Consider the following 49,646-nt stretch of genomic DNA (forward strand, 5'->3'; position numbering starts at 1 on the left):
TCCGGCGGGCAGCGCTCCCGCCTCGCGCTCGCCGGGACCCTCGCGTCCTCCCCCGAGCTGCTGCTCCTCGACGAGCCCACGAACGACCTCGACGACGAGGCCGTGCGCTGGCTGGAGGACCGGCTGCGCGCCCACCGCGGCACGGTCGTCGCCGTCACGCACGACCGCGCCTTCCTCGACCGGGTCACCACCACCATCCTGGAGGTGGACGGCGACGAGCGGACCGTGCGGCGCTACGGCAACGGATACGCCGGGTACCTGACCGCCAAGGCCGCCGAACGCGCCCGTCACGCGCGGGAGTACGAGACGTGGCGCGCCGAGGTCGCCCGGCAGTCGGCGCTCGCCGAGTCGAACATCGGGCTGCTCTCCGCCATCCCGCGCAAGGCGCCGAGCGCCTTCAGCGGCGCGGGCGCGTTCCGCGCGAGGTCGCGCGCGCACGGCGCGATGGGCCGCATCCGCAACGCCCGCGAGCGGTTGCAGCGCCTCACCGAGAATCCGGTCCCCGCTCCCCCGCGGCCCCTGCGTCTCACGGCGCGCGTCGCCGGGGAGGCCGTGGGCGCCGCCGAGCTGACCGACGTACGCGTGGCGGGGCGGCTGACCGTCGAGGGGACGCTGCGGATCGGCGCCGGTGAGCGGCTGCTCGTCACCGGGCCCAACGGCGCGGGCAAGTCGACGCTGCTGCGGCTGCTCGCCGGGGAGCTGGCGCCCGACAGCGGGGAGGTCCGCCGGCCCGCGCGGGTCGGCTTTCTGCGGCAGGGCAACTCCCTATGGGCGGAGGGTCGTTCCGTGCTCTCCGTCTTCGGTGAGGAGCGGCGCGATGAGTTGCTGAGCCTCGGGCTGTTCCGTGAGGCGGATCTCGTACGGGCCGTACGGGACCTCTCCGTGGGCCAGCGCCGCCGCCTCGAACTGGCCGAGCTGGTCTCCCGGCCCCTGGACCTGCTCCTCCTCGACGAGCCGACGAACCACATGTCCCCCGCCCTGATCGAGGACCTGGAGGCGGCACTCGCCCACTACCGGGGCACCCTCGTGATCGTCAGCCACGACCGGCGGCTGCGGTCGCGCTTCCGGGGCGGGCACCTCTCCCTGAGCGGCGGCCACCTCGGCGACCGTCGAGGCGACCGTTGACACGGTCGCGGAATTGACCGGTTTCATTGACCTCCAACTGCACCCTGGTCGGGGCCAATCCCGCGCCTAGAGTCTTACTCACAAGGCCACGGCGAAAGCCCGGGGCCACCGCCCGGAGCAGGGAGAACGACCATGAACGCCAGCATCCTCAAGCCGGTTCTGACCCGCGCCGCCACCGCCGAGACCACCAGTGACCCGAGCAGCGTCATGACCCTGCTCGCCGACTCCGGCACCGACGGCAGCTCGGTCACCAGCTACCGCTCGACCTTCGCCAAGGGGGCCGTGGGCGCGCCCGCCCACTTCCACACCAAGGCCTCGGAGCTCTTCTTCGTCATCGGAGGCTCCCTCCAGGTGCTCGTCGACGACGAGGTCAAGGTCCTGGAGCAGGGCGACTTCCTGCTCGTGCCGCCGCACACCCCGCACGCCTTCGCCGCGGCCCCGGGCTCCGAGGCCGACGTCCTGTTCGTCTTCACGCCGGGCATGCCCCGCTTCGACTACCTGCGGCTGCTCGGCCGCGTGATGCGGGGCGAGGCGAGCCCGCAGGAGATCAAGGACTCCTCGGAGCAGTACGACAACCACTACGTGGACAGCCCGGCGTGGCGTGCCGCCCTCGAAGCGGGTCAGTGACCGAAGCCCAGCCCCGTCCCCGTGAGACGTACGCGGATGCCCTCCTTCTCCACCGTCACGTCCCGCAGCGCCACCGTCCCCGCGCCCGGCAGCTTCGGCAGCTGGAAGGCGAGGGTGAGGCGGTCGGCCAGGACGGGGCGGGTGAGCTGGGAGAGGCCCTTGATTAGGGCGGGGTCGAGGCCGAGCTTCTTGAGCAGCCACGGGTGGCCCATCGCCACGTCGATGAGGTTGAGGCCCATCACGTCGCTCACGAAGTGCGGCGAGCCGGTGAGTTCGCCCAGCTTGGCGTCGCTCTTGAGGGCCTCGCGCACCACCGAATCGGGTACGCCGAGCCGCTCGACGATCGCGGGCACGGAAAGCAGCGCCTTCGCCTTGGCCGTCTCCTTGGCCACGCGGTCGGCGGAGCCGCGCGACAGGTGCAGGCCCTCCTTCTCGCGCGTGCCCGGACGGTACGTCGCCAGGTCACCGAGTTGCAGGCTCATGCCGCCGATGTCGGTGGAGATGCCGCGCTCGCCGTTGCGCTGGATGCGGGCGTCGGCGCGCACCTTCAGGTCGTGCCCCGCGACGGGCAGCGTGCCGCGCGCGAGGACCTGGTCGCGGCCGCGGCCGGTGAACGTGACCTGGGAGGCGCCGAGTTCGCGGTTGAGGTCCTCGAAGGAGAGCAGCACCTCGCCCTCCATCGCGCCGATGCGGGCGCCGTCGACCGAGGTGGGCCCGTCGCCGTCGATCGTGACGTCCGTGGCGGTCGCGGAGACCTTGGCGAGCGAGACGCGGTCGGCCGCGACGTCCGGGACGGTCACCTTCACCTTGTCCAGGCGCCTGTCGAAGACCTGCGTGAGGAACGGGAACCCTTCGATGTCCACCTCGGGCGCCGCGCTCAGACGCATCTGCTCCTTGAGCTTGTCCGCGGCCTCGTGCTCGGCGTAGAGCAGGGCCCAGCGGTCGCCGAGGGCGAGGAAGGCGGCGGCGACGAGGACGGCGACCAGGGCTTTCGCGGCGAGCGGGAGGCCCGCGAAGCGGCTACGACCACGGCTGCGGCTGCGGCCCCGGCGGCTGCCGCGGCGGTGGTTGGGCGGTTCCCAGGGAGCTTCGGCGGCGTCCTCCTCGGGCTTCTCCTCGTGGAGGAACTCCTCCAGCGGGTTCGGCGCGAGGGCGGCCAGCTCGTCGTACGGATTGCTGTAGGGCTTGTTGGACGGGGGTGGTTGCGTGGTTATGCGGTGGGGGGAACGCATCAGATGATCTCACCATACGTTCACACCCCACCCCAAGCCTTACCTCCAGTAGGCGCCGAAGTGAGCGCTACTTCACGATCGTGATCCGGTCCGCCTTCGGCGGCGCGATCGGCTTGTCCGCCGAGGAGTTGGCGGTCAGGTAGTCGTTGAACGCCTTCAGGTCGTCGGCGCCGACCAGCGGCTTCGTGCCCTTGCCCAGCTCGGGGAGGCCGTCGCCGCCGCCCGCGAGGAAGGAGTTCAGCGCGACGCGGTAGGTGGCCGCCGGGTCGATCGCCTTGCCGTTCAGCTTGATGGAGCCGGCCACGACACGCTCCGCGCCGGTCCTGGTCATGTCCAGCGTGTACGTCAGTCCCTCCGACACCTGAAGAATCTTCGGGGATGCCTGGTTCCCCCCGCTGACCTGCTGCTTCAGCGCGGTGACGAGCTGCGCGCCGGTCAGGTCGACGAGATTGACGGTGTTGCTGAAGGGCTGCACGGTGAACGCCTCGCCATACGTGACGACACCGTCGCCCTCGCTGCCGCTCGCCTTGTGGACGAGGTCGGAGCGGATGCCGCCCGGGTTCATCAGCGCGAGGTCCGTCTCCGGGTCGAGCGACTTGCCGTGCGCGAGCTGCGCGTCCGCGATGAGGTCGCCGAGCGGCGACTCGGGGACGCCGGCGCCGCGGCCGGGGATGTCCGCGGAGATGTAGCCGACGGGCTTGCCGGCGACGGGCGCGGCCAGCTTGTCCCAGCGGTTGATCAGCGAGGTCATGTCCGGGGCCTTGGGCTGCTCACGGCTGACGACGTGGTTCGCGGACCGGGAGGAGGAGACGCTCGTACGGACGATGTCCTTGGTCCTGCGGTCGTACGTGAGCGTGGTGTCCGTGTAGAGCTTGCCGTAGGACGACGCCGAGGTCACCATGCGGGGCTTGCCCGACGGGTCGGGGATCGTACAGACGTACGCGGCGTGCGTATGGCCGGTGACGAGCGCGTCCACCTTGGGCGTGATGCCCTTGGCGATGCCGGTGATGGGCCCGGAGATGCCGTCGCCCGCGCCCGGGGAGTCGCAGTCGTAGTTGTACGTCTGGCTCGCGGGGGCGCCGCCCTCGTGGATGAGCGTGACGATGGACTTCACGCCCTGCTTGTCGAGGATCTCGGCGTACTTGTTGACGGTCTCGATCTCGTCGTGGAACTTGAGGCCCTTGATGCCGTCGGCGGAGACGATGTCCGGGGTGCCTTCGAGCGTGACGCCGATGAAGCCGACCTTCACGCCCTTGTGCTTCCACACCCAGTAGGGCTTGAGGATGGGCTCGCCGGTCTTCTCGTCCGTGACGTTCGCGGCGAGGTAGGGATAGTCGGCGCCCTCGAACTCCTTGGGCTTGCCCTTCCCGTCCTTCTCGAAGCAGCCGTCCTTGGGGTGGCAGCCGCCGTTCTGCATGCGGGCCAGTTCCTTGGTGCCCTCGTCGAACTCGTGGTTGCCGACGCTGGTGACGTCCAGGTCCAGCTTGTTCATCGCCTGGATCGTCGGCTCGTCGTGGAAGAGGCCGGAGAGCAGCGGACTGGCGCCGATCAGGTCACCGGCGGCCGCGGTGACGCTGTAGGGGTTGCCCTTGCGGGCGGTGCGCAGGGACGTGGCGAGGTACTCGACACCACCGGCGTCGATCTTCTTCTCGGTCCCGTCGTGCTGCTTCTCCGTCACCTGGCCGGAGGAGCCGGCGGGCGGCTGGAGGTTCCCGTGGAAGTCGTTGAACGACAGCAGCTGCACGTCGACGGTGCGCTTCTTGCCGCCCTCGCCCCCGCCCGCGTGGTCCTGCCCCGCGCTCGCGGGAAGAGCGGCGGCCAGCGCGCCGAGGGTGGCGAGCGAGGCGGCCGCGGCGAGTACGCGCGTGGCGCGGCGTCCGGGCCGGCGACGTGGCCGGGGTGTGGCTGACACGTGTCCCCCTGGGGATGGTGTGAGAAGACTGGGACGGCGGGACGGCGGTACCGCCGTGCGCAGCCTAGAGTCAACGCGCGTAGCGCAACAGGGGGTTACGGGTTACGAGCTGGTTGCCATCGGGGGCGTTCCGGTCACTTCGGCCCATGTCGGGAGCTGTCGCCGCCTGTCGGGTGCTGTCGCCCGGTTGAGCAGAGGGTCCCCGTCCGTCGCCGTACCCTCGACCCATGACTGACGACCGGCCCGCCGAGGCTCCCGCGCCCCTCCGGAAGATCGATACTCTCGCCGCCCTCACCCCCGCGCAGGCCGACGCCGTGCTCGGGCTCCTCGCGGAGGCCGCCCGCGCCGACGGGCAGCAGGCCGTGTCCGAGCAGGGGCGGCTGCAGCTCCGCGGCGGGGCGCGGGAGGGGGTGCGGCATCTGCTGCTCGGCGTCGGCGACCAGCGCGACCAGCTCGTCGGGTATGCGCAGCTGGAGGACACCGACCCCGTGGAGGCCCCCGCCGCCGAGCTCGTCGTGCACCCCGCGCACCGCGGGCGGGGCCACGGCCGGGCGCTCGGCGCCGCGCTGCTCGGCGACTCCGGGCGGCGCCTGCGCGTGTGGGCGCACGGCGGGCACTCCGCCGCCCGGCACCTGGCGCAGGTGCTCGGCCTCACCCTCTTCCGCGAACTGCGCCAGATGCGGCGCACCTTGGCCGACCTCGACCTGCCCGAGCCGGTCCTCCCGGCGGGTGTCTCCGTACGTACCTTCGTCCCCGGACAGGACGACGCGGCCTGGCTCGCGGTGAACGCCGAGGCCTTCGCGCACCACCCGGAGCAGGGCTCCCTCACCCAGCGCGACCTGGACGACCGCAAGGCGGAGCCGTGGTTCGACCCGGCGGGCTTCTTCCTCGCCGAGAAGGACGGGGAGCTGGTCGGCTTCCACTGGACGAAGGTTCACGCGCAGGAGAACCTCGGCGAGGTGTACGTCGTCGGCGTCCGCCCCGGCGCCCAGGGCGGCGGCCTCGGCAAGGCCCTCACCACGACGGGCCTGCGCCACCTCGCGCGGGCCGGTCTGCCGACCGCGATGCTGTACGTGGACGCGGACAACAAGGCGGCCGTGAGCGTCTACGAACGGCTCGGCTTCGTGACGTATGAGACGGATCTGATGTACCGCACGGAGACGTGAGCGCGCGGAGGCCCATGTAAGCGTGGAGGGCGTGGTGTTCCCAGGGGAACACCACGCCCTCCGTACATCCTGCGTACGTCCGGCTACTTCGCCGAGACCTCCGTCAGGCACATCGAGAACTGCACCCGGCCCCGCCGGGTCTGCTCGTAACGGGACTGCCCCGGCTCGCACTCGGTCCCGTCCAAGCTCGCGACCTTGTACTCGGCCTTGGCGTCGCCGCAGTCGATGACCTCCATGTCGGGGCTGCCCTCGGACCCCTTGTTCTGTACGCAGTCGCCGACCTCGGCCGCCGCGGGCCGCTTCGCGCTCTCGCTGTCGGGACCGGTGCTGTTGCCCCGGCTCGTGTACATCCACACGCCCGCGACGACCGCCGCGATGAGCAGCACCGCCACCTTCATCAGAGGCGGAAGCCCGCCGAACGCGCCGCTGCCGCCGCCCTGCGGGAGGTGTGAACGCCGACGCGACCGGCCCTGCTGAGGCATGGACAAGGTAAGACCCCCGTATTTCGTACGTGTTCACGTCAATGCTGAGCGGCAGACCTTACAAGATCGACGCCCCCGCGCCGAAACCGGTCGAACCCAACCCGCGCGGCTGGGACATGGACTACCGAGGCCCCGCACCCGAGGCCCCACACCCCCGGGGGTCTTCGGTCGATGTCCCGCACGTCATGTCGCCGTAACCGCTGATTCAGACAAGCTTGCGACGCTCGCTCAATGCAGCCCGCCGTGCCCGACCCGCCCCCGGAGAACGGGAGGCTCCGCCTCACTCCCGCGCTCTCCGACGCGCCCATCGGCGTGCCCACGCGGAAGAATGGCTCTATGAGCCAGCCGAACCCGCAGGGACAGGTCCAGCACGCCCAGCCTTCCGTCGGTTCCATCGCCGCGCACAGGCCGCACACCATCGCCGCCACCATCTCCGACCTCGCCCCCGACATCGACGCCGACCTCGACGCGTACGACGAGGACGCCCAGGTCGGGCACGACGGCGTCGAGCTGCCGCAGGGCCGCTTCCTGGACCGGGAGCGCAGTTGGCTCGCGTTCAACGAACGAGTGCTCGAACTCGCCGAGGACCCCCAGACCCCCCTCCTCGAACGGGCGAATTTCCTCGCGATCTTCGCCTCGAACCTGGACGAGTTCTTCATGGTCCGCGTGGCCGGCCTCAAGCGCCGCATCGCGACCGGCGTCGCCACCCGTTCGGCCTCCGGCCTCCAGCCCCGCGAGGTCCTCGAACTCATCTGGAACCGCTCCCGCGAGCTCATGGCCCGGCACGCCGCCTGCTACCACGACGACGTCGCGCCCGGCCTCGCCGACGAGGGCATCCAGCTGGTGCGCTGGCACGAGCTGACCGAGAAGGAGCAGTCCCGGCTCTTCACGCTCTTCCGGCAGCAGATCTTCCCCGTCCTGACCCCGCTGGCCGTGGACCCCGCGCACCCCTTCCCGTACATCTCGGGACTCTCGCTCAACCTCGCCGTGGTCGTACGCAATCCGATCTCCGGCCATCAGCACTTCGCACGTGTGAAGGTCCCGCCGCTGCTCTCCCGCTTCCTGGAGGCCTCCCCCCAGCGGTACGTCCCCATAGAGGACGTCATCGCCGCTCCCGCGCACCTCCAGGAGCTGTTCCCCGGCATGGAGATCCAGGAGCACCACATGTTCCGGCTCACCAGGAACGAGGACCTGGAGGTCGAGGAGGACGACGCCGAGAACCTGCTCCAGGCCCTGGAGAAGGAGCTGATGCGGCGCCGCTTCGGGCCCCCGGTGCGCCTGGAGGTCGAGGAGTCCATCGCCCCGAACGTGCTCAGCCTCCTGGTGCGCGAGCTGAAGATCAGCGAGGCCGAGGTCTACCCGCTGCCGGGCCCACTCGACCTCACCGGCCTCTTCAGCATCGCCAAGCTGGACCGGCCCGATCTGAAGTTCCCCAAGTTCGTGGCGGGCACCCACCGCGATCTCGCCGAGGTGGAGTCGGCGTCCGCGCCCGACATCTTCGCCGCCCTTCGCGAACGCGACGTACTTCTGCACCACCCGTACGACTCCTTCTCCACGTCCGTACAGGCGTTCCTGGAGCAGGCGGCGGCCGACCCCGAAGTCCTCGCCATCAAGCAGACGCTGTACCGCACCTCGGGCGACTCCCCCATAGTCGACGCCCTGATCGACGCCGCCGAGTCCGGCAAGCAGGTCCTCGTCCTCGTCGAGATCAAGGCCCGCTTCGACGAGCAGGCCAACATCAAGTGGGCGCGCAAGCTGGAGGAGGCGGGCTGCCACGTCGTCTACGGCCTGGTCGGCCTGAAGACCCACTGCAAGCTCTCCCTCGTCGTACGCCAAGAGGGTGATTCCCTGGTCCGCTACTCGCACGTGGGCACCGGCAACTACCACCCCAAGACCGCCCGCCTCTACGAGGACCTCGGTCTGCTCACCTCCAACGCGGAGGTCGGCGCGGACCTCTCCGACCTCTTCAACCGCCTCTCCGGCTACTCGCGGCGCGAGACCTACCGCCGCCTCCTCGTGGCCCCCAAGTCCCTGCGCGACGGCCTCGTCTCGCGCATCGACAAGGAGACCCAGCACCACCGCGTGGGCCGCCCCGCCTACGTACGCGTCAAGGTCAACTCGATGGTCGACGAGGCGATCATCGACGCGCTGTACCGCGCCTCGCAGGCGGGCGTCGAGGTGGACGTGTGGGTGCGCGGCATCTGCGCGGTGCGGCCGGGCGTGGTGGGACTCTCGGAGAACATCCGCGTACGCTCCGTCCTCGGCCGCTTCCTGGAGCACTCCCGCGTCTTCGCCTTCGGCAACGGCGGTGAACCGGAGGTGTGGATCGGCAGCGCCGACATGATGCACCGCAATCTCGACCGCCGCATCGAGGCGCTGGTCAGGGTCCAGGACCCGGCGCACCGAGCGGCACTCAGCCGGCTCCTGGAGACCGGCATGTCGGACACCACCGCCTCCTGGCACCTGGGTGCGGACGGGAACTGGACCCGCCACTCGGCGGATCCGGACGGCCAGCCCCTGCGGAACGTCCAGGAGATGCTCATAGACGCCCGGAGGCGCCGGCGTGGCACAGCGACACCATGAGATGACGGGTACGACCGGTACGGCGGGAACGACCGGTACGGCGGCGACGACCGGTACGGCGGGCGATGTCCTCGCGGCCCATCTGCGGGGCCAGGCCACGGAGTTCCTCCGCTCGCTGCGGCTGCACCGCGAGTCCACTACGGACGCGCAGGGCGCCGAGGAGTCCCTGGAGGCGGCCCGCGCCCTGCGCCGGGCGGCCCGCCGCATCGGCGCCACGCTGCACACGTTCCGCCCCCTCCTGGACACGGAGTGGGCGTCGTCCCTGCGCCCCGAACTGGCCTGGCTCACGTCCACCCTGGCCCAGGAACACGCGTACGCGACTCGCCTGACCCGCCTCCTGACCGCCCTGCACCGCCTCTCGGGCCCACTACCGCTCCCGGGTCCCACGACACCGGCTACGGGGCACTGCCACACCGCGGACAGCCAGGCCGCTACCGCTGTGGGCAGGCTCCCCCGAGCTCTCAAGGAGCAGGGAGGCGCCCCCATCGCACGGCGGAACGGGTGGGCACAGCCGCTGACGCCGAGTGCAGACCAGAGGGGCGGCACGCCAAAAGGCCTGACGGTGGGCGCGGCCAAGGCCGCCGCCCTCCTGGAGCGGCAGCTCACCCTGGCCCGGACCCGGGCCCACTCCACCGCCCTCCAGGCCTTCGGCTCCTCCCGCTTCCACGCCGTCGCCGACAACATCGCCGTACTGGCCAGCGAAGTGCCCCTCAGCGGGACAGCCGACGACCTGAAACCGCTGGCCGCCCAGGCCGAGTCGGACCTCGCCGAAGCCGTCGCCGCGCTCCCCCTCGGCCAGGCCGGCCACCCGTACAACGCCGGGGCCCTGGTCCACGGTCTCGCGGCCGACTCCGCGCCGGACGCCCAGGACGCCCCCTGGCTGAAGGTCCGCTCCCTGCTGCGCCTGCACAGGTACGCCCAGGAGGTCCTGCTGGGCCACGCGACGCCGCAGCCCCGCGTGGCCGACGCGAGCCACGCCCTGAACGTCCACCGTGAGGCCGCCGCCGCCGCGGCCGCGGCCGCGCAGGCCGCCCGTACACCCCGCATCGCCCCGGCGACGGCGTACGCGCTCGGCGTGCTCCACGCCGACCAGCGCCACGAGGTCGAGGCGGCGAGGTTCGGCTTCCAGCAGGCCTGGCAGCACGAGACGGCGCCCGGCGTTTATAACGCGTCGTAGCGGATCAGGTACTTTCCGTAGCAGGATGCCTCACCAGGCCGACCGCCGAGGTTCACCCGCCGTTCACTCCTGCCCTTCAGCCGCTTCACCTGTCCTGCCTATTTTCGGCCTTACAGACAGACATCGCACGCCGCCAGCAAAGGGCCGGCGGCTCCCGGAAGGAACACCCGAAAGTGAAGCTTCAGCGCAAGAACCGGCTCCGCGCCCTCTCCCTCGGCGCCCTCGCCGTCTCCGGCGCCCTGGCCCTCACGGCGTGCGGCTCCGACGACACCAGCGGCTCGGGCGACGGCGGCAAGGAGACCAACGCCAACGCCAACATCAAGTGCGACGACGCCAAGGGCCAGCTCGCGGCCTCCGGCTCCTCCGCGCAGAAGAACGCCGTCGACGCCTGGCGGAAGGTCTACACGACCAACTGCAAGGACGTGCAGCTGAACTACAACCCGACGGGTTCGGGCGCCGGCATCACCGCGTTCCTCCAGGGCCAGACCGCGTTCGCCGGCTCCGACTCGGCGCTGAAGCCCGACGAGATCGCGAAGTCGAAGAAGGTCTGCACCAACAGCCAGGCCATCGACCTGCCGATGGTCGGCGGCCCGATCGCCATCGGCTACAACGTCCCCGGCGTCGACAAGCTGAACCTGGACGCCAAGACCCTGGCCGACATCTTCAACGACAAGATCAAGAACTGGGACGACAAGGCGATCGCCAAGCTCAACCCCGACGCCAAGCTGCCCAAGACGAAGATCCAGGCCTTCCACCGCTCCGACGAGTCCGGCACCACGGACAACTTCACCAAGTACCTGAAGGGCGCCGCCCCCGACGCCTGGCCCTACGAGCCGGGCAAGTCGTGGGAGCCCAAGGGCGGCCAGTCCGCGAACGGCTCCGCCGGTGTCGCGGGCCAGGTCAAGCAGACCGCGGGCGCCATCTCGTACTTCGAGCTCTCCTACGCGGGCGACGGCATCAAGACCGTCGACCTGAAGACGGAGGCCAAGGAGCCGGTGAAGGCCACCGTCGACAACGCCTCCAAGGCGATCTCCGAGGCGAAGATCGTGGGCAAGGGCAAGGACCTGGCCCTGGAGCTGAACTACAAGCCCACCGCCGAAGGCGCCTACCCGATCACCCTGGTGACGTACGAGGTCGTCTGCGAGAAGGGCAACAAGGCCGACACGCTCGCCGCCACCAAGTCCTTCCTGACCTACATCGCCAGCGAGGACGGCCAGAACGTCCTCAAGGAGAACGACTACGCGCCGATCCCGGCCGAGATCATCACCAAGGTCCGCTCCACCGTCGCGGGCCTGAGCTAGCTCAACCGAGTGCGGCCGGCCCCGCAGGTCCGGGCCGGCCGCACCGTCCGGTGCACCGCCGCCACGGAGCTGCCGCGCCACCCGCGCGGCACCTCCGCAGACCGGAGAACCCCATGGAAATATCCAGCAACACCACCGCTCCTCCACCCGTCGACGACGTGCCGCGCCTCGCCCCCGTGAGCAAGGCCGCCGCCCGCGGCGCCACCCGCCCGGGCGACCGGATCTTCCTCGGGTTCTCCCGGGGCTCCGGCATCGCGCTCCTCGCGGTCATGGCCGCCATCGCGGCGTTCCTCACGTACCGCACGGCCCTCGCGCTCTCCGACAACACGGGCAACTTCCTCACCACCTTCGAGTGGGACCCGGCCGGCGCGTCCACCGGCGGCAAGCCGTTCTTCGGCATCGCCGTCCTGGTCTTCGGCACCGTGGTCAGCTCGCTGATCGCCCTGGTGATCGCGGTCCCCGTCGCCATCGGCATCGCGCTCTTCATCTCGCACTACGCGCCGCGCAAGCTGGCCACCCCCATCGCGTACGTGATCGACCTGCTGGCCGCCGTGCCCTCGATCGTGTACGGCCTGTGGGGCGCCCTCGTGGTCGCGCCCAACCTCACCGGCTTCTACAGCTGGCTCGACGACTACCTCGGCTGGACCGGGATCTTCGAGTACCAGGGCGGCGCCCCGCGCTCCCTGATGACCGTCGGCATCCTGCTCGCGATCATGATCCTGCCGATCATCACCAACGTGAGCCGCGAGGTCTTCCTCCAGGTCCCGAAGATGCACGAGGAGGCCGCGCTGGCCCTCGGCGCGACGCGCTGGGAGGTCATCCGCATCTCGGTGCTGCCCTTCGGCCGCTCCGGCATCATCTCCGCCTCCATGCTCGGCCTCGGCCGCGCGCTCGGCGAGACGATCGCCGTCGCCACCGTGCTCTCCCCGACCTTCCTCATCAGCGCGTCCGTGCTCGACCCCGGCGGCGGCACCTTCGCACAGAACATCGCCAGCAAGTTCAACGAGGCCAGTGAGTACGGCCAGGACGCGCTCATCGCCTCCGGCCTGGTCCTCTTCGTCATCACCCTGCTGGTCAACGGCGCGGCCCGCCTGATCATCGCGCGCCGCAAGGAGTACTCGGGGGCCAACGCATGAGCACCACGACACCCACCCCGACCACCCCGACCGGCCCGCTCGACAAGCGCCCCTCGACGCTGAAGGCCGCGAGCCTGCCCCGCTGGTCGCCCCTGGCCGTCGCCGCCGGCTCGCTCGCCGTCGCCGTGGGCATCGGCGCCGGGGCAGGGCTGCACAGCCGCATCCAGTGGGGCCTGATCGCCGCCTTCCTGTTCATCGTCGGGTCGTACGTCCTCGCGGTCGCCGTCGAGGGCACCCGCCAGGCCAGGGACCGCCTCGCCACGTCGCTGGTGTGGGTGATGTTCCTGCTGGCCGTCGTCCCGCTGGCCTCGCTGATCTACGAGACGCTGCAGCGCGGCCTCAAGGTCTTCGACGGCTACTTCCTGACCCACTCCATGGGCGTCATCGCCGACGACGAGACCGGCGGCGGCATCTACCACGCCCTCGTCGGCACGCTCCAGCAGGTGCTCTTGGCCTCGGTGATCGCCGTGCCGATCGGCCTGCTCACCGCGGTGTACCTCGTCGAGTACGGGCGGGGGAAGCTCTCCAAGGTCATCACGTTCTTCGTGGACGTCATGACCGGCATCCCCTCGATCGTCGCGGGCCTGTTCGTCCTCAGCTTCTGGATCCTGATCCTCGGCTTCGGCTACTCCGGCTGGGCCGGCGCCATGGCGCTCGCCATCCTGATGATGCCGGTGATCGTCCGCTCCACCGAGGAGATGCTCAAGCTCGTCCCGAACGAGCTGCGCGAGGCCTCGCTCGCCCTCGGCGTGCCGAAGTGGCGGACCATCCTGAAGGTCGTCCTGCCCACCGCGATCGGCGGCATCACCACGGGCGTCATGCTCTCGGTCGCCCGCATCGCCGGTGAGACCGCGCCGGTCCTGCTCCTGGTCTGGGTGAACCCCCTGATCAACACGAACCCCTTCGAGGGCTCACAGGCCTCGCTGCCGCTGTACGTCTACCAGCAGTACGCGGCGGGCACCGACGCGTCGTACGACCGCGCCTGGGCGGCGGCGCTCGCCCTCATCGGCTTCATCATGATCCTCAACCTGGCGGCCCGCGGCATCGCCCGCTGGAAGGCCCCCAAGACGGGCCGCTAAGTGTCATCGGTCGGCTCCGCCGACGGAAGGCCCATCAGCGACCCTGGTATTAAGACCCGAAAGAAGCAGTGATCCCCATGGCCAAGCGAATCGACGTATCGGGCCTGACCGCCTACTACGGCTCCCACAAGGCGATCGACGACATCTCGATGACCGTGGAGCCCCGCTCGGTGACCGCTTTCATCGGCCCGTCCGGCTGCGGCAAGTCCACGTTCCTGCGCACCCTCAACCGCATGCACGAGGTCACCCCCGGCGGCCGCGTCGAGGGCAAGGTGCTCCTGGACGACGAGGACCTCTACGGCAGCGGCGTGGACCCGGTGGCCGTGCGCCGCACGATCGGCATGGTCTTCCAGCGCCCGAACCCCTTCCCCACGATGTCGATCTACGACAACGTCGCGGCGGGCCTGAAGCTCAACGGCTCGTACAAGAAGTCCGAGCTGAACGACGTCGTCGAGAAGTCCCTCAAGGGCGCGAACCTCTGGAACGAGGTCAAGGACCGCCTCAACAAGCCCGGCTCGGGCCTCTCCGGCGGCCAGCAGCAGCGCCTGTGCATCGCGCGGGCCATCGCGGTCGAGCCCGACGTCCTCCTCATGGACGAGCCGTGCTCGGCGCTCGACCCGATCTCGACCCTCGCCATCGAGGACCTGATCGGCGAGCTGAAGGAGCGCTTCACGATCGTCATCGTGACGCACAACATGCAGCAGGCGGCCCGCGTCTCGGACCGCACGGCGTTCTTCAACCTCTCCGCGGTCGGCCAGCCCGGCAAGCTCGTCGAGATCGACGACACGGAGCGGATCTTCTCCAACCCGTCCGTGCAGGCCACCGAGGACTACATCTCGGGCCGCTTCGGCTGAGCCGACCGCCCCCTGACTCCCCGCGGTGCTGCATGGCGGTGCCACCGCAGGGACAACAAGAAAGGCCCGCCCCTGGGCTCCCGGGGGCGGGCCTTTCCACGTGCTGCCATGAGGCGATACGGGCGCGCTACAGGAACGCGAGGTTCACGATCCAGAAGCTGACCGCGGCGACGAGGGCCGCCGCAGGCATCGTGATGAACCACCCCAGGATGATGTTCTTGGCGACACCCCACCGCACCGCGTTCACCCGCTTCGTCGCGCCCACGCCCATGATCGCGGACGTGATGACGTGCGTCGTCGAGATCGGCGCGTGGAACATGAACGCCGTGGTGAACATGATGCCCGCGCCGGTCGTCTCCGCCGCGAAACCCTGCGGCGGGTCCAGCTCGATGATCTTGCGCCCGAGGGTCCGCATGATGCGCCAGCCCCCCGCGTACGTACCGAGCGAGAGCATCAGCGCACAGGAGACCTTGACCCAGATCGGGATCGGCGCGTCCGCGCTCTGTACGTCGGAGATGACCAGGGCCATCACCACGATGCCCATGGTCTTCTGCGCGTCCTGGAGACCGTGGCCGAGGGCCATGCCGGCCGCGGACACCGTCTGCGCGATACGGAAGCCCCGCTTGGCCTTGTGCGGGTTGGACCTGCGGAACATCCACATGATCGCGCACATCACCAGATAACCGGCGACGAGACCGACGACCGGCGACAGGAACATCGGGATGACGATCTTGTCGAGGACCCCGGACCAGATGACTCCGATCCCCCCGGCGAGCGCGGCGCCGACCATGCCGCCGAACAGCGCGTGCGACGAGGACGAGGGCAGCCCGAAGTACCAGGTGATGAGGTTCCAGACGATCGCGCCGATGAGGGCCGCGAAGAGGATCCACATGCCCTTGTCACCGTGCGGGGTCTCGATGATCCCCTCACTCACGGTCTTGGCGACCCCGCTGCCCATGAAGGCACCGGCGAGGTTCATCACCGCGGCCATGGCGAGCGCCGCCCGTGGCGTCAGCGCGCGCGTGGAGACGGAGGTGGCGATGGCGTTCGCGGAGTCGTGGAAGCCATTCGTGTACGTGAATCCGAGCGCGACGCCGATGGTCACGATCAAGGCAAAGGTGTCCATGGAGGGGTCAGGACTCCTTGACCGCGATGGTCTCCACCGTGTTCGCCACGTGCTCGAAGGCGTCGGCGGCCTCCTCCAGCACATCCACGATCTGCTTGAGCTTCAGCACCTCCATGGCGTCGTACTTGCCGTTGAAGAGCTGGGCGAGGAGCTTGCGGTGAATCTGGTCGGCCTGGTTCTCCAACCGGTTCACCTCGATCCAGTACTCGGTGAGGTTCTCCATGGTGCGGAGGTTCGGCATGGCCTCGGCCGTCAGCTCGGCGGCCCGGGACAGGACCTCGATCTGCTGCTCGACGCCCTTGGGGAGTTCCTCGACCTGATAAAGGACGACCAGGTCGACGGCCTCCTCCATGAAGTCCATGATGTCGTCCAGGGACGACGCGAGGTTGTAGATGTCCTCGCGGTCGAACGGCGTGATGAACGAGGAGTTCAGCTGGTGGAAGATCGCATGCGTGGCGTCGTCTCCCGCGTGTTCCGCGGCCCGCATACGCTCTGCGATCTCGGCCCGCGCGGAAGAGTCCGCTCCGAGCAGTTCCATGAGGAGCTTCGAGCCCGTGACGATGTTGTCCGCGGATGCGGCGAACATGTCGTAGAAGCTCGTCTCCCTGGGGGTCAGACGAAAGCGCACGTGGGGTCCTCGGGGTGCTCTGGATGCGGTCAGGCTGATGCTAGGCGCATCATCCGGCCACGGCTAACCGGCCGCTCCCCAGTGTCGCCCATCAGGCACAGTGATCAGCACACCCCCCGAGAAATCGGCTAAGATATACCCGCCAGGGGTATATGGAACTGCATAAATACCCCACGCCTCGCAGGGGCCCGGCTGGAACCTCCCGTAGGGGCGACCAGCGGGAGGTTCCAGAGGCAATCCACCAGGATGTCCAGCAGGAAGTCCAGAGGAGGACGCGATGACGACCACCGACGCGGCCGTGCCGACCACGGGGGCGCCCGAAGCGCCCTCCGACGACGCCCACGGGGACCACGCCCACGGCGTGCACGGCTACCACAAGCAGAAGGACGAACACCTCAAGCGTCTGCGCCGCATCGAGGGCCAGATCCGCGGCCTGCAGCGCATGGTCGAGGAGGACGTCTACTGCATCGACATACTCACGCAGGTCTCGGCGAGCACCAAGGCCCTGCAGTCCTTCGCGCTCCAGCTCCTGGAGGAACACCTGCGGCACTGCGTGGCCGACGCGGCGGTCAAGGGCGGCACGGAGATCGACGCGAAGGTCGAAGAGGCGACGAAGGCGATCGCCCGGATGCTCCGCACGTGACGCTCCCGCGAGGGGAACCAGGAACGAGCCCGCATTCCCCGCCCGCCCGTTTGCCCCGCATCACGGGGTAAACGGGCGGGCGGGAGACATCGCCGCGAAGCGGCGGACAGGAGGGCAAGGCGACCGGGGCTAGGGGCGCTCGTCGCCCCGGGCCCCGGTCTCCCGTACGTCGGAGACCCTCAGCACCTCGTCGATCCGGTCAAAGCTCAAGCGCTCGGCCGCCGCGCTCGCCGCGATGATGAGTTCGCCGCACAGCTCGATCTCGGCGAGGGCGACGTGGTCCTGAACCGCCGTACCGCCACGCATAGGAGCCACGTTCATCACCTCTTCCTGACCCTTACCGGTATCGACTTCCTAGAGTAGGGAGCGCCCTACACACCGCGCATGGCACGGACGGACCATTTCCTCCGGCCGTACGCGACTAGGGACCACCAGGGATCACTAGGGACCGGCGATCTTCCCGGCGAAAATGTCCTTCTCGGCCGGAAGTCGCGCCCCGACGGTCACCCCGAAACCGTAGAGCAGCGTGGTCGACGCCACATCGGCGTTGGCCACGGTGAACTGATGGCGCAGCTTCCGTACCCGCCCCCGCTCGTCGAGGTAGACGTCGAAGGGCACGCTCCCCTCGCTGAACCCTTTCGCCGCCGCCACCCCCAGCGCACCCCGCTGACCTGCGGAGGCCGCCTTCGCCGCGGCCCGCAGATCGGCGACCCCGCGGTAGTGCCGCACCTCCGCGCCCCCGACCCGCTCCTCCCCCACGTACGTCACCTTCCGCGCCCCGCGCAGCAGTTCCGCCGCCGCGAGGGGGTCCGTCGCGCCGCCGGTGACGAGATTCCCGTCGGAGAGCGAGCGTGTCTCGATCCGCACCCACTTGTCGGCGGGCACCCCGGCCCCGCGGTTCTTCATGTAGAGCGCGCCGGCGGACATCAGCTCGGTGATCGGCCGGCGCGGGCGGCCCCCGGCGGGGTCCTGCGGGAGCACCACTCGGAACCGCCCGAGCTGGCGCCGGAAGTCGTACACGCCCTCGCCCCGGACGGTCACGCGCGTCCCGCCGCTGGCCATCTCCATGGACGTACGCGCCTCCGCGCTGCCCGCCCGGACGAGGGAGTCGGCGGACCGCCGCACCACGTCTTCGGGGTCGCCGGGGGCCCCGGCACCGCTGCCGTCGGCGGCGGCGCCGCCCGAACAGCCGGTGGCGACGGCCATCAGCCCCGCCGCCGCGACGGCGACGACCGTTCGCCCTGTGCGCCTGTGCTGCTGCACCATCGCTTGTCTACCCCCAAGCGTGTCCGCGCTCGTCGATCCCCCGTCGTTCCCCCCGTCGTTCCGGATAACGACCGGTGCGTTGACCCGTCACGCCGCGCCGCCCGCGGCAAGGTCGGTACGGTGACGGCGTGGCCTACCAGGACGTCTCAGAAGTCACCGCACCGCACCGCACGTCGACGGTCGAGAACGGCCGTTTCATCGCGGCCCACTGCTCCTGCGGCTGGCGCGGCCCGGCCCGCAGGGCCCGCAGCAAGGCCCGCACGGACGCGGCCGAACATGAGGAGTCCCCCTAGGGGAACCCGCCCGCCCCGCGCACCGTCTCGTTCCCCGGAAGCAACGGGAGGCGTTATGGAACGACGTACGTTCATCGGTACAACGGCCGCCACACTCGCCGGGGCCACGGTCGCGGGCTGCACGGGCGGGGGACCGGACGCGGGCGCGGCCTCCCGCACCAGCGGCAGCGGAAGCGGCGGGAGTACCCCCATCAGAACGTCCAGCGCCGCCGCCACCTCCCCCGCCACCCTCAAGGCCCTCGCCCGTGACCTGGATGGCACTCTCGTCCGGCCCGGCGAGGCCAAGTGGGCGGCGGCCCGCCAGCTGTACAACACGCGCTTCGACAACCTGAAGCCCACCGCCGTCGCCTACGTCGCGCACCCGGACGACATCCGCACCGCCCTGGCGTACGCCCGCGCCCACCGCACCCCGGTCGCGATCCGCAACGGCGGCCACTCGTACGCCGGCTGGTCCTCCGGCACCGGCCGGCTGATCATCGACGTATCGAAGTTGAGCAGGATACGGGCGAGCGGCACCACGGCCACGATCGGCGGTGGCGCCAAGCTGATCGACGTCTACCGCTCGCTCGCCGCGAAGGGCGTCACCCTCCCCGCGGGCTCCTGCCCGACCGTCGGCATCTCGGGGCTGACCCTCGGCGGCGGCCATGGCGTGGTCTCCCGTGCGTACGGCCTGACCTGCGACAGCCTCACCTCCGCGACGCTGATCACGGCGGACGGCAAGCAGCTCACCGCCTCCAAGTCGCAGAACAAGGACCTCTTCTGGGCGCTGCGCGGCGCGGGCAACGGCAACTTCGGTGTCGTCACCGAACTGTCCTACCGCACGCACACCGCGCCCCAGGCCGTCTCCGCGTACATGAGGTGGCCCTGGTCGAAGGCGGCGGCGGTCGTCAAGGCGTGGCAGGAGTGGGGCCCGGACCAGCCGGACGAGATCTGGTCGTCCCTCCACCTGGCGAACAGCACGGGCGGCACCCCGACCGTCTCCGTCTCCTGCTTCTCGCTGGGCACGTACGGCGAGCTGCAGAACGCCGTCGACCGCCTCGCCGACAGGATCGGCGCCTCCGCGCGCAGCGTCTCCCTGAAGCGGCGTACGTACGAGGAGGCGATGGAGGTGTACGCGGGCTGCTCGTCCTTCGCCGCCGACGCCCAGTGCCATCTGCCGGGCGCGACGCCGGGCCGCAGCCCGCAGGGCGCCCTCAAGCGTGAGACGTACGCGGCGAGTTCGGACTTCTTCGACCGTTCGCTGTCGGCGGCTGGCATCCGCGCGCTGCTGTCGCAGGTCGAGAACGTGACGGGCGCGAGCGCGGGCAGTATCGCGCTGACCGCGCTCGGCGGCGCCGTCAACCGCGTCGACCCGACGGCGACGGCCTTCGTGCACCGCCGCTCGCGGATGCTGGCGCAGTACATCGCGTCGTGGCGCGCGGGGACGTCGGGCTCACCGGCGCGGGCGTGGCTGAAAAAGGCTCATGGGGCGATGGGGCGGTACGCGTCGGGTGCGGCGTACCAGAACTACACGGACCCGACGCTGACGAACTGGCGCGAGGCGTACTACGGGGACGCGGCGCCGCGTCTGAAGAAACTGAAGAAGCAGTACGACCCGGGCCGCTTCTTCGACTTCCCGCAGGCTCTGTGATTCTCCCGGGTTCTGTGATTCTCCCGGGTTCTCTGATTCTCCCGGGTTCTCTGAAGTGCCGGCGCTAGGCCGCGAGGTCCCGCTCGTCCGGGTCCGCCGCGGTCTGCTGCGAGGGCGCCGCGGGCTCGCTCAGGGGCGCGGCCGCCGGCCTCGCCTTCCGGTCCCACACCAGCCGGCCCGCGTGCCGGGACCGCCCGACCGCCTTGGCGAGCGGCGTGAGCAGCGCCATGGCGAGCGGGGAGAGGAGCAGGGCGACGGCCGTGCCGAGCGCGAAGCCGCCGATGACGTCCGTGGGGTAGTGCACGCCCATGAAGACGCGGCAGAAGCCTTCCAGGGCGGCGAGTCCGAGGGCGACGAACCCGAACTTCCGGTGGGCGACGAAGAGGCCGGCGCCGATGGCCATGGCGAGCGTGGCGTGGTCGCTGACGAAGGAGAAGTCGTCCTTGCCCTCGACCAGGACATGGACCCCGCTGTGGTCGCGGAAGGGGCGTGGCCGCTCCACGAAGCCCCGGATGGGGACGTTGACGAGCACCGCGATTCCGGCGGCCAGCGGCGCCCAGACGACGGCGGCGACCGACGAGGCGGCGTCGTCGAGGGTGCCCCGCTTCCGCTGGCCCCACCAGCACCACACCACGAGCAGCACGAGGGCGATCAGCAGCCCGTACTCCCCGACGAACGCCAGGGCGCGGTCGAGCCAGTGCGGGGTGTCCTGCGTCAGGCCGTTGATGTCGTAGAGCAGGCCGACATCGGGGTTCGACCCGGATTCATCGAGTCCAGCCATGGCGCTGCGGCCCCTTGTCTCCTAGCCCATGGGCGCACGTTCTGTGCGCCCTTTCCATCAACCCCCGTGGTCGGTCCAGTCAAGGGAACGCGCGGTCCCCACCCCTACGTTCCACTCTCCACCGAAAGATCACCCAGACGTTACCGAAGAGAGATACATCGCCGCAGCTCAGGAGAGCCTTTTAACGGAGAGTTCAAGCCATGTCACACGCCGCGTGCGCCTCCGTTCGCCCCCGCGCACGCTCCACTCACGCCCCCAGCTCGGCCGGGAGCGTCTCCGCCCCCTCGTCGGTGACGCGAGTCGCGCCAAAATAGTCCGGGGTGTCGATCGGGTCGAAGCGGATCACGGCACCGGCGCGCGGGGCGTTGATCATGTAGCCGCCGCCGACATAGATGCCGACGTGCCGGATGGCGCGCGAATTGGTGAGGTCGTCCGAGAAGAAGACCAGGTCGCCGGGGAGCAGCTCCTCGCGCTTGGGGTGCGGCCCCACGTTGTACTGGTCGTTGGCGACGCGTGGCAGCGTGATGTCGACGGTGCGGTAGGCGGCGAGGGTCAGGCCGGAGCAGTCGAAGCGTCCGTTCTGCTCGGCTGTGCCGTTGCCGCCCCACAGGTAGGGGGTGCCGAGCTTCTTCTGCGCGAAGTAGATCGCTCCTGCCGCCTGCCGCGACGGCTGCACGCGCCCCACGGGCCGGGCGAAGCTCTTCTGGAGGGTGGTGATGGTCTTCACGTAGTTCTGCGTCTCGCGGTAGGGCGGCACGCCGCCGTACTTGATGACGGCGTACGCGCCCGCGTTGTACGCGGCGAGCATGTTCTTCGTGGGGTCTCCCGGGGCGTCCTTCACATAGCCCGCGAGATGGCAGTCGTACGAGGCCGCCGAGGGAATGGCGTCCTCGGGGTCCCAGATGTCGCGGTCGCCGTCACCGTCGCCGTCGACGCCGTGCGCGGCCCAGGTCCCGGGGATGAACTGCGCGATGCCCAGCGCCTTGGCCGGGCTCTTCGCGCGCGGGTTGAACCCGCTCTCCTGGTAGAGCTGGGCGGCGAGCAGCGCGGGGTTGATGGCCTTGCAGAGATTGCCCCACTTCTGCACGAGGGGCTGGTAGGTCGCGGGCACGGCTCCCTTGGCGAGCCCGACGGAACCGCCGCTCGCGCCTCCGGCGATGCTTCCCGCGGCCATGTACGTCCCGACGACGAGGAGCGCGATGAAGCTGAGGGCGCCACCGAACCCGACGGCCGCGACCAGCCACGCCTTACGCACCGTCAACCACCCCTCACCCGCCGGGAGTCCGCCGCCGCTCAGTGTAAAGGCCCCATGCGACAGCGACAGGGTCACCTGCCACTGGAATCGACCATCCCTCACCCTCATGGATAGCTTGGTTCACTCCAGCGAACGCCGGCTGGACGAGCACCCCCACACGCAACCGCACAGAGAGCTGAGCGACGACATGAGCGACCTTCGTCTCGACGGGACGGTCTTCGAGGACCTCAAGAGAACGTTCTCCTCGGTCAGCGACCGCATGGACGTCGCCCGTCGCACCCTCAAGAACACCGACGGCTCGGTGGTGGGTGCCGGGAAGCTCATCGAGGACGTCCATGAATTCGCGGATGAGTGGGGGTACGGCGTCAAGCAGCTCGGCAAGCACACGCAGGGCGCCGTCAAGATGATCGACAAGATCGACGAGGAGTTCGGCAAGCTGGACCAGGCCCTGGCCGAATCCCTGAAGTCGACCCGGAAGAAGGCGGAGTAACGTGGGTACGAAGCGTCCCGCGTTTCCGAACATAGGCTGGGACCCCACGCCCGGCGACGTCCAGGACACCCGGGAACTGGCCAAGAAGCTCGGCGGACTCGCGGGTGAGCTAGGAGCGGCCGTCAGGGACCTGGAGCGCATCGAATGCGGCGCCTGGAAGGGCAAGGCGGCGCTCGCGTTCACCGAGTACATCGGCGAGGACGTCACCCCGCTCATCCGCAAGAGCCACGAATCCTTCGACAAGGCCTCGCGTGCGCTGCACCGGTGGGCCAAGGAGCTTGCGGACTTCCAGGACGAGGCCGACCGGCTGGAGAAGAAGGCCGGCGACAAGCTGGACGCGCGGTCGGAGGCCAAGCCCGACAGCAAGGAGATGGGCAAGGCGTCGGGGGCCGTCACCGACCTCATCGGCGACGTTCACGACCTGGAGGACCGCTACGCCAAGGCGGCCGGGGCGATCAGCAAGGAGCTGGACAAGGCGGGTGACATCGCCCCGGACGAGCCCGGCTTCTGGGACAAGCTCACGAAGGGCGTCGCCGACGCGTGGGACGCGGCGGGCAAGTGGCTCCAGGACCACGCCGACCTGATCAAACTGATCGGCGACCTGCTGAGCGACCTGACGGCCGTCCTTGGCCTCCTCGCCATCGTCACACTTCCCTTCCCACCGCTGGCGGCGGTCTTCGGCACGGCGGCGCTCATCACGAGCGGGCTGGCGCTGGGGGCGCACGGGCTCGCCAAAATGGGCGGGGCCGATGTGAGTTGGGCTCAGATGGGGTTGGATGCGGTGGGGCTTATGCCGGGGATCGGGATGTTCAGCAAGGGCATCAAGGTCGTCGGTGAGGGCAAGGCGATAGCCGCTGTCGCCAACCTCGGCAAGGGATTTGGTTACAGCAAGATCGGCAGCTCAAAGATCCTCATGGCCTTCGGGAAGAACTCGCAAAGTCTTACGGGTGGCCTCGGCATGGGGGGTCTGGTGAAGATCGGCGGCAAATCCACTGATGTCTACGAGGTGGCGCATTCCACCAGTGGGCTGGCATCCCGTATGGGTGGCCTGGCCGCCGCGGGCTATCACGAAGGCCAGTGGTTGGGATCCAAGGGGCTGAACATGATCCCCAAGGTGAACATCAACCCCCTGGGTGCCGGTATCGCCATTGACGCGGGACTCAAGATTTTCCCCAAGGTCACAAGCATTCACCAGCACGTGGGCGAAGCCCTCTTCCCCGGCGACCGCTTCGCGCAGTCGGCCTCGGGTGGCTGAGAGCGGGCAGCGCAGTAACAGAGTCAAGGCGCCCGGCAACGGGCCCTGAGTCGCCACAGAGGAAGAGCCGTACGGACATGGACATCTGGCAGCCTGAACCGGGCGAGACACTCCTTGCCCGCGCACCCGTCACATTCGCGACCGGCGCGGCCACCCGCGTCAAGGGCATGCGCTGGTTCCGCGACACCGAGCGCAAGGACATCCAGGGGGAACTGCCCGGCTGGCCCGAGGGGCCCGTGTACACACCGCGATCAACCGGTGGTTCGCTCGCACGCAAGGTGGGCAAGGGCGGGGTGATGGCCCTCGGCGTCGCCATCATGGCCGCTCTCAGTGCTGCCGGAGGCAATGTGAGTGGCAGTTCCTTTGCCGACGGAGGCAAGGACACTCCGGACGACCCGGCTGACGAGGTCGAGGACTTTCCCGTCCTGTGGGCCGCGCCCGGCACGATCGCTCGTACTCTTCCTTGGCAGTTGGATCCAGGCCGGGTTGACGAAAAGCAGTACCGCACCCACGCGATCGTCACCGACCGCCGTCTGGTCATCGTCGGTCTCCCTTTCGACGAGAAGGACCTCACCCGCATCGAGGACGAATACCTCTGGGAAACTCCCCGATCCGCCATCAGCGAAGTCGAACCGCGCGACTTCAAGGATGGGCGGGACGTACGACTGGTCTTCTCCGACGGCTCATGGTGCAGGCTGAGATCGCAGTTCCGGGGGAAGTTCACTCGCTACCTGGTCGCCGCCGACTTGGTTCCTCTGGAAACCCTGACGCAGGCACAGCGGGATGCGGTCGACAACTTTCTGGCCACCGCTCGGGCGCCAGACCTCTCAGACCCCTTCGTCACGCGTCGGCCGTGCGGGCACTATCGCGCCGAGGCCTTGGTGCCGAGCGAGATCGACGCGTTCTTCGGGGCCGACAGTCGTCACCTGACCATGAACGCCGACGGCAGCGAGTTGAAGCACTCCGACTTCCACCCCGAAGACCTCTGACCCTGCCTACGAACCAGACCAGGACACCTCCGCCCCATGACATCCCCGACCAGCCTTCCAACCACTTCGCCCGACCAACTCGACCCCCCGCCCATCTGGTTCAACGTCCCGGACGGATTCTTCGCCCTGCCACTAGCAGCGACTCCGGAGGAGCGCGCCGAGCGGGCCCATGAATTCGTACGCCGCCTCTACTCCCGTGGAGACGCCCGAATTTGGGAACCCGCCGCCCCGTATTACGCGGGTCTCGCCCAGCTCATGGCGGAGACCGGTGTCTCTTACTCGGCGATGGGCCTCTTCTCCACGGCGGAAGAAGCGGAGGAAGTGGAGGAAGCGGAGGAGGCAGAAGGCTCCGAAGGCGTCGCCCAGTGCGCGTTCACCGTGGCGGCCGTCCCGACCGGCCAGGCCCCGACCGGCCAGGCCCCGACCGGCCAGGCCCCGGACGACGAGGCCCCGGACAGCACGGACATCGTCGCCCAGGGAATCCTGGCCATCCTCTCCAGCACCCCGCACAACGACGCCCGCTGGCTCGACCTGCCGTGCGGCCCCGCAGTCTCCTGCGTCACCCTGACCGAGTACAAGCTGAATCCGGAGATCACCGCGACCGGCGAGGCGACGGAACTGCTCACCGGACAGATACAGGTCCATGTGCCGTTCCCCACCGGCCCGTTCACCGCCGTCTTCACGCTCCACACCGCGTCCACGGAGTACTGGACGGAGTTCTGCAACATCATGGCGGCGATCCTCCAGACGGTCTCCTTCACGGAACCGTCCGCTACGGAGCGCCGGGAGTGACCTCGGCCCACAACAGTTTCCCCGCGTGGTCCGTCCCCACGGGGTAGGCGCCCCAAGCATCCGCGCAGGCCCGCACGAGGTGCAGCCCCCGGCCGCTCTCCGCCATGTCCGGCGGCCGGCGATCGGGCGCGGGGTCTTCTGCGAAGCCGGGCGGGATCTGCGGGTCGGAGTCCCACACGGACACGCGGATCCCCTCCGGGGAGGCGGAACGGAGGCGGAGGGCGTAGGGCCCGTCGGTTGACAGTGGGCGTTGCTGAGCAGCTCGCCCGCGAGGAGTTCCGCGGTGGGGGTGAGCCGGCCGAGCCCGTACGACTCCAGGACCGCGCGGAGGGTGGCGCGGGCGATTCCCGGGGCGCGGGGATCGCGCGGGAGTTGGAGGGTGTAGGTCCAGGGCGGCGATACGGTTGCGTTCACGGAAATCTCCGTCGGGAGTGGGTAGTTGCTGGGTGGGACCCAGTGACGTTGCCGCTCCGTCGAGCGGGGTTCTTCTGGGCGGTGTGCCACACCAAAAGTAGCGCCGCCGGATATATTCTTCATCCCGTTCTGGGTAAGACTAAAAGCAACCACTCGTGTGAGTGACGCGAGAGCACAGGAGCAGCAGGCATGGCCATTCGGAACAACCCGACGGGTCGTCAACTCCGCCTCGGCGCCGAGCTGCGCAAGTTGCGCGAACGTGCTGGCCTGACGTCGACTGCGGCGTCCCAACTGCTCGGTATGAAGCAGGCGCAGGTCAGCAACATGGAGACCGGACGGGTCGGCGTCAGCGCCGAGCGGGTCCGGACCCTGGCCTGCCACTACGCCTGCTCGGACAAGGCTCTCGTCGAAGCCATCGCCGACATGACGGGCGACCGTAAGCGTGGCTGGTGGGAGGAGTACCGCGAGCTACTGCCCGCCGGGCTGCTGGACCTAGCCGAGGTGGAGCACCACGCCACCCGCCTGCGCACAGCCATCACCGTGCACATCCCGGGCCTGCTCCAGACCGCCGACCACGCACGCGAACTGTTCCTCCAAGTCGTGCCAGAGTTCCCGCCTCCGGATGTGGAGCACCGGGTGTCGTTCCGCATCAAACGGCAGACAGTCCTCTTCCGCGATCCTCCGACTCCGTACCAGGCGATCATCCATGAGGCCGCCCTGCGCATGCAGTTCGGCGGGCCCGACGTAACCAAGAGGCAGTTGCAACACCTGCTAGACATGAGCGAGCGGGACCACATCACCGTCAAGGTCATCCCGTTCGCCGCAGGCTCCTTTCCCGGATCCGGGCAGTCCCTCTTCTACTCCAGCGGCCACGTCGCCCAGCTGGACACGGTCCACCTGGACCAGTCGCATGGCCCCACATTCCTGTACGCCGAGGCCCAATTGGAGATGTACCGCGTTCTCCTCGACCGACTGGAATCCGTTGCCCTCGACGACACGAGGTCACGCGACCTCATCCAGAACCTGATCCGCGACCTCTGAAAGGGAACACCATGCTTGCCCCGACGTATGAGTGGCAGAAGTCGTCCTACTGCGGGCAGGGAGACTCCTGCCTCCACGTCGCAGCCGCATCGTCCCGCACCGTCCATCTCATGGAAAGCAGCGACCCCACCGGAGCAATACTCACCGCCGCCCCCACGGCCTTCGCGGCCCTGATCCGCCACACCAAGCACACCGCAGGCACCGAACCGACCTTCCAGGACCTGTAGAGGAAGCCCAAATGCCCCAGGTGGATTGGCAGAAGTCCTCGTACTGCTCCGAGGGCAGCTCGTGCGTGTACGTCGCTGCAACGTCCATCGGCACCGTCCGTCTGACCGAAAGCAGCGACCCCACCGGAGCAATACTCACCGCCGCCCCCACGGCCCTCGCGGCGCTCATCCGCGACACCAAGCACACCGCAGGCGCCGAACCCGCCCTCCAGGACCTGTAGAGGGAGCCCAAATGTCCCAATCGAACTGGCAGAAGTCGTCCTACTGCGCCCAGGGCAATTCCTGCGTATACGTCGCTTCAGACGCATCCGGAACCGTCCATCTGACCGAAAGCAGCGACCCCACCGGAGCAATACTCACCGCCGCCCCCGCGGCCTTCGCGGCCCTCGCGGCGCTCATCCGCGACACCAAGCGCACCGCAGGCGCCGAACCCGCCTGAGGCCACTCACATATCCCCGTGCCCACATCGGCCCCCACCCAAAGAAGCGGAAAGTGACCGAGACCCCCCGCCCCGAAATTCCCGCCGGCCTCGACTGGGTCCGCGCCGCCCCGGAGGGCGAGCAGGGCCCCGGCCCCTGGATCGAGATCGCCTTCGGCGAGGACGACGCCGTCTATCTCCGGGAGACCAGCGACCCGGAGAACGTCGTCACGACGACCAGGAAGAAGTGGGACGCCTTCGTGCTCGGCGTACAAGCCGGTGAGTTCGACCACTTCGTGGAAGGCGTCGGCCAGGACTGACGCCACGCCCCTGCGCCCTCCGCCCTGTCCGGGACAGCGGAATCCCCGTCCCGGACAGGGTTTTCCCTTGCCCGGCGCCCCAGCGGACTGCCAGCCTCAGGCCGTGCCCGGCGAGGGGTGTTTCGGGGGGACCCTCGCCGGGACGACGACGAACCGCTGCGCGTCCGCGCCACCGCACCTCCCGATCACCGCCTCCACCCCCGCGACAGCACGCCCGTTCAGCCCTACGCACCGCCCGTCCGCGAGCCGCAGCACATAGGCCCCGCCCCGCCGCTCCACCGACAGCCGCGCCGCCGCACCGCAGTCGGTGAACGGCTCCAGGAACCCCTTCGCCCCGCCCTTCGACGGGGCGGCGAGGCAGCCCTCGCCGTGCTCGGGGTGGTCCCAGCGGACGCGGTACACGCCGCCGCCGAGCGGCTCCAGCTCGGTCGTCGGCGGCACCGCCTCCCCGCACGGCCGGAACACCGCGATATGGCTCCCGTACCGCCCTTTCCTGTCCCGCCCGTCGGTGAGGCAGAGGCCGGACGCCCGTAAGGGCTGCACCTGTACGACACCGGACGGCACGTTCGCCGCCTTCCCGGAGGCGGAGGGCGAGGGATCGCGCGGCTCGTCCGAGGCGTTCAGCGCCGACGCGCCGACCGCCGCGACGGCCACGACAGCGACCACGCCGGCAACCAGGGTGAACGCCCGCGGCCGCTTCCCTACGGAGGTGGGGGTGGAGCCAAGGGCAGAGGCGGGGGCTGAGGTCGGGGCCAGGTCAGCAGCGGAGGGAGGGGGAAGAGAGGGCTCGGGGTCGCCCGAGGCGATGCGGTCCCGCGCCGCGAGCCACGCCCCGACCCGCTCCTCCCCCTCGCACGCCCGGACCAACGCCGCCACCAGCTCCGCCTTCGGCAACGCCCCACGGGACAGCGCCCCCGCGACCGTGCTCCGGGGCAGCAGGTCCCCGCGCTCGGTGGCACGCAGCTCCAACTCCCGGTACGTGAGGCCGGACGCCTCCTTCATCTGCCGCAGCAGCGCGACGAACTCGGCCGCGGTGCGGACCCGCTCGGGTCCCGAACCGCCCTGGTTGTCCATGCTCGACTGTCCCCTTCCGGCCACCGCACGACTGTCCGGGACAAGCCCCCGCCCGGAAAAGATCGAGTGTCGCCGCAGCCCGGCACCGCCACAAGAGCGCTTCCCGTGAGTTGCTACCGTCCGGCCATGCCTGACACCGGAGAATCAGCAGCCCCCTTGTCCCCCACCGCCCCCGTGACGGCCGACGACGTCACCCGCGCAGTCCGACTGGCCGTCGCCACCCTGCGCACGGCGCCGGACGACGCCGACTGGGGCGCCAAGGCGGGCGGCCTGGAGTGGGACTGCTGGGAGACGGGCGAGCACCTCGCCGACGACCTCTTCGCGTACGCCGCCCAACTCGGCCCCGAACACCCCCCTCTGGACGGTGTCGTCCCCTTCCACTGGGTGAGCCGGACGCCCGGCGGCCCCGCCAACGTCACCCTCGCCGACCCCGCTGCCGGACCGGCGGGGCTGCTCATGGTCGTGGAGGCGTGCGGCGCCCTGCTGACCGCCATGGTCGCCACCACCCCGCCGACCGTCCGCTCCCACCACGGCTTCGGCGCCTCGGACCCCGAGGGCTTCGCCGCGATGGGGGTGGTGGAGACCCTCGTCCACACCTACGACATAGCGAACGGACTCGGCATCGGTGACGCGTGGTCCCCGCCCGCCGACCTCTGCGCCCGCGTCCTGTACCGCCTCTTCCCCGACGTCCCGACGGACACGGACCCCTGGGCCACGCTCCTGTGGGCCACGGGCCGCGGCGAACTCCCCGACCGGGAGCGGCGGACCCAGTGGCGGTGGTACGGGGCGCCCAGGGTCTGACAGGGCCGTCCCGGACCAGCGTCCCATACGTACGTCATCTCCGCAGGTCAGAGCCCTGGAAGCGTTCCAGCGTCCCTGATCCCCCGGCACTCCTTGCCCCCGTCGGCCAGGGACGGCTTCGCTGTTGATCGAGCCGGAAACCACGGCCTCGTACCGACATCAGTTCGCACCTCACGGGGGACCCCATGAAGCTCACGCACCTCTCGAAGACCCTGCTCGCCGGACTCACGCTGGCCGGTGCGCTGGCGCTCACCGCCTGCAACAACAACGACGACGGGTCGAACGCCGGGGGATCGCCGAGCGGCGCGAAGCCGACCGCGTCCGCCGAGTCCAGCGACTCCGCCGGGTCCGCCGGGTCCGGGACGGACGGTGACAGCGGAAGCGAAAGCGGGGGCGACAACAGCGACGGCGGCGGTGAAGGCACCGTCGCCGGTACCGGCTCCAACGAGAACGGCAAGATCGGCATCTGCCGCAGCGACGAGCTGGAGGTGACCGCCGCCGACAACACCACCGGCAAGACGGAAGGCGTCATCACCGTCAGCTTCCGGAACGGCGGTGGCCGCGACTGCGCCATCAACGGCTACGCGGGCGTCGACCTGAAGACGGCCACGGGCGACACCCTCTCCGTCGACCGCAACGGCGACCAGCCCCACCCCGGGGTTCTCAAGGACGGCGAGTCCGCCGCGTTCAACATCACGTTCCCGGTCAACAACACCGGCGGCTCCGGCGTCCGCGTCGCCAAGATCCTGGTGACCCCGCCGAACGAGACGAAGACCGTCACCATCGCCTGGCCCGCCGGTTCTCTCCCGGTGAGCGGTGAGGGCTCACCGGGCAGCGGCCCGAAGCTGGCCATCGGCCCCGTCGGCAAGGTCAGCGACTCCCCCGCGGGCTGAGGTCGGGGGGAAGTGGGGGAAGTCCCCTGGGCCCAGGGAAGGGAAGACCCTCTGGCCTCAGGGGACACAAGCCCTCCCCACTCGATTGACGTGCACCCAACCATCACCGATGGTTGGGAAATCGGGCGTTATGCGGTCGGCCGTCGGGTCCGGCATGACGCGGCGTCACGGCCGGGGGGAAGCCGAAGAATATGGAACCAAGAGATCAGCATGCCGCCGGGCCCGGTGACGAGAACGACAGCCCGGGCCGATTCGGACCACCACCCTCGTTCCCGCCCCAGCCGCCACCGCCACCGCCGTCGGCACCCCAGTTCCCGTTCCCGCCCCCACAGCCACCCACCCAGTCCACGCACCTGCCGCCCCTGCCACCGCCGCCCACCGGCGCCCCGTACGCCCACGGCCCCTCCGACACCTCCGGCTCCGCCCACCAAGGCCCCCTGCGCCCCCTGGCCGTCGCCCTCCTCAACCTCACCGGCCTCGGCCTCGGCTACCTCCTCATCCGGCGTTGGCTCTTCGCCCTGCTCTGCTGCGGCGCGACCGCCGCGCTGCTCCTCCTCGCGCTGCCCGCCGACGTCGACGGCGTACCCGGCGGCATCCTCATCGGCTATGTCGCCCTCCTGCTCCTGGCCGCCGCCCACGGCGCGTTCCGGGCCGCCCGCGACCGGGGCCACTGGCCGCTGCGCGCACCGCTGGCCGTCGCGCTCGGCGTCGTACTGCTCGCCGTACCCTCCGGCGGCGCCTTCGCGTACGAGAGCGCGCGGGACGAGGCCGTCGAGCAGATGCTCCTCGACCGCCTCGACAGGGCCGACCGCATCGTCGCGGGCCTCGACGGTCAGCCCTTCGAGGGCGCCGCCGAGACGAAGTACAAGAAGGCCATGGGCATCTACCGCGGCCTCGCCGACGACCACCCGGGTTCGAAGGCCGCCGACCGCCTGCCGAAGAGCCTCACGACCTACTACGAGACCGTCGCCGCCCCCTACACCGCGAAGCGGTACTGCGAGGCCGTCACCCCGCTCAAACACCTGCGCACCGTCCCCGGCACCCTCGGCAAGGACCACCTCGGCACCCTCGCCACCTGGCCCGACGACCGCCTCGCCACCTCGCTGTACGAGTGCGGCGTCGAAGGGCTCGGCCGCTCCTCGGCCGCCGACGCCCCGCTCACGGACCTCCTGCGCACCTTCCCCGCCTCCGACCAGGCCGACAAGGTCGAACCCGCCCTCCGCGACGCCATCGACACCCGCACGGCCGCGCTCAAGGGCCCCGCCCCCTGCCCCGCCGTCGACGAACTGCGCGCCATCGCCGCCACCACGGCCGCGCTGCCCGGTGACAAGGTCGACGCCGAGGCCGTACGCGGTGACAGCGACCGTGCCCTGGAGCGCGGCGTCTACGCCTGCGGCATGGACGAGTTCGAGGACGGCCATTTCGCGAAGGCGGCAGCGTCCCTGAACGGCTTCGCCAAGACGTACCCCTCCAGCAAGAAGCTCGACCGCGCCAAGGACGTCGCCATCGCCGCCGAGATCGCCGAAGAGCGCCCGAGCGCGGGCCGCCGCCTGCCCCCGTCCGGCTCGCCCGGCGGCGGGAACGTCGAGTTCATCCTCGCCAACCTCGGCCCCGGCGAGCTGGAACTCCTCTACACCGGCCCCACCACCGGCCGCGTCAAGCTCAAGGACTGCGCGTCCTGCCGGATCTTCGCCGGCAAGTCCGAGGGCGACAAGGCCTGCCGGGCGGGCGTCACCAAGTACCCGAAGACCACCCTCGGACTGCCCGCGGGCGAGTACCACTTCCTCTACAAGCGGGGCACCGTACGCGATCGAGCCGACGGCGCCAGGCTCAGCCCGTCCTACCGCTACACCGACTGCTCCTTCGTGACCCGCGCGACCGCCGGTCTCGGACTCGGCTGAGTCCCGGTCAGAAGTCCTGGTCAGAGGCACGCCGGGCCGTCATTGCCCGGCGTCCTACCGCGTGATACACAGAGTGACCAGACCTCACCCACGAGGAAACGCACGAAGTCGGCCAACGAATGACGCCAAGGAGTCATCCGCGGGCCCGATTGTCGGCGAGAATGAGCTGTCCTCTGCACCGAGGTAGGCAGAGGTGGCGGAACAACCCACTAGGGGCGGTGAGTTACACATGCTTATGGCAGCCGAAAAGGGCGACATCACCACCATCATCGGCGGGATCGCCCCCGACTGGGGTCCCTTCGGGAGCCTGGGCAACGAGGCACGCGTGATGATCGAGGTCGTGATGGCGATCGCCATCCTCCTCTGTCTCGGCATTGCCATCTGGGGCGCGGCGAAGCAACGCATCGGCGCGACGGCGCTGCGGGACACCTTCAGCGCGGAACAGGGCAAGGGCCTGATCATCGCGGGGCTGACCGGCGTCTTCATCATCGGTTCGCTCGGCACGCTGTTCACCATCGTGTACGGCATGGCGGTCTGACGGCCCTCCCACACGTCCCCAGCCCCCCAGCCTCCCCCAGCCCCCCTCAACCCCCACGCCCCTTGTCCCCCTCCCCCATGTCCCCTCTCCCCACCCGTCCGTCGTGCCCACCGGCTGAGGTTGCAACTCCCTGATGTCGAGTCACCACACCGCGCCCGCGCGGGAACCAGCACGGCTACCGTCATACGTGTCCTACGTGACGGTTCAGCGAGAGGTTGAGGGGGCGGTCGCGGCATGAGTCCCGACGACGAGCGGAACGACGGCCTCTTCGGCGGCTCGGGAGAGACCAGGACGCGGCTTCCCGAGGGGGAGGGTGGCGACGACGTCTACGGCGGCGCGCGCAGATCCGCCCGGACCGGGCGGACGTCCTCCCGCAGCCTGGTGACGGTGGTCGGCGTCGTGGTCCTGCTGATCGCGGCGATCGCCTTCGCCAATCGGGGCGGTGAGAGTGGTTCGGCGGGGGGCGACGACGCCGCGAAGCCGGACGCGACGTCGACGGCCCCTTCGGGGAAGAGGCCGGTCGACGGCAAGACCGCGGGCATCCCTTCGGGGTTCGCTCATGATGAGCAGGGGGCGCAGAGCGCGGCGGCGAACTACGCGGTCGCGCTCGGCTCCGCCGAGATGTTCGACAAGGACCAGCGCCACGGCATCGTGGACGCCGTCTACACCCCCGACGAGGCGGCAAAGCGTCAGGCAGCCCTGGACAAGGTCTACTCGGGGGAGAAGTTCCTGACCAGCATCGGTCTGAACCCTGACGGGTCGGCGCCCAAGGACACGAAGTTCGTCTCCCGCATCATTCCGGTGGGCACCCAGGTCAAGAAGTTCAGCGGTGACAGCGCGAGCGTCGAGATCTGGTACTCGTCCCTCTTCGGCCTGGCCGGCGAGAGCGCCAAGAACCCCGTGGCCGAGAGCTGGTTCACCAACACGTACGAGCTGCGGTGGGTCGGCGGTGACTGGAAGGTCGCCGACTTCAGGCAAAAGGACGGCCCTGTCCCGGTCGGGCGCGACCAGAGGGCGTCCACTGCCGACGATATGGCAAAGGCAGTGGAGCAGTTCGGAGGGTTCACTTATGCCCGGTAGCACCCGTCGCCGCACCCTCACGCTCGCCGCTGCCTTCACCACAGTGCAGACGGCAGCCGTGCTGCTGGCCACCCACGCCGTAGCGGCACCGGACCCGCAGCCTTCCGACAACTCCTGCGACCTCATCCGCGGCCCCGCCAAAAAGTACTGCGAAAAAGGCGAAGAAGGCGGAGGCAGCAGCAGCGAGGGAAAGTACCCCAGCGACCCACCCCTGGGTGACTCCCTCGACCCCCTCAGCTCCCTGGCAAAGGGCTGCGCCGAAGCCGCCTCCTGGACCGTCGACAAGCTGTCCGACGCCGTGAAGGAGACGGCCAACGTCGACTTCACGAACCCCAAGTTCCTCCAGCAGTACGCCGTCGTCTTCGCGGCGTCCACCATCCTCACCCTCCTCCTGTGGCTGCTCGCCGTGGCGAAGAGGGCCGTGCGCGGCGTGCCGCTGACGACCGCGATCTCCGAGGCCATCGGGTTCCTGTGGCTCACCGTGCTCGCCTCCGCCTTCACACCGCTGATCCTCTACACCGTCGTCTCGGCGACCGACGGCGTCTCGGACGTCATCGCGAAGGCGACGGGCGGTCAGACGGACCAGTTCTTCGGGACGTTCTCGGGCGCCCTGAAGAAGGGCGAGGACATCGGCGGCGGCCCGATCATGCTGATCGTCGTCTCGCTCGTGTCGATCCTCGCCGCCGGCGTGCTCTGGCTGGAGCTGGTGATCAGGGCGGCGCTCCTGTACGTAGGAGCGCTCCTCGGCACCGTCGTGTACGCGGGCCTCGTCGACAAGAACCTGTGGTCGCACGTCCGCCGCTGGGCGGGCATCATGATCGCCGTCATCCTCGTCAAACCGATCATCGTCATCGTGCTCGGTCTCGCCGGGGCGCTCTCCGCCGACGACGGGCCCGACGCGTTCTCCGCCGTCGTCTCGGGGCTCTCGATCATCCTGCTCGCCATCTTCGCGAGCGCCATGATCTACCGCTTCGTACCGGGCTTCGGCGACGAGATCGCCGGCTCCCGCAACAACCGCATCATGCGCGGCGCCGAGAGCAAGGCCGCCGCCGTGATCAGCTCCCCCGCCTCCCTCGTCTCCCAGGGCATCAAGGCCCACAGCAGCCGGGGCAACGGCTCAGGCGGAGGCGGAGGCGGTGGCGGTGGCGGCGGGAGCAGCCAGCCCCGGCCCGCCAACCCCGCCAGCGGCGGCGTCGCCGCCCACAGCGGCCGTCCCTCCGGCGGCGGCTCATCGAACGGCGGCGGATCTGTCCCCTCCGCCGCACCCCCGCCGCGCGGCAGCGCGACGAACACGCCGCACGCGGGCAACCGCGGCGGCTCCCGCACCAGCAGTACCAACCGCACGGGAGGTGAAGGGCGTTGACGACCCAGTCCCACGTGTCCCAGCCGGTCGCGCCCCGCCGCACGTATCTGATCGGCCGCGCCCGGCCGAACGCGATCGTCGGCAAGAACCGCGAGACCGGGGAGATCGCCCTGATCATCGTGGGGGCGTTCCTCGGCATGATGTGCGGACTCCTCGTCCCCGTCCTCCCCCTGCGCATCGTGCTGCTCACCGGGCTCCCGATGCTCGCCATCGCGGCGGTGTACGTCCCGTACAAGGGCCGGACGTTCTACAAATGGTTCGAGATCAACCGCAGTTACAAGCGTTCCCTGAAGCGCGGCACCGCCTACCGGTCCACCGCCCCGGAGGCCGGGGTCAGGATCGACGGCCGCGAGGTCGAGGTCGGGCCGCCACCCGGCATCGGCCGCATCAACTGGCTCGCCGCGCCCTTCGGCCCGGACGAGATCGCCGTACTGCTCCACGCGGACCGGCGCACCGTCACCGCCGCCATCGAGATCGAGGGTCCCGGCGTCGGACTGCGTGACAGCGAGGACCAGGAGGCCCTCGTGGACCGGTTCGGGACGCTGCTGAAGCACGTCGCCAACGGCGACGGCTTCGTCACCCGTCTCCAGATGCTCGCCCGCACCCTCCCCGCCGACCCCGACGCCCACGCCAAGGACGTCAGCACGCGCGGCGACGACCGCGCGCTGCCGTGGCTCCAGGAGTCGTACGACCAGCTCCAGTCGATGGTGTCGACCAGCAGTGAACAGCACCGCGCCTACCTCGTCGCCTGCATGCACTACTCCCGCGACCTGGCCGCCGAGGCGCAGGCGATGGCCCGCGCGGCCCGTCCGCAGGGCGGCCGGAGGCTCGACAAGGACGCCGGTCTCGCCGTCGTCATGGCCCGTGAGCTGACCGACATCTGCTCGCGGCTCCAGGAAGCCGACATCCGCGTACGGCAACCGCTCGGCCAGGGCCGCCTGGCCTCGCTCGTGCACTCCATGTACGACCCGGACCACCCCATCGACCACCTCCAGGCGATGACGAAGCGCAACGCCTGGCCCGCCGAGCTCGACGCCATGGAGCCCACCTACCTCCAGGCCAAGACCCGCGAGTCCTCCACCCGCGCCCCCTGGTGCCACGCCACGGCCTGGGTGAAGGAGTGGCCGATGACGCCCGTCGGCGTCAACTTCCTCGCGCCGCTGCTCGTCCACACCCCGGACGTGATCCGCACGGTGGCCGTGACGATGGACCTCGAACCCACCGAGGTCGCCATCGAGCGGATGCTGACCGAGAAGACGAACGACGAGGCGGAGGCCAGCCGCCAGGCCAAGATGAACCGCACGGTCGACCCCCGCGACATCGCCTCGCACTCCCGTCTCGACCAGCGCGGCGAGGACCTGGCGAGCGGCGCGGCGGGCGTCAACCTCGTCGGCTACATCACGGTGTCGTCCCGTTCCCCGGAGGCGCTCGCGCGCGACAAGCGCACCATCCGCGCCTCCGCCGGCAAGTCGTATCTCAAGCTGGAGTGGTGCGACCGCGAGCACCACAGGGCCTTCGTCAACACGCTGCCGTTCGCGACCGGCATCCGACGCTAGAGCGCGTGAGCGCTAGACGGTATCGACGTAGAGGCAGGCTGTTGCGATGCGGGATCCGCTGACCGTCCTCACGGACGCCTTCACGTCCTTCCTCTTCGGGAAGGTCGAGACGACCAGGCTTCCGGTGCGTACGTCGACGGGGCAGGCCCAGGCGGTCTACCTCCCGACGGCCGCGCCGGGCCTCGGCGACTCGGGCGTGATCATCGGGCGTGAGGTGTACTCCGGCAAGGGTTACATCTACGACCCCTTCCAGCTGTACGGGCAGCAGCTGCCCGCGCCGCACTGGCTGGTGCTCGGCGAGTCCGGCAACGGCAAGTCGGCGCTGGAGAAGACGTACGTACTGCGGCAGCTGCGCTTCAAGGACCGGCAGGTCGTGGTCCTGGACGCGCAGGGCGAGGACGGCGTCGGCGAGTGGAACCTCATCGCGCAGGAGCTGGGGATAACTCCCATCCGGCTCGACCCGACGGCCGCCCTGGACATGGGCATCCGCCTCAACCCGCTGGACCCCGCGATCACGACGACGGGCCAGCTGGCGCTCTTGCGGACCATCATCGAGGTCGCGATGGGCCACGGCCTCGACGAGCGCTCGGGCTTCGCGCTCAAAGTCGCACACGCGTACGTCAACGAGACGATCGTGGAGCGGCAGCCGGTCCTGATGGACATCGTGGAGCAGCTGCGCCACCCGGAGCCCGAGTCGGCCGAGGCGATGAACGTGGCCATAGACGACGTACGGGCGTGGGGCCTGGACGTGGCGCTGGTCCTGGACCGGCTGGTCGACGGTGACCTGCGGGGGATGTTCGACGGCCCGACGACGGTCGGCATCGATCTCGACGCCCCCCTGATCGTCTTCGACCTCTCCCACATCGACCGGAACTCCATCGCGATGCCGATCCTGATGGCGATCGTGGGCGTCTGGCTCGAACACACGTGGATCCGGCCCGACCGCAAGAAGCGCATCTTCCTGGTGGAGGAGGCGTGGCACATCATCAACTCGCCGTTCGTGGCGCAGCTGTTCCAGCGCCTGCTGAAGTTCGGCCGACGCCTTGGCCTGTCGTTCGTGGCGGTGGTGCACCACCTGAGCGACGTGGTGGACGGTGCGGCGGCGAAGGAGGCGGCGGCGATCCTGAAAATGGCGTCCACGCGGACGATCTACGCCCAGAAGGCCGACGAGGCGCGGGCCACCGGGCGGGTGCTCGGGCTGCCCAGGTGGGCGGTGGAGATCATCCCCACCCTCACGCCGGGCATCGCGGTCTGGGACGTCAACGGCAACGTCCAGGTCGTCAAGCACCTCATCACGGAGACGGAACGGCCGCTGGTCTTCACGGACCGCGCCATGACCGAGTCGTCGTCCGACCTCGCCGCCGCCGGTATGTCGGCCGACGAGGCGATGCGGGCGGCCGAGCTGGAGGCGGAGCAGCGGGCGGCGTACATGGAGCAGCATGCGGGATGACTGGGAGCGGGGCGGCTCTTCCTATGGGCGTGGCCCCGAACGGCGTGCGGGGGCCGGGGGCGTACCGGACGGGCTGCTGCTGGGCGTGCTCGGTTTCCTGCTGGGCTCGACGGTCCTCGTCTGGTCGGCGACGGGTCTCGCGGCGCGTTTCGCGCAGGGGGCCTGGCCGCAGCACGTGACCTTCGGCCATACGCCGCTGGCGGTACGTCACTTGATCGGCGCCCCCAAGGACCTGGCGGGCGCCTGGCCCGACACACCGCCTGCGGAGCTTTCGGGGTACGGGCTGTTCTGGGGGCTGTTCATCGGTCAGCTGATGGTGGTGCTCGTACTGACCATCTTCGTGATGGGCACGGCGGCGAGATGGCGGGCGGTACGGAGGGCGGCGCGCGCGGGCGGTGTGTCGGGAGCGAGCGGGTCTGTGCGGCCGGGCGGCTGGGAGACTCGCGCCGAAGGCGCACCAGGGGCGGACGGGCCCGCACGGGCGAGTGGGTGGGAAACCCGCGCCGGAGGCGCGGAGATCGGCACGAGTACCCCGGTCACGCCCCCCGAGGGGCCTCGCGCCGGAGGCGCGGAGACCGGCCCGAATACCCCGCTCACGCCCCCCGAGGGGCCTCGCGCGCAGATCGCGGACATCCCGGTCACGCCCCCCGAGAGACCCACGGAGTCCCCCTCGTACCCCCTCCCCACCCCCCGAACCCCCCTGATCCTCGGCACCCCGGAGACGAGAAGACCCCACGCCCTGAAGGCCGTCCAGGACGCCGAGGCCGCCGCCTTGGTCCTGACCTCCGACCCCACCCTGTGGGAAGAGACGAAGGACGCCCGCGCCAAGCTGGGCCCGGTCCTCCTCTACGACCCCCTCCACCTCTGCGACACCCCCGCCCGCCTGCACTGGTCCCCCACCTCCGGCTGCCAGGACAAGGCGACGGCCGCCCGGCGCGCCGCCGCGCTCCTCGCTCCGATACGGCCGAGCGCCCGGCTGGACGCCGCCGTGGCCGACACGGCGGAGATCCTGATGCGCAGCTTCCTGCACGCCGCCGCGGTGGCCGACAAGCCGATGAAGAACGTCCACCGCTGGTCCCAGGGCACCCAGGTCCAGGAGGCGGTACGCATCCTCCGTACGCACCCCAAGGCCGCGTCCGGCGCCGCGGGCGAGCTGGAGGCGGCCCTGACCGCGTACGCGGAGCGACGCGACGTCGCCCAGGAGCTGACGGCCCGCGCCCTCTCCGCGCTCTTCACGGTGCACGTCCGTGAGTCCTGCACACCAAACCGAACTGATGCGCTGACCCTGGATTCCTTTGTGCATGAAGGGGGCACGCTTTTTGTGGTGGGCGAGGCGATCGAGGATCCCAAGTCCCGCCAGGGCCCGGGTGCCATGCCTCTGCTGACGGCGCTCACCTCCAGCGTGGTCGAGCACGGCCGGCGCATGGCCGAACGGTCATCCTCCGGTCGGCTCGACCCACCAATGACGCTCGTCCTGGACGACGCCGCCGCGGTGGCCCCCCTGCCCCAGCTTCCCGACCTGCTCGCGACGGGCACCGACCTGGGCCTGCCCACTCTGGCCCTGCTCCGCTCACGCGAACAGGGCAGATCCCGCTGGCCGAACAGCGAACTACCGGTCTGACCCACCGCGCTGGCCTACCGCGCTGGCCTATCGCTCTGTACCGCGCTGGCCTACCGCTCTGTACCGCGCTGGCCTACCGCTCTCAACGACCGGACGGCCGAGAACCGCCCCACCCCACCCCACCCCCCGGGCCTCAACGCTTACCCCCGTCCACATCCAGCGTCGTCCCCGTAGTGAACGAGTTCTCCATCAGATAAGCCGCCGCGTGCGCGACCTCCTCCGCCGTCCCGGGCCGCCCCACCGGCAGCCGCCCCGCGGCCTCCTCCCGGTAGGCGCGGTGCTCCTCGGGGCTCATGAGATGCGCGTGCGTATCGGTCGGGCCCGGCGCGACCGCGTTGACGCGCAGCGGCGCCAGCTCCATGGCCAGGGATTTCACCGCGGCTTCGACGGCGCCGTTGACGGCGGCGAAGGCGAAGTACCCGGGGTCGACCTTCCGGTACAGATACCCCGAGACGAGCGTGACCGACCCCGTTCCGCTCGGCATGTACGGCAGCGCGGCCCGCACACACCGGTACTGCCCCCACCACTTGACCTCGAAGAACCGCCGCACCTGCGCCTCCGTCAGCTCCCCGAAGGGCGCGATCACGCTGCCGGACGCGCACGTGAAGAGGTGGTCGATGGTGCCGACCGACCCCATGACCTCCTCCACGGCGGCCCCGTCGGTGACGTCCAGCTCGCGGAACTCAGCTTCGGAACCGGTCAGTTCGCTGATCCGTTCGGCCTGCGCCCGCACCACGTCCGCACCGCGGTCGGTGAGGACGACGCGGGCCCCGCGCCGCGCGACGAGTTCGGCGGTGGCGAGGCCGATGCCGCCGCCCGCGCCGGTGATGACGACCGTGCTGCCGGAGAGATTCACATGCATCATTCCTTCGATTCGCAAGCGGGAAAAGCTCCCTGCCCACCACCCTCACAGCCACATCCCACCCACACCTTCGAAAACCCGGTGCATAATCGTGCGATGCACGTTGACGCACAGGCCCCGGCGACCGGCTGCCGGTGCGCCGACACCGCGGCGGCCCCCTGCTCCGAGGGCCTGGTCCGCTACCGCGCCGCGGTCGTCAAGGGCTGCCTGCCGCGAGCGACGGCGCCCCACTGCCTCGTACGACTGGGACTCCTGACGCCGCCGCCGGACGACCCGGACGTCCTCGTTCCCGTGTCGCCCAATGTCGCGGAGTCCGAACTGCTCCAGCCCGTACGGGACTCGCTCGACGCCCAGCAGGACCGGCTGAGGTCCATCAGCTCCGGGTTCTCGCCGGTCCACGCGATCTACCGCGCCGCCCGGCGCGAGTCCGAGGACTGGCTGACGGCCGTCGACGGAGCCGACGCCGTGCCCGCCCTCCTGGAGCGGGCCGTCCGCGACTGCCGCTCCGAGCTGCTGACCGTCCAGCCGACGGGCGAGCGCGGGCCCCACGACCTCGCGGACCCACAGCTCGTCCCGGCGGGCGTCACGCACCGCGCCCTGTACCCGCACGCGGCCCGCACGCACGCCGCGCAGTGGCGGCACCTCCAGGACATCGAGCGGGCGGGCGGCCGGGTCCGCACGCTGCAGCAGCTGACCGGCCGCCTGATCCTGTGCGACCGGGCCGTCGCCTACCTCCTCGGCAGGGGCGCCGTGGAGATCCGGCACCCCGCGGTGGTGGCGCACCTCGCCGCGGTCTTCGACGACGCGTGGGAGCGGGCACGGCCGGTGGCCGAGCCGGACGCGGCCCGCGCCCGCGCCGGAGCGCGTTCCCGCGAACCGCAGATCGTCGACGAGGTCCGCCGCGCGGTGATGCAGCTGCTCGTCTCGGGCCTCACGGACGACGCGATCGCGCGGCGCCTCGGGGTGTCACGGCGTACGGTCGCGGCCCATGTGGCCGCGATCTCCCAAGCCCTGGGCTCCCGCTCCCGCGCCCAACTCGGCTACCTGATAGCCCACTCCGACCCCACACTCCACCCCACGCCATAGCCCACGCCCTGATCCCGGCCCCGGCTCCGGCCCTGATCCCGGCTCCGGCTCCGGCCCTGACCCTGGCCCCGGCTCCAGCCACCCGCCGGGCTCGCGTATCCGCCGGGCGGCCCCGCCCTAAGCCCGCGTCGCCATAGCTCACGCCATAGCCCGTGCCGTGGCCGTGGCCCACGCCATAGCCCACGCCCTGATCCCGGCTCCGGCCCCGGCTCCGGCCCCGGCCCCGGCCCCGGCTCCAGCCACCCGCCGGGCTCGCGTATCCGACGGGCGCCCCCGCCCTAAGCCCGCCCCTCCACCCCGTACAACCGCAGGAAGATCCCCACCCCGTCCCGCACGAGCTCCTCCACCTCCGCCTTGTCCAGCGGCAGCGCCCCGAAGTACGACTCGGTCGTGATGCCGCCGCCCACCAGGAACGCGAGGTGCCGCGCCGCCTTGCGCGCGTTCGTGTCGTCGACGGCGAGCAGCCCCTGCCGGCCCAGCTCCGCCAGCCACTTCGCCAGGGCCTCCTGGGACGCCCTGGGGCCGATCCGCTGCCACTCCTCCAGGACGTCGGCGGGCAGCCGCCGCCCTTCCGGGATGATCTGGCGTACGACGGAGAAGTGCCCGGGGTGCGCCTCGCTCTGCCCGACCCACTCGCGGGCGAAGTCGAGAAGGTCCTCCTCGATGTCGCGGACCTTGCGCAGATGCCGCTCGAAGAGCACCTCCGTGGCGGCCGTCACCGACGCCGCGCTCTCCAGGAGCACGGCACGGAAGAGGCCCTCCTTGTCGCCGAAGTGGTTGTAGATGGTGCGCGTGGACACGCCGGCCTCGGCGGCGATCGCGTCGATGCTCGCGCGCGTGTAGCCCTCGCGCCCGAAGACGGTGCGGGCGCCTCGTGTGATCGCCTGACGCTTCTCCAGCATCCCCTTGCGCAGGGGCTTCTCGTCCGCCATCTTGCCTCTCCCTCGCATCTCGCCTCTCCCCACCTCTCTCCACCTCTCCCGAAAAATTACAATGACCGTTGTAATTACTACAACGCTCGTTGTACTTTACTCGCATGCCTACCGAGACCGCTCCGCAGGCCCCGCCCGCCACGCGCCGGGGCCGTCCCGCCCTCACCCTCGCCGTCGTCCTGCTCGGCATGCTCACGCTCCCGATGGCGATGTCCGGCACCACCGTGGCCCTGCCCCGCATCGGCTCCGACCTGAACGCGTCGGGCGTCGCCCTCCAGTGGGTGGTCGTCGGCTACTTCCTCGCCGCCTCCTCCTTCATGCTCGTCGCGGGCTCGCTCGGCGACATCTTCGGCCGCCGCCGCGTCCTCACCGCGGGCGCCACGCTCTACGCCGCGGGCACCCTGGCCTCCGCCTTCGCCCACCACATCCTGTTCCTGGACGCCGCCCGCCTGCTGTCGGGCATCGGCGCGGCGGGCGTCATGGCGAGCGGCGGCTCCCTGCTCGCCGCCACCTCCACCGGCCCCTCCAGGACCAGGGCGTTCGCCGCCCTCGGCACCACCGCGGGCGTCGGCCTCGCCATCGGCCCCACCTTCTCCGGCTGGATGGTGGACGGACTCGGCTGGCGCACCACGTTCCTGGCCTTCGCCGGCGCGGGCCTCGTCATCCTCGCCGGCACCCGCTTCCTCGCCGAGTCCCGCGCCGACACCCCGCCGCGCGTCGACAAGGCCGGCGCCGTCACCTTCATCGGCGGCCTCTCGCTGACCCTCTTCTCCATCACGCAGGGCTCCAAGTCCGGCTGGGGATCGGCCAGTACGCTCCTTCCGCTCGCGGCAGGTCTCGCGCTGCTCATCACCTTCGTACGCGTCGAGAAGCACCTCGCGGCCTCGGGCGGACGCCCCGTCCTCGATCTCTCGCTGGCCCGCGACCCCGCCTTCCTCGGCTGGTCCATCGGCGCCTTCGGGCTCGGCGCGGGCACCACCGGCGTCCTCGCCTTCCTGCCCACCTACCTCCAGGGCACCAGCGGCACCACGGCACGCGACGCGGGCCTGGCCCTGCTCCTGATGACCGTCCCGGTCCTCGCACTGCCTCCGCTCGGCGCCCGCCTGGTCAACCGCGGCGTCCCGGCCCGCCACGTGCTCGTCCTGTCCCTGCTCCTGGCCGCCGCGGGCAACGCCTGGCTGACCACCCTGCACCCCGGCATCTCCGCGGCCGCCCTCGCGGGGCCCCTGCTGACCATCGGCGTCGGCCAGGGTCTGTCCGTCGGCATCATCGACGCCCAGGCGCTCGGCATGGTCGAGCCCGCGAAGGTCGGCATGGCCTCCGGGTTCCTCAACACCGTCCGCGGCGGCACCGGCGCCGTCATGCTCACCGTCTTCGGAGCGCTGCTGCTCGCCCTCGTGGAGTCCAAGGTCGGCTCGGCGGAGCTGGCGGGCCGCGTCACGGCGGGCGCCGGTGGCCACGCCGGCCAGTTCACCGAGGCCTGGCGGACCACGCTCTGGTCCGTGGCGGGCCTGAGCACCGGCCTCGCGCTCCTCGTCCACACGCTGCTGCGCCCCCGGACGCGTACGACCGGAGCACCGAAGACCGCCCCCGACTCCCATACCGGCCGCACCCATCAGCCGGCCGCCGACCACGCGTAGAACAACATCCACTTCTGAGGAGTACGACATGTCCACCACCCCGAACACCTCCACCACGCCCCTGCGCCTCGCCGTCGTCGTCGGCTCCACCCGCGACGGCCGCTTCGGCCCCACCGTCGGCGGCTGGTTCACCGCCATCGCCGAGCGCCACACCGGGTTCACCGTCGACGTCATCGACGTCGCCGACCTCGAACTGCCCGCCGCGCACCCGGACTGGGGGACCGAACGCACCCCCGCCCTCACCGCGCTCGCCGAGCGCGTGGACGCAGCCGACGCGTACGTCGTCATCACCCCGGAGTACAACCACAGCTTCCCGGCCGCCCTGAAGCACTTCATCGACCTGCACCGCACGGAGTGGGAGGCCAAGCCGGTCGGCTTTGTCTCCTACGGCGGGGTCGGCGGCGGCCTGCGCGCCGTCGAACAGCTCCGCCTGGTCTTCGCCGAGCTGCACTGCGTGACCGTCCGCGACGGCGTCAGTTTCCACGGCGCCTGGGACCACTTCGGTGCGGGCGGCCGTGCCCACGAGGAGGACGGCGCGGCCGGTGCCGCCAAGGTCATGCTGGACCAGCTGGCCTGGTGGGCGAAGGCCCTGCGCACCGCCCGCGCGGAGCACCCGTACCGCTGAGCACCGCGAGAGGGGGCGCCCGGCCCGGGAACCCGGGAAGGGGCGCCCCCGGTCTCAGGGTCGCCGTCGTACCCCGGTACTACCCGCGGCCCCCACGTCCCGCCCCCGGTCCGACGATCCGCGACCCCGCGCACACCAGCATCGAAGGCATGACGATAAGGGCATACGGACTGACCAAACGCTACGGAGACAAGACCGTCGTCGACGACCTCGGCTTCGAGGTCCTCCCCGGCACGGTCACCGGCTTCCTCGGCCCCAACGGCGCGGGCAAATCCACCACCATGCGGATGCTCCTCGGCCTCGACGCCCCCACCCGCGGCCGCGCCACCATCGGCGACCGCACCTACGCGGAGCACCCCGCGCCCCTGCACGAAGTGGGCGCCCTCCTCGAAGCCCGCTCCGTCCACCCGGGCCGCACCGCCTTCCACCACCTGATGGCGCTCGCCCACACGCACTCCATCCCGAAGAGCCGCGTCGAAGCGGTCCTCCGGCTCGCCGGCATCGACGAGGTCGCCCGCAGACGCGTCAAGGGCTTCTCCCTCGGCATGGGCCAGCGCCTCGGCATCGCGGCCGCCCTGCTCGGCGACCCCGCCACGGTCATCCTCGACGAACCGGTCAACGGCCTCGACCCCGAGGGCGTCCTGTGGATCCGCAACCTCCTCAAGTCCCTCGCCGCCGAAGGCCGTACGGTCCTCGTCTCCTCGCACCTCATGAGCGAGATGGCGCTGACCGCCGAGCACCTGATCATCATCGGCCGCGGCAGGCTCCTCGCCGACACCACCGTCGAACGCTTCGTACGCGAGTCGGGCACCGGCGCCGTCAAGGTCGTCACCCCCGAGGCAGGCCACCTGACCGAACGGCTCGCCGGGCCCGGCATCGAGATCACCGGCAGCGCCCCCGGCGTCCTCGACGTACGCGGCACCGACGCCGAGCACATCGGCCGCACCGCCGCCGCCCACGGCATCCCGCTCTTCGAACTCACCCCGCACGCCGCGTCGTTGGAGCAGGCGTTCATGGACCTCACCCGCGACTCCGTCGAGTACGTCGCCTCGACGACCGCCCCTCACCCGGAAGGAGCCACGGCATGAGCACCGGCACGCTGACCCAGGCCAGGCCCGCCGCCACGTCCACGTACCGCCTGAGCACCAAGGGCGTCCTGCGCTCCGAGTGGCACAAACTGTGGACGCTCCGCTCGACATGGATCACGCTCCTCACGGCGTCCGCCCTGGTCATCGCCGTCGGCATCACGATGGGCTCCACCTACGACGGGGACGACGCCGAGATCGACACGGTCGTCTTCACCCTCTTCGGCACCCAGCTCTCCCAGATCTGCCTCGCCGTCCTCGGCATCCTCGTCACCGCGGGCGAGTACTCGACGGGCATGATCCGGGCGTCGCTCGCCGCCGTCCCGCACCGCCTGCCCGTCCTGTGGTCCAAGGCCGGCATCTTCACGGCCGTCGCCTTCACGGTGTGCCTCGTGACGAACGTCGTCACGTTCCTCACCGCCCAGATCTGGCTCTCCGACACCGACAAGGAACTCTCCCTCACCGACGTCGGCGTCCTCGGCGCCCTCACCACCAGCGCCGCCGCCATCACCCTGCTCAGCCTCATCGCGCTCGGCCTCGGCGCCCTGCTGCGCTCCGTGCCCGGCGCCATCGGCGCGTTCGTCGGCTGCGTGCTGATCCTGCCCGAGGTCCTGTCGATGCTGCCGTTCAGCGCCGTGGAGAGTGCCATCCGCTACTTCCCCGCCCAGGCGGCCAGTTCGCTCGGCTCGGTGGCCCGGGTGGAGAACACCATCGCCCCCGGCACCGCCCTGCTCACGCTCGCCCTCTGGTCGGCCGCGATCATCGCCGCGGCGTCCGTGCTGCTCAAGCGGCGGGACGTATGACGGGCATCGGGTCCCTGGTCCCACGGCAGCGCCGTGACCGAGGATGAGGCCGTGACCGAGCCGCACCCCCTCACCCAGTACCTCCAGCGCTCGACCCAGCGGGTACGCGCCTTCGACAGGCGCCACCCGCTGGTCTGGGACGTGCACATGACGGCGTTCTTCGTGATCGCCGCCCTCACGGACGGCACCGGCGGCGGCTGGCGCAGCACCGCGGCCAACTCCGAGGTACCGCAGGGGCAGATCCTCCTGATGAGCGTGGCCCTCTCCGCGCCGTTGCTGTGGCGCCGCCGCCATCCGCTGGCGGTGCTGGCGGTGATGACGGCGACGACCGCGGTCAGCAACTGGACGGGCGCCTGGCTGCAAGCTGCCCTGATCCAGTTCATCGTGGTCTTCAACATCGCGCTGCGGCTGCCCCTGAAAACCCTGGGCAGGGCCGCCGCGATGACCGTTGCCCCCATGACGGTCTGCGTCGTCGCCTACCCCGAGAACAGCTGGGACGAGCTGATCGTCCCGCAGGTCTGGTCCTTCGTGGTCGTCGCGCTCGCGGGCATAGCCGTCCGCTCCCGCCAGGACCACACCCAGGCCCTCGTGGACCGCGCCCGCCAGCTGGAGGTCGAGCGCGACCAGCAGGCCCAGCTCGCCACGGCCGCCGAACGCACCCGCATAGCCCGCGAGATGCACGACATCATCGGCCACAACCTCTCCGTCATCACCGGTCTCGCGGACGGCGGTTCGTACGCCGCCGCCAAGTCCCCCGAGCGCGCCGCCCAAGCCCTCGAAGCCATCGGCACGACGAGCCGCCAGGCCCTCTCCGAACTCCGCCGCCTCCTGGACGTGCTGCGCGAAGACGCCCCCGCCACGGCCGAACGCTCCCCGCAGCCCGCCCTGACCGACCTGGACCAACTCATCGACGGCGTACGGGCCGCGGGCCTCCCCGTACGCAGCACCGTGCGCGGCCGCCCCGACTCGGTCCCCGCGGGCCGCCAACTCACCGTCTACCGCGTCGTCCAGGAAGCCCTCACCAACACCCTCAAGCACGGCGGTCCGCACGCGACCGCCTCCGTCGACGTCTCCTACTCCGAGCGCGGCGTCACGGTGGAGGTCACAGACACGGGCACGGGCACGCGCTCGTGCACGGGCTCGGGCTCGGGCTCGGATGGCACCCCGGTCTCCGTCAAGGGCCGCGGTCTGACAGGAATGCGCGAGCGAACTTCCCTGTACGACGGCACACTTGAGGCAGGGCCGCTCCCCGACCCGCCGGGTGGGTGGCGGGTCCACCTCCACCTCCCGAAGGACGACGAAACACCGTGACGACCGTGCTCATCGTCGACGACCAGCCCATGCAGCGCTTCGGCTTCCGGATGCTCCTGGAGAGCCAGGACGACATGGCGGTGGCCGGCGAGGCCGGCAACGGCAGCGAGGCCATCCGCATGACCGCCGAACTCCACCCGGACGTGGTCCTCATGGACATCCGCATGCCGGGCCTGGACGGCATCGAGGCCACCCGCCGCATCGTCGCGTCGGGCGACCGCACCCGCGTCCTCATCCTCACGACGTTCGACCTCGACGAGTACGCGTACGACGGTCTGCGCGCGGGCGCCTCCGGCTTCCTCATCAAGGACGCCCTGCCCGAGGAACTCCTCTCCGGAATCCGCGCGGTCGCCTCGGGCGACGCGGTGGTGGCCCCGAGCCTGACCCGCCGCCTCCTCGACACCTACGCGGACCACCTCCCGTCGGCCGGCTCCTCTCCCGCCGACCCGGCGGACCACCCGCGCCTCGCCTCCCTCACTCACCGAGAACGGGAAATCCTGACAGTGATCGGCCAGGGCTGGACGAACACGGAGATCGCGGCCCGGCTCCACCTCGCGGAATCCACGGTGAAAACCCACGTGGGCCGCATCCTCGCGAAGACGGGGGCGAGGGACAGGGTGCAGGCGGTGATTCTCGCGTACGACACGAAATTGGTGAACCCGGCGTAAACGCACATGGAGGCAGAAAATCCCCCGGAACGCAGAAAACCCCCGCACCGAATGGTGCGGGGGTTTTCTCTACAATTAGTTCGGCGGCGTCCTACTCTCCCACAGGGTCCCCCCT

At 70.4% G+C, this 49,646-nt stretch carries 50 protein-coding genes (1 of these 50 cut by a window edge); 37 read left to right on the forward strand and 13 right to left on the reverse strand.

The window, feature by feature from the left end:
* Together abc-f and ACWDZ7_RS27880 are read left to right on the forward strand one after the other, a co-directional pair.
* Positions 1–1,125 carry the 3' portion of a ribosomal protection-like ABC-F family protein gene (abc-f, locus tag ACWDZ7_RS27875; protein ID WP_451800764.1) on the forward strand. 507 nt of this gene lie to the left of the window's left edge, so 1,125 of the gene's 1,632 nt are visible here — the last part of the coding sequence; its start codon lies off the left edge, out of view; its stop codon occupies positions 1,123–1,125.
* Positions 1,126–1,257: 132 nt separating this feature from the next.
* Positions 1,258–1,752: a cupin domain-containing protein gene (locus ACWDZ7_RS27880; protein ID WP_451800686.1), complete on the forward strand. Its 495-nt coding sequence runs from the start codon at positions 1,258–1,260 to the stop codon at positions 1,750–1,752.
* Here ACWDZ7_RS27880 and ACWDZ7_RS27885 read toward each other — a convergent pair.
* Both ACWDZ7_RS27885 and ACWDZ7_RS27890 read right to left on the reverse strand, forming a co-directional pair.
* Positions 1,746–2,984, reverse strand: a complete 1,239-nt coding sequence (locus ACWDZ7_RS27885) for an LmeA family phospholipid-binding protein (RefSeq protein WP_451800687.1) — start codon at positions 2,982–2,984, stop codon at positions 1,746–1,748. The genes ACWDZ7_RS27880 and ACWDZ7_RS27885 overlap by 7 nt on opposite strands.
* A gap of 67 nt (positions 2,985–3,051) precedes the next feature.
* The gene (locus ACWDZ7_RS27890; protein WP_451800688.1) at positions 3,052–4,896 is read right to left on the reverse strand and encodes a bifunctional metallophosphatase/5'-nucleotidase; all 1,845 of its coding nucleotides are present in this window, start codon (positions 4,894–4,896) and stop codon (positions 3,052–3,054) included.
* A gap of 227 nt (positions 4,897–5,123) precedes the next feature.
* Between ACWDZ7_RS27890 and mshD the strand changes: the two genes are divergently transcribed.
* A complete protein-coding gene (gene mshD, locus ACWDZ7_RS27895; RefSeq protein ID WP_451800690.1) occupies positions 5,124–6,062 on the forward strand; it encodes a mycothiol synthase in 939 nt (312 codons plus the stop codon).
* Positions 6,063–6,145: 83 nt separating this feature from the next.
* On the opposite strand, the gene ACWDZ7_RS27900 is transcribed toward mshD, so the two are convergent.
* The gene (locus tag ACWDZ7_RS27900) at positions 6,146–6,544 is read right to left on the reverse strand and encodes an LppU/SCO3897 family protein (RefSeq protein ID WP_451800691.1); all 399 of its coding nucleotides are present in this window, start codon (positions 6,542–6,544) and stop codon (positions 6,146–6,148) included.
* A 231-nt stretch (positions 6,545–6,775) separates the two neighbouring features.
* Between ACWDZ7_RS27900 and ACWDZ7_RS27905 the strand changes: the two genes are divergently transcribed.
* From ACWDZ7_RS27905 to pstB, 6 genes are all read left to right on the forward strand, one after another.
* Positions 6,776–9,127 carry an RNA degradosome polyphosphate kinase gene (locus tag ACWDZ7_RS27905; protein ID WP_451800693.1) on the forward strand — a complete coding sequence of 784 codons (2,352 nt, stop codon included), beginning with the start codon at positions 6,776–6,778 and terminating at the stop codon, positions 9,125–9,127.
* On the forward strand, positions 9,108–10,304 hold the full coding sequence (locus ACWDZ7_RS27910; RefSeq protein WP_451800695.1) for a CHAD domain-containing protein: 1,197 nt from the start codon (positions 9,108–9,110) through the stop codon (positions 10,302–10,304). Before ACWDZ7_RS27905 ends, ACWDZ7_RS27910 begins: the two co-directional genes overlap by 20 nt.
* Positions 10,305–10,477: 173 nt before the next feature.
* Positions 10,478–11,605, forward strand: coding sequence for a phosphate ABC transporter substrate-binding protein PstS (gene pstS, locus ACWDZ7_RS27915; protein WP_451800696.1), 1,128 nt, complete (start codon positions 10,478–10,480; stop codon positions 11,603–11,605).
* A gap of 113 nt (positions 11,606–11,718) precedes the next feature.
* A complete protein-coding gene (gene pstC / locus ACWDZ7_RS27920; protein WP_451800697.1) occupies positions 11,719–12,741 on the forward strand; it encodes a phosphate ABC transporter permease subunit PstC in 1,023 nt (340 codons plus the stop codon).
* Positions 12,738–13,820, forward strand: a complete 1,083-nt coding sequence (pstA, locus tag ACWDZ7_RS27925) for a phosphate ABC transporter permease PstA (RefSeq protein ID WP_451516417.1) — start codon at positions 12,738–12,740, stop codon at positions 13,818–13,820. Before pstC ends, pstA begins: the two co-directional genes overlap by 4 nt.
* 77 nt (positions 13,821–13,897) lie before the next feature.
* On the forward strand, positions 13,898–14,674 hold the full coding sequence (pstB, locus tag ACWDZ7_RS27930) for a phosphate ABC transporter ATP-binding protein PstB (RefSeq protein ID WP_451800699.1): 777 nt from the start codon (positions 13,898–13,900) through the stop codon (positions 14,672–14,674).
* Positions 14,675–14,801: 127 nt separating this feature from the next.
* On the opposite strand, the gene ACWDZ7_RS27935 is transcribed toward pstB, so the two are convergent.
* Both ACWDZ7_RS27935 and ACWDZ7_RS27940 read right to left on the reverse strand, forming a co-directional pair.
* Positions 14,802–15,800: an anion permease gene (locus tag ACWDZ7_RS27935; protein WP_451800700.1), complete on the reverse strand. Its 999-nt coding sequence runs from the start codon at positions 15,798–15,800 to the stop codon at positions 14,802–14,804.
* Positions 15,801–15,807: 7 nt separating this feature from the next.
* Positions 15,808–16,428: a DUF47 domain-containing protein gene (locus tag ACWDZ7_RS27940; RefSeq protein WP_125513699.1), complete on the reverse strand. Its 621-nt coding sequence runs from the start codon at positions 16,426–16,428 to the stop codon at positions 15,808–15,810.
* 277 nt (positions 16,429–16,705) lie between these two features.
* On the opposite strand from ACWDZ7_RS27940, the gene ACWDZ7_RS27945 reads away from it, so the two are divergent.
* A complete protein-coding gene (locus tag ACWDZ7_RS27945) occupies positions 16,706–17,071 on the forward strand; it encodes a metal-sensitive transcriptional regulator (protein WP_451516414.1) in 366 nt (121 codons plus the stop codon).
* 129 nt (positions 17,072–17,200) lie between these two features.
* Here ACWDZ7_RS27945 and ACWDZ7_RS27950 read toward each other — a convergent pair whose 3' ends face one another.
* Positions 17,201–17,392: a hypothetical protein gene (locus ACWDZ7_RS27950; protein WP_451800701.1), complete on the reverse strand. Its 192-nt coding sequence runs from the start codon at positions 17,390–17,392 to the stop codon at positions 17,201–17,203.
* 120 nt (positions 17,393–17,512) lie between these two features.
* A complete protein-coding gene (locus tag ACWDZ7_RS27955; protein WP_451800703.1) occupies positions 17,513–18,337 on the reverse strand; it encodes a hypothetical protein in 825 nt (274 codons plus the stop codon).
* A gap of 128 nt (positions 18,338–18,465) precedes the next feature.
* On the opposite strand from ACWDZ7_RS27955, the gene ACWDZ7_RS27960 reads away from it, so the two are divergent.
* Both ACWDZ7_RS27960 and ACWDZ7_RS27965 read left to right on the forward strand, forming a co-directional pair.
* Entirely contained in the window at positions 18,466–18,630 is a 165-nt protein-coding gene (locus ACWDZ7_RS27960) for a hypothetical protein (RefSeq protein WP_451800705.1), read from the forward strand.
* A gap of 55 nt (positions 18,631–18,685) precedes the next feature.
* Complete coding sequence (locus ACWDZ7_RS27965; RefSeq protein WP_451800706.1) at positions 18,686–20,260, forward strand: FAD-binding oxidoreductase; 1,575 nt, start codon at positions 18,686–18,688, stop codon at positions 20,258–20,260.
* Positions 20,261–20,324: 64 nt separating this feature from the next.
* On the opposite strand, the gene ACWDZ7_RS27970 is transcribed toward ACWDZ7_RS27965, so the two are convergent.
* Both ACWDZ7_RS27970 and ACWDZ7_RS27975 read right to left on the reverse strand, forming a co-directional pair.
* Positions 20,325–21,041, reverse strand: coding sequence for a phosphatase PAP2 family protein (locus ACWDZ7_RS27970; RefSeq protein ID WP_451800707.1), 717 nt, complete (start codon positions 21,039–21,041; stop codon positions 20,325–20,327).
* A 247-nt stretch (positions 21,042–21,288) separates the two neighbouring features.
* Positions 21,289–22,296: a C40 family peptidase gene (locus ACWDZ7_RS27975; RefSeq protein WP_451800708.1), complete on the reverse strand. Its 1,008-nt coding sequence runs from the start codon at positions 22,294–22,296 to the stop codon at positions 21,289–21,291.
* A gap of 187 nt (positions 22,297–22,483) precedes the next feature.
* On the opposite strand from ACWDZ7_RS27975, the gene ACWDZ7_RS27980 reads away from it, so the two are divergent.
* The 4 genes from ACWDZ7_RS27980 to ACWDZ7_RS27995 all read left to right on the forward strand — a co-directional run bounded on the left by ACWDZ7_RS27980 (position 22,484) and on the right by ACWDZ7_RS27995 (position 25,822).
* Positions 22,484–22,786 carry a hypothetical protein gene (locus tag ACWDZ7_RS27980; RefSeq protein ID WP_451800710.1) on the forward strand — a complete coding sequence of 101 codons (303 nt, stop codon included), beginning with the start codon at positions 22,484–22,486 and terminating at the stop codon, positions 22,784–22,786.
* Between the two features lies 1 nt (position 22,787).
* A complete protein-coding gene (locus ACWDZ7_RS27985) occupies positions 22,788–24,041 on the forward strand; it encodes an enoyl-CoA hydratase/isomerase family protein (protein WP_451800712.1) in 1,254 nt (417 codons plus the stop codon).
* A 77-nt stretch (positions 24,042–24,118) separates the two neighbouring features.
* Complete coding sequence (locus tag ACWDZ7_RS27990; protein ID WP_451800713.1) at positions 24,119–25,030, forward strand: hypothetical protein; 912 nt, start codon at positions 24,119–24,121, stop codon at positions 25,028–25,030.
* 36 nt (positions 25,031–25,066) lie between these two features.
* On the forward strand, positions 25,067–25,822 hold the full coding sequence (locus tag ACWDZ7_RS27995; RefSeq protein ID WP_451800714.1) for a hypothetical protein: 756 nt from the start codon (positions 25,067–25,069) through the stop codon (positions 25,820–25,822).
* On the opposite strand, the gene ACWDZ7_RS28000 is transcribed toward ACWDZ7_RS27995, so the two are convergent.
* Complete coding sequence (locus tag ACWDZ7_RS28000; protein ID WP_451800715.1) at positions 25,803–26,006, reverse strand: ATP-binding protein; 204 nt, start codon at positions 26,004–26,006, stop codon at positions 25,803–25,805. The two genes, ACWDZ7_RS27995 and ACWDZ7_RS28000, sit on opposite strands and share 20 nt — an antisense overlap.
* A gap of 419 nt (positions 26,007–26,425) precedes the next feature.
* Here ACWDZ7_RS28000 and ACWDZ7_RS28005 point away from each other — a divergent pair, with 419 nt between their 5' ends.
* From ACWDZ7_RS28005 to ACWDZ7_RS28025, 5 genes are read left to right on the forward strand one after another with little or no spacing between them, the layout of a single operon-like run.
* A complete protein-coding gene (locus ACWDZ7_RS28005) occupies positions 26,426–27,277 on the forward strand; it encodes a helix-turn-helix domain-containing protein (RefSeq protein WP_451800716.1) in 852 nt (283 codons plus the stop codon).
* Between the two features lie 11 nt (positions 27,278–27,288).
* The gene (locus ACWDZ7_RS28010) at positions 27,289–27,504 is read left to right on the forward strand and encodes a DUF397 domain-containing protein (protein WP_451800718.1); all 216 of its coding nucleotides are present in this window, start codon (positions 27,289–27,291) and stop codon (positions 27,502–27,504) included.
* 11 nt (positions 27,505–27,515) lie between these two features.
* Complete coding sequence (locus tag ACWDZ7_RS28015) at positions 27,516–27,725, forward strand: DUF397 domain-containing protein (protein WP_451800719.1); 210 nt, start codon at positions 27,516–27,518, stop codon at positions 27,723–27,725.
* 11 nt (positions 27,726–27,736) lie between these two features.
* Positions 27,737–27,943 carry a DUF397 domain-containing protein gene (locus tag ACWDZ7_RS28020; protein WP_451800721.1) on the forward strand — a complete coding sequence of 69 codons (207 nt, stop codon included), beginning with the start codon at positions 27,737–27,739 and terminating at the stop codon, positions 27,941–27,943.
* A 53-nt stretch (positions 27,944–27,996) separates the two neighbouring features.
* Positions 27,997–28,242 (forward strand): DUF397 domain-containing protein, encoded by a 246-nt coding sequence (locus tag ACWDZ7_RS28025; protein ID WP_451800722.1) that lies wholly within the window; start codon positions 27,997–27,999, stop codon positions 28,240–28,242.
* A 96-nt stretch (positions 28,243–28,338) separates the two neighbouring features.
* Here the strand turns inward: ACWDZ7_RS28025 and ACWDZ7_RS28030 are convergent, their stop codons facing one another.
* Positions 28,339–29,316 (reverse strand): hypothetical protein, encoded by a 978-nt coding sequence (locus ACWDZ7_RS28030; RefSeq protein ID WP_451800723.1) that lies wholly within the window; start codon positions 29,314–29,316, stop codon positions 28,339–28,341.
* 126 nt (positions 29,317–29,442) lie between these two features.
* Here ACWDZ7_RS28030 and ACWDZ7_RS28035 point away from each other — a divergent pair, with 126 nt between their 5' ends.
* The 9 genes from ACWDZ7_RS28035 (at position 29,443) to ACWDZ7_RS28075 (ending at position 40,519) form a co-directional block, all read left to right on the forward strand.
* Entirely contained in the window at positions 29,443–30,117 is a 675-nt protein-coding gene (locus ACWDZ7_RS28035) for a hypothetical protein (protein WP_451800724.1), read from the forward strand.
* Between the two features lie 185 nt (positions 30,118–30,302).
* Positions 30,303–31,010: a DUF4232 domain-containing protein gene (locus tag ACWDZ7_RS28040; protein WP_451800726.1), complete on the forward strand. Its 708-nt coding sequence runs from the start codon at positions 30,303–30,305 to the stop codon at positions 31,008–31,010.
* Between the two features lie 191 nt (positions 31,011–31,201).
* Positions 31,202–32,911 carry a hypothetical protein gene (locus tag ACWDZ7_RS28045; protein ID WP_451800727.1) on the forward strand — a complete coding sequence of 570 codons (1,710 nt, stop codon included), beginning with the start codon at positions 31,202–31,204 and terminating at the stop codon, positions 32,909–32,911.
* A 229-nt stretch (positions 32,912–33,140) separates the two neighbouring features.
* Positions 33,141–33,449, forward strand: coding sequence for a hypothetical protein (locus ACWDZ7_RS28050; protein ID WP_055570172.1), 309 nt, complete (start codon positions 33,141–33,143; stop codon positions 33,447–33,449).
* A gap of 234 nt (positions 33,450–33,683) precedes the next feature.
* Complete coding sequence (locus ACWDZ7_RS28055; RefSeq protein WP_451800729.1) at positions 33,684–34,529, forward strand: hypothetical protein; 846 nt, start codon at positions 33,684–33,686, stop codon at positions 34,527–34,529.
* The gene (locus ACWDZ7_RS28060; RefSeq protein ID WP_451800730.1) at positions 34,519–35,892 is read left to right on the forward strand and encodes a hypothetical protein; all 1,374 of its coding nucleotides are present in this window, start codon (positions 34,519–34,521) and stop codon (positions 35,890–35,892) included. Before ACWDZ7_RS28055 ends, ACWDZ7_RS28060 begins: the two co-directional genes overlap by 11 nt.
* A complete protein-coding gene (locus tag ACWDZ7_RS28065) occupies positions 35,889–37,448 on the forward strand; it encodes an SCO6880 family protein (RefSeq protein WP_451800731.1) in 1,560 nt (519 codons plus the stop codon). Before ACWDZ7_RS28060 ends, ACWDZ7_RS28065 begins: the two co-directional genes overlap by 4 nt.
* Positions 37,449–37,494: 46 nt before the next feature.
* A complete protein-coding gene (locus ACWDZ7_RS28070) occupies positions 37,495–38,898 on the forward strand; it encodes an ATP-binding protein (protein ID WP_451800733.1) in 1,404 nt (467 codons plus the stop codon).
* Entirely contained in the window at positions 38,888–40,519 is a 1,632-nt protein-coding gene (locus ACWDZ7_RS28075; RefSeq protein WP_451800734.1) for a type VI secretion protein, read from the forward strand. The genes ACWDZ7_RS28070 and ACWDZ7_RS28075 overlap by 11 nt, the downstream gene beginning before the upstream one ends.
* A gap of 133 nt (positions 40,520–40,652) precedes the next feature.
* Here the strand turns inward: ACWDZ7_RS28075 and ACWDZ7_RS28080 are convergent, their stop codons facing one another.
* On the reverse strand, positions 40,653–41,399 hold the full coding sequence (locus tag ACWDZ7_RS28080) for an SDR family NAD(P)-dependent oxidoreductase (protein ID WP_451800736.1): 747 nt from the start codon (positions 41,397–41,399) through the stop codon (positions 40,653–40,655).
* Between the two features lie 78 nt (positions 41,400–41,477).
* Between ACWDZ7_RS28080 and ACWDZ7_RS28085 the strand changes: the two genes are divergently transcribed.
* Entirely contained in the window at positions 41,478–42,467 is a 990-nt protein-coding gene (locus tag ACWDZ7_RS28085) for a helix-turn-helix transcriptional regulator (RefSeq protein ID WP_451800738.1), read from the forward strand.
* Between the two features lie 278 nt (positions 42,468–42,745).
* Here the strand turns inward: ACWDZ7_RS28085 and ACWDZ7_RS28090 are convergent, their stop codons facing one another.
* Positions 42,746–43,399: a TetR/AcrR family transcriptional regulator gene (locus ACWDZ7_RS28090; protein ID WP_451800739.1), complete on the reverse strand. Its 654-nt coding sequence runs from the start codon at positions 43,397–43,399 to the stop codon at positions 42,746–42,748.
* 104 nt (positions 43,400–43,503) lie between these two features.
* Here ACWDZ7_RS28090 and ACWDZ7_RS28095 point away from each other — a divergent pair, with 104 nt between their 5' ends.
* From ACWDZ7_RS28095 to ACWDZ7_RS28120, 6 genes are all read left to right on the forward strand, one after another.
* Positions 43,504–45,039 carry an MFS transporter gene (locus ACWDZ7_RS28095; RefSeq protein ID WP_451800741.1) on the forward strand — a complete coding sequence of 512 codons (1,536 nt, stop codon included), beginning with the start codon at positions 43,504–43,506 and terminating at the stop codon, positions 45,037–45,039.
* A 28-nt stretch (positions 45,040–45,067) separates the two neighbouring features.
* A complete protein-coding gene (locus ACWDZ7_RS28100) occupies positions 45,068–45,664 on the forward strand; it encodes an NADPH-dependent FMN reductase (protein WP_451800743.1) in 597 nt (198 codons plus the stop codon).
* Between the two features lie 149 nt (positions 45,665–45,813).
* Positions 45,814–46,752: an ATP-binding cassette domain-containing protein gene (locus ACWDZ7_RS28105; protein WP_451800744.1), complete on the forward strand. Its 939-nt coding sequence runs from the start codon at positions 45,814–45,816 to the stop codon at positions 46,750–46,752.
* Positions 46,749–47,552 (forward strand): ABC transporter permease, encoded by an 804-nt coding sequence (locus tag ACWDZ7_RS28110; protein WP_451800746.1) that lies wholly within the window; start codon positions 46,749–46,751, stop codon positions 47,550–47,552. Before ACWDZ7_RS28105 ends, ACWDZ7_RS28110 begins: the two co-directional genes overlap by 4 nt.
* A gap of 33 nt (positions 47,553–47,585) precedes the next feature.
* A complete protein-coding gene (locus tag ACWDZ7_RS28115) occupies positions 47,586–48,863 on the forward strand; it encodes a sensor histidine kinase (protein WP_451800747.1) in 1,278 nt (425 codons plus the stop codon).
* Positions 48,860–49,531, forward strand: coding sequence for a response regulator (locus ACWDZ7_RS28120; protein WP_451800748.1), 672 nt, complete (start codon positions 48,860–48,862; stop codon positions 49,529–49,531). The genes ACWDZ7_RS28115 and ACWDZ7_RS28120 overlap by 4 nt, the downstream gene beginning before the upstream one ends.
* The last annotated feature ends 115 nt before the right edge of the window (positions 49,532–49,646 follow it).

The organism is Streptomyces sp. NPDC003032 (genome assembly GCF_053591415.1).

Coding starts and splice junctions, on each gene's coding strand:
- ACWDZ7_RS28015 (WP_451800719.1), top strand. CDS start 27,516: ATGCCCCAGGTGGATTGGCAGAAGTCCTCGTACTGCTCCGAGGGCAGC.
- ACWDZ7_RS28105 (WP_451800744.1), top strand. CDS start 45,814: ATGACGATAAGGGCATACGGACTGACCAAACGCTACGGAGACAAGACC.
- ACWDZ7_RS28090 (WP_451800739.1), bottom strand. CDS start 43,399: ATGGCGGACGAGAAGCCCCTGCGCAAGGGGATGCTGGAGAAGCGTCAG.
- ACWDZ7_RS28100 (WP_451800743.1), top strand. CDS start 45,068: ATGTCCACCACCCCGAACACCTCCACCACGCCCCTGCGCCTCGCCGTC.
- ACWDZ7_RS27980 (WP_451800710.1), top strand. CDS start 22,484: ATGAGCGACCTTCGTCTCGACGGGACGGTCTTCGAGGACCTCAAGAGA.
- ACWDZ7_RS27995 (WP_451800714.1), top strand. CDS start 25,067: ATGACATCCCCGACCAGCCTTCCAACCACTTCGCCCGACCAACTCGAC.
- ACWDZ7_RS28070 (WP_451800733.1), top strand. CDS start 37,495: ATGCGGGATCCGCTGACCGTCCTCACGGACGCCTTCACGTCCTTCCTC.
- ACWDZ7_RS28005 (WP_451800716.1), top strand. CDS start 26,426: ATGGCCATTCGGAACAACCCGACGGGTCGTCAACTCCGCCTCGGCGCC.
- ACWDZ7_RS27935 (WP_451800700.1), bottom strand. CDS start 15,800: ATGGACACCTTTGCCTTGATCGTGACCATCGGCGTCGCGCTCGGATTC.
- ACWDZ7_RS28040 (WP_451800726.1), top strand. CDS start 30,303: ATGAAGCTCACGCACCTCTCGAAGACCCTGCTCGCCGGACTCACGCTG.
- ACWDZ7_RS27945 (WP_451516414.1), top strand. CDS start 16,706: ATGACGACCACCGACGCGGCCGTGCCGACCACGGGGGCGCCCGAAGCG.
- ACWDZ7_RS27990 (WP_451800713.1), top strand. CDS start 24,119: ATGGACATCTGGCAGCCTGAACCGGGCGAGACACTCCTTGCCCGCGCA.
- ACWDZ7_RS28020 (WP_451800721.1), top strand. CDS start 27,737: ATGTCCCAATCGAACTGGCAGAAGTCGTCCTACTGCGCCCAGGGCAAT.
- ACWDZ7_RS27955 (WP_451800703.1), bottom strand. CDS start 18,337: ATGGTGCAGCAGCACAGGCGCACAGGGCGAACGGTCGTCGCCGTCGCG.
- ACWDZ7_RS28010 (WP_451800718.1), top strand. CDS start 27,289: ATGCTTGCCCCGACGTATGAGTGGCAGAAGTCGTCCTACTGCGGGCAG.
- ACWDZ7_RS28095 (WP_451800741.1), top strand. CDS start 43,504: ATGCCTACCGAGACCGCTCCGCAGGCCCCGCCCGCCACGCGCCGGGGC.
- pstC (WP_451800697.1), top strand. CDS start 11,719: ATGGAAATATCCAGCAACACCACCGCTCCTCCACCCGTCGACGACGTG.
- ACWDZ7_RS27970 (WP_451800707.1), bottom strand. CDS start 21,041: ATGGCTGGACTCGATGAATCCGGGTCGAACCCCGATGTCGGCCTGCTC.
- ACWDZ7_RS28055 (WP_451800729.1), top strand. CDS start 33,684: ATGAGTCCCGACGACGAGCGGAACGACGGCCTCTTCGGCGGCTCGGGA.
- ACWDZ7_RS28050 (WP_055570172.1), top strand. CDS start 33,141: ATGCTTATGGCAGCCGAAAAGGGCGACATCACCACCATCATCGGCGGG.
- pstA (WP_451516417.1), top strand. CDS start 12,738: ATGAGCACCACGACACCCACCCCGACCACCCCGACCGGCCCGCTCGAC.
- ACWDZ7_RS28045 (WP_451800727.1), top strand. CDS start 31,202: ATGGAACCAAGAGATCAGCATGCCGCCGGGCCCGGTGACGAGAACGAC.
- ACWDZ7_RS27900 (WP_451800691.1), bottom strand. CDS start 6,544: ATGCCTCAGCAGGGCCGGTCGCGTCGGCGTTCACACCTCCCGCAGGGC.
- ACWDZ7_RS28075 (WP_451800734.1), top strand. CDS start 38,888: ATGCGGGATGACTGGGAGCGGGGCGGCTCTTCCTATGGGCGTGGCCCC.
- ACWDZ7_RS27965 (WP_451800706.1), top strand. CDS start 18,686: ATGGAACGACGTACGTTCATCGGTACAACGGCCGCCACACTCGCCGGG.
- mshD (WP_451800690.1), top strand. CDS start 5,124: ATGACTGACGACCGGCCCGCCGAGGCTCCCGCGCCCCTCCGGAAGATC.
- ACWDZ7_RS27880 (WP_451800686.1), top strand. CDS start 1,258: ATGAACGCCAGCATCCTCAAGCCGGTTCTGACCCGCGCCGCCACCGCC.
- ACWDZ7_RS28060 (WP_451800730.1), top strand. CDS start 34,519: ATGCCCGGTAGCACCCGTCGCCGCACCCTCACGCTCGCCGCTGCCTTC.
- ACWDZ7_RS28030 (WP_451800723.1), bottom strand. CDS start 29,316: ATGGACAACCAGGGCGGTTCGGGACCCGAGCGGGTCCGCACCGCGGCC.
- pstB (WP_451800699.1), top strand. CDS start 13,898: ATGGCCAAGCGAATCGACGTATCGGGCCTGACCGCCTACTACGGCTCC.
- ACWDZ7_RS27885 (WP_451800687.1), bottom strand. CDS start 2,984: ATGCGTTCCCCCCACCGCATAACCACGCAACCACCCCCGTCCAACAAG.
- ACWDZ7_RS27950 (WP_451800701.1), bottom strand. CDS start 17,392: ATGAACGTGGCTCCTATGCGTGGCGGTACGGCGGTTCAGGACCACGTC.
- ACWDZ7_RS27905 (WP_451800693.1), top strand. CDS start 6,776: ATGCAGCCCGCCGTGCCCGACCCGCCCCCGGAGAACGGGAGGCTCCGC.
- ACWDZ7_RS28085 (WP_451800738.1), top strand. CDS start 41,478: ATGCACGTTGACGCACAGGCCCCGGCGACCGGCTGCCGGTGCGCCGAC.
- ACWDZ7_RS28110 (WP_451800746.1), top strand. CDS start 46,749: ATGAGCACCGGCACGCTGACCCAGGCCAGGCCCGCCGCCACGTCCACG.
- ACWDZ7_RS28035 (WP_451800724.1), top strand. CDS start 29,443: ATGCCTGACACCGGAGAATCAGCAGCCCCCTTGTCCCCCACCGCCCCC.